Source organism: Adonisia turfae CCMR0081, assembly GCF_011009555.1.
In the GTDB taxonomy this organism is placed as follows: Bacteria; Cyanobacteriota; Cyanobacteriia; order Phormidesmidales; family Phormidesmidaceae; genus Leptothoe; species Leptothoe turfae.
Window position 1 is genome coordinate 4,829,240 of the sequence record NZ_QXHD01000004.1, and the last position, 57,671, is coordinate 4,886,910.

Annotated in this window: 49 protein-coding genes (1 of these 49 cut by a window edge); 18 read left to right on the forward strand and 31 right to left on the reverse strand. The window is 46.7% G+C overall.

Annotated elements, in window-relative coordinates:
• Positions 1-206: 206 nt before the first annotated feature.
• From DXZ20_RS24760 to DXZ20_RS24820, 13 genes are all read right to left on the reverse strand, one after another.
• Positions 207-1,061, reverse strand: a complete 855-nt coding sequence (locus DXZ20_RS24760; protein WP_163701705.1) for a hypothetical protein — start codon at positions 1,059-1,061, stop codon at positions 207-209.
• Between the two features lie 76 nt (positions 1,062-1,137).
• Positions 1,138-2,316 (reverse strand): glycosyltransferase family 4 protein, encoded by a 1,179-nt coding sequence (locus tag DXZ20_RS24765; protein WP_163701708.1) that lies wholly within the window; start codon positions 2,314-2,316, stop codon positions 1,138-1,140.
• Positions 2,317-2,442: 126 nt separating this feature from the next.
• A complete protein-coding gene (locus DXZ20_RS38575) occupies positions 2,443-3,861 on the reverse strand; it encodes an oligosaccharide flippase family protein (protein WP_163701712.1) in 1,419 nt (472 codons plus the stop codon).
• 10 nt (positions 3,862-3,871) lie between these two features.
• Positions 3,872-5,194, reverse strand: a complete 1,323-nt coding sequence (locus DXZ20_RS24775; protein WP_163701714.1) for a glycosyltransferase — start codon at positions 5,192-5,194, stop codon at positions 3,872-3,874.
• 248 nt (positions 5,195-5,442) lie between these two features.
• Entirely contained in the window at positions 5,443-5,958 is a 516-nt protein-coding gene (locus DXZ20_RS24780) for an acyltransferase (RefSeq protein WP_163701717.1), read from the reverse strand.
• Positions 5,955-7,832, reverse strand: coding sequence for an asparagine synthase (glutamine-hydrolyzing) (gene asnB / locus DXZ20_RS24785; protein ID WP_163701719.1), 1,878 nt, complete (start codon positions 7,830-7,832; stop codon positions 5,955-5,957). Before asnB ends, DXZ20_RS24780 begins: the two co-directional genes overlap by 4 nt.
• Entirely contained in the window at positions 7,832-8,803 is a 972-nt protein-coding gene (locus DXZ20_RS24790; RefSeq protein ID WP_163701723.1) for a class I SAM-dependent methyltransferase, read from the reverse strand. The genes asnB and DXZ20_RS24790 overlap by 1 nt, the downstream gene beginning before the upstream one ends.
• Before the next feature lie 22 nt (positions 8,804-8,825).
• The gene (locus tag DXZ20_RS24795; protein ID WP_163701726.1) at positions 8,826-9,968 is read right to left on the reverse strand and encodes a DegT/DnrJ/EryC1/StrS family aminotransferase; all 1,143 of its coding nucleotides are present in this window, start codon (positions 9,966-9,968) and stop codon (positions 8,826-8,828) included.
• Positions 9,968-10,978, reverse strand: coding sequence for an NAD-dependent epimerase/dehydratase family protein (locus DXZ20_RS24800; protein WP_163701728.1), 1,011 nt, complete (start codon positions 10,976-10,978; stop codon positions 9,968-9,970). Before DXZ20_RS24800 ends, DXZ20_RS24795 begins: the two co-directional genes overlap by 1 nt.
• Before the next feature lie 33 nt (positions 10,979-11,011).
• Complete coding sequence (locus DXZ20_RS24805; RefSeq protein WP_163701731.1) at positions 11,012-11,590, reverse strand: acyltransferase; 579 nt, start codon at positions 11,588-11,590, stop codon at positions 11,012-11,014.
• The gene (locus DXZ20_RS24810) at positions 11,583-12,527 is read right to left on the reverse strand and encodes a Gfo/Idh/MocA family protein (RefSeq protein WP_163701734.1); all 945 of its coding nucleotides are present in this window, start codon (positions 12,525-12,527) and stop codon (positions 11,583-11,585) included. The genes DXZ20_RS24805 and DXZ20_RS24810 overlap by 8 nt, the downstream gene beginning before the upstream one ends.
• Positions 12,524-13,876 (reverse strand): nucleotide sugar dehydrogenase, encoded by a 1,353-nt coding sequence (locus DXZ20_RS24815; RefSeq protein ID WP_163701737.1) that lies wholly within the window; start codon positions 13,874-13,876, stop codon positions 12,524-12,526. The genes DXZ20_RS24810 and DXZ20_RS24815 overlap by 4 nt, the downstream gene beginning before the upstream one ends.
• A 195-nt stretch (positions 13,877-14,071) precedes the next feature.
• A complete protein-coding gene (locus DXZ20_RS24820) occupies positions 14,072-16,096 on the reverse strand; it encodes a glycoside hydrolase family 10-like protein (RefSeq protein ID WP_163668837.1) in 2,025 nt (674 codons plus the stop codon).
• A 615-nt stretch (positions 16,097-16,711) separates the two neighbouring features.
• Here DXZ20_RS24820 and rpsO point away from each other — a divergent pair.
• Both rpsO and DXZ20_RS24830 read left to right on the forward strand, forming a co-directional pair.
• Positions 16,712-16,981: a 30S ribosomal protein S15 gene (rpsO, locus tag DXZ20_RS24825; RefSeq protein ID WP_163668839.1), complete on the forward strand. Its 270-nt coding sequence runs from the start codon at positions 16,712-16,714 to the stop codon at positions 16,979-16,981.
• A 57-nt stretch (positions 16,982-17,038) separates the two neighbouring features.
• On the forward strand, positions 17,039-17,539 hold the full coding sequence (locus tag DXZ20_RS24830; RefSeq protein ID WP_163668841.1) for a PAM68 family protein: 501 nt from the start codon (positions 17,039-17,041) through the stop codon (positions 17,537-17,539).
• Positions 17,540-17,570: 31 nt separating this feature from the next.
• On the opposite strand, the gene DXZ20_RS24835 is transcribed toward DXZ20_RS24830, so the two are convergent.
• From DXZ20_RS24835 to DXZ20_RS24885, 11 genes are all read right to left on the reverse strand, one after another.
• Positions 17,571-18,917, reverse strand: a complete 1,347-nt coding sequence (locus DXZ20_RS24835; RefSeq protein ID WP_163701740.1) for an ATPase, T2SS/T4P/T4SS family — start codon at positions 18,915-18,917, stop codon at positions 17,571-17,573.
• A 124-nt stretch (positions 18,918-19,041) separates the two neighbouring features.
• Positions 19,042-20,166: a HetZ-related protein 2 gene (locus tag DXZ20_RS24840; protein WP_163668845.1), complete on the reverse strand. Its 1,125-nt coding sequence runs from the start codon at positions 20,164-20,166 to the stop codon at positions 19,042-19,044.
• A gap of 281 nt (positions 20,167-20,447) precedes the next feature.
• The gene (gene galE, locus DXZ20_RS24845; protein ID WP_163701742.1) at positions 20,448-21,455 is read right to left on the reverse strand and encodes a UDP-glucose 4-epimerase GalE; all 1,008 of its coding nucleotides are present in this window, start codon (positions 21,453-21,455) and stop codon (positions 20,448-20,450) included.
• A gap of 106 nt (positions 21,456-21,561) precedes the next feature.
• On the reverse strand, positions 21,562-22,743 hold the full coding sequence (gene proB / locus DXZ20_RS24850) for a glutamate 5-kinase (RefSeq protein WP_348918723.1): 1,182 nt from the start codon (positions 22,741-22,743) through the stop codon (positions 21,562-21,564).
• Positions 22,744-22,871: 128 nt separating this feature from the next.
• A complete protein-coding gene (locus DXZ20_RS24855) occupies positions 22,872-23,399 on the reverse strand; it encodes a YqeG family HAD IIIA-type phosphatase (RefSeq protein ID WP_163668850.1) in 528 nt (175 codons plus the stop codon).
• Positions 23,400-23,443: 44 nt separating this feature from the next.
• Positions 23,444-24,502: an endolytic transglycosylase MltG gene (gene mltG, locus DXZ20_RS24860; RefSeq protein WP_163668852.1), complete on the reverse strand. Its 1,059-nt coding sequence runs from the start codon at positions 24,500-24,502 to the stop codon at positions 23,444-23,446.
• A gap of 62 nt (positions 24,503-24,564) precedes the next feature.
• Complete coding sequence (locus DXZ20_RS24865) at positions 24,565-25,149, reverse strand: DUF3727 domain-containing protein (RefSeq protein WP_163668854.1); 585 nt, start codon at positions 25,147-25,149, stop codon at positions 24,565-24,567.
• A gap of 33 nt (positions 25,150-25,182) precedes the next feature.
• A complete protein-coding gene (ruvX, locus tag DXZ20_RS24870) occupies positions 25,183-25,611 on the reverse strand; it encodes a Holliday junction resolvase RuvX (protein ID WP_163668856.1) in 429 nt (142 codons plus the stop codon).
• A 3-nt stretch (positions 25,612-25,614) separates the two neighbouring features.
• On the reverse strand, positions 25,615-26,787 hold the full coding sequence (locus tag DXZ20_RS24875; protein ID WP_163701744.1) for an N-acetyltransferase: 1,173 nt from the start codon (positions 26,785-26,787) through the stop codon (positions 25,615-25,617).
• Between the two features lie 24 nt (positions 26,788-26,811).
• Positions 26,812-27,984, reverse strand: a complete 1,173-nt coding sequence (locus tag DXZ20_RS24880) for a F420-0:Gamma-glutamyl ligase (protein WP_163701746.1) — start codon at positions 27,982-27,984, stop codon at positions 26,812-26,814.
• A gap of 123 nt (positions 27,985-28,107) precedes the next feature.
• Positions 28,108-28,569: a CRR6 family NdhI maturation factor gene (locus tag DXZ20_RS24885; RefSeq protein ID WP_163668862.1), complete on the reverse strand. Its 462-nt coding sequence runs from the start codon at positions 28,567-28,569 to the stop codon at positions 28,108-28,110.
• Between the two features lie 142 nt (positions 28,570-28,711).
• Between DXZ20_RS24885 and wecB the strand changes: the two genes are divergently transcribed.
• Complete coding sequence (gene wecB, locus DXZ20_RS24890; protein WP_163701748.1) at positions 28,712-29,827, forward strand: non-hydrolyzing UDP-N-acetylglucosamine 2-epimerase; 1,116 nt, start codon at positions 28,712-28,714, stop codon at positions 29,825-29,827.
• Positions 29,828-29,830: 3 nt separating this feature from the next.
• Here the strand turns inward: wecB and DXZ20_RS24895 are convergent, their stop codons facing one another.
• A complete protein-coding gene (locus tag DXZ20_RS24895) occupies positions 29,831-30,055 on the reverse strand; it encodes a DUF7219 family protein (RefSeq protein ID WP_163671792.1) in 225 nt (74 codons plus the stop codon).
• Positions 30,056-30,184: 129 nt separating this feature from the next.
• On the reverse strand, positions 30,185-31,798 hold the full coding sequence (locus tag DXZ20_RS24900) for a phospholipid carrier-dependent glycosyltransferase (protein WP_163701750.1): 1,614 nt from the start codon (positions 31,796-31,798) through the stop codon (positions 30,185-30,187).
• A gap of 147 nt (positions 31,799-31,945) precedes the next feature.
• Here DXZ20_RS24900 and DXZ20_RS24905 point away from each other — a divergent pair, with 147 nt between their 5' ends.
• The 3 genes from DXZ20_RS24905 to DXZ20_RS24915 all read left to right on the forward strand — a co-directional run bounded on the left by DXZ20_RS24905 (position 31,946) and on the right by DXZ20_RS24915 (position 37,161).
• Positions 31,946-33,604 carry an ArnT family glycosyltransferase gene (locus DXZ20_RS24905; RefSeq protein WP_163701751.1) on the forward strand — a complete coding sequence of 553 codons (1,659 nt, stop codon included), beginning with the start codon at positions 31,946-31,948 and terminating at the stop codon, positions 33,602-33,604.
• Positions 33,605-33,821: 217 nt separating this feature from the next.
• On the forward strand, positions 33,822-35,684 hold the full coding sequence (locus tag DXZ20_RS24910; protein ID WP_163701753.1) for a hypothetical protein: 1,863 nt from the start codon (positions 33,822-33,824) through the stop codon (positions 35,682-35,684).
• Positions 35,644-37,161, forward strand: a complete 1,518-nt coding sequence (locus DXZ20_RS24915) for a hypothetical protein (protein WP_163701756.1) — start codon at positions 35,644-35,646, stop codon at positions 37,159-37,161. Before DXZ20_RS24910 ends, DXZ20_RS24915 begins: the two co-directional genes overlap by 41 nt.
• Before the next feature lie 23 nt (positions 37,162-37,184).
• Here DXZ20_RS24915 and psb29 read toward each other — a convergent pair whose 3' ends face one another.
• From psb29 to hemF, 3 genes are all read right to left on the reverse strand, one after another.
• Complete coding sequence (gene psb29, locus DXZ20_RS24920) at positions 37,185-37,961, reverse strand: photosystem II biogenesis protein Psp29 (RefSeq protein ID WP_250566191.1); 777 nt, start codon at positions 37,959-37,961, stop codon at positions 37,185-37,187.
• 286 nt (positions 37,962-38,247) lie between these two features.
• Positions 38,248-38,610 (reverse strand): STAS domain-containing protein, encoded by a 363-nt coding sequence (locus DXZ20_RS24925; protein ID WP_163668880.1) that lies wholly within the window; start codon positions 38,608-38,610, stop codon positions 38,248-38,250.
• Positions 38,611-39,071: 461 nt separating this feature from the next.
• Positions 39,072-40,097, reverse strand: a complete 1,026-nt coding sequence (gene hemF, locus DXZ20_RS24930; RefSeq protein ID WP_163701758.1) for an oxygen-dependent coproporphyrinogen oxidase — start codon at positions 40,095-40,097, stop codon at positions 39,072-39,074.
• A 397-nt stretch (positions 40,098-40,494) separates the two neighbouring features.
• On the opposite strand from hemF, the gene DXZ20_RS24935 reads away from it, so the two are divergent.
• The 5 genes from DXZ20_RS24935 (at position 40,495) to DXZ20_RS24955 (ending at position 44,824) form a co-directional block, all read left to right on the forward strand.
• Positions 40,495-41,052, forward strand: coding sequence for an SRPBCC family protein (locus DXZ20_RS24935; RefSeq protein WP_163668884.1), 558 nt, complete (start codon positions 40,495-40,497; stop codon positions 41,050-41,052).
• Positions 41,053-41,225: 173 nt separating this feature from the next.
• Complete coding sequence (locus tag DXZ20_RS24940; RefSeq protein ID WP_163671793.1) at positions 41,226-42,293, forward strand: Mrp/NBP35 family ATP-binding protein; 1,068 nt, start codon at positions 41,226-41,228, stop codon at positions 42,291-42,293.
• Between the two features lie 75 nt (positions 42,294-42,368).
• Positions 42,369-43,625 (forward strand): rod shape-determining protein RodA, encoded by a 1,257-nt coding sequence (rodA, locus tag DXZ20_RS24945; RefSeq protein WP_163668886.1) that lies wholly within the window; start codon positions 42,369-42,371, stop codon positions 43,623-43,625.
• Positions 43,626-43,825: 200 nt separating this feature from the next.
• Positions 43,826-44,020, forward strand: coding sequence for an NAD(P)H dehydrogenase subunit NdhS (locus DXZ20_RS24950; RefSeq protein WP_163701759.1), 195 nt, complete (start codon positions 43,826-43,828; stop codon positions 44,018-44,020).
• 165 nt (positions 44,021-44,185) lie between these two features.
• Positions 44,186-44,824 carry an HAS-barrel domain-containing protein gene (locus DXZ20_RS24955; protein ID WP_163668888.1) on the forward strand — a complete coding sequence of 213 codons (639 nt, stop codon included), beginning with the start codon at positions 44,186-44,188 and terminating at the stop codon, positions 44,822-44,824.
• Between the two features lie 314 nt (positions 44,825-45,138).
• Here DXZ20_RS24955 and atzF read toward each other — a convergent pair whose 3' ends face one another.
• Complete coding sequence (gene atzF / locus DXZ20_RS24960; RefSeq protein ID WP_163701761.1) at positions 45,139-46,572, reverse strand: allophanate hydrolase; 1,434 nt, start codon at positions 46,570-46,572, stop codon at positions 45,139-45,141.
• A gap of 308 nt (positions 46,573-46,880) precedes the next feature.
• Between atzF and DXZ20_RS24965 the strand changes: the two genes are divergently transcribed.
• From DXZ20_RS24965 to DXZ20_RS24990, 6 genes are all read left to right on the forward strand, one after another.
• Positions 46,881-47,981, forward strand: coding sequence for a taurine ABC transporter substrate-binding protein (locus tag DXZ20_RS24965; protein ID WP_163701763.1), 1,101 nt, complete (start codon positions 46,881-46,883; stop codon positions 47,979-47,981).
• Between the two features lie 53 nt (positions 47,982-48,034).
• Positions 48,035-48,856 (forward strand): ABC transporter ATP-binding protein, encoded by an 822-nt coding sequence (locus DXZ20_RS24970; protein ID WP_163668894.1) that lies wholly within the window; start codon positions 48,035-48,037, stop codon positions 48,854-48,856.
• A gap of 17 nt (positions 48,857-48,873) precedes the next feature.
• Positions 48,874-49,773, forward strand: a complete 900-nt coding sequence (locus DXZ20_RS24975; protein WP_250565916.1) for an ABC transporter permease — start codon at positions 48,874-48,876, stop codon at positions 49,771-49,773.
• 855 nt (positions 49,774-50,628) lie between these two features.
• On the forward strand, positions 50,629-51,726 hold the full coding sequence (locus DXZ20_RS24980) for a ferredoxin family protein (RefSeq protein ID WP_163701765.1): 1,098 nt from the start codon (positions 50,629-50,631) through the stop codon (positions 51,724-51,726).
• 363 nt (positions 51,727-52,089) lie between these two features.
• Positions 52,090-52,599, forward strand: coding sequence for a hypothetical protein (locus DXZ20_RS24985; protein WP_163701766.1), 510 nt, complete (start codon positions 52,090-52,092; stop codon positions 52,597-52,599).
• A gap of 492 nt (positions 52,600-53,091) precedes the next feature.
• On the forward strand, positions 53,092-54,870 hold the full coding sequence (locus DXZ20_RS24990; RefSeq protein ID WP_163701768.1) for a serine/threonine protein kinase: 1,779 nt from the start codon (positions 53,092-53,094) through the stop codon (positions 54,868-54,870).
• A gap of 89 nt (positions 54,871-54,959) precedes the next feature.
• Here DXZ20_RS24990 and pstB read toward each other — a convergent pair whose 3' ends face one another.
• Positions 54,960-55,766 carry a phosphate ABC transporter ATP-binding protein PstB gene (pstB, locus tag DXZ20_RS24995; RefSeq protein WP_163701770.1) on the reverse strand — a complete coding sequence of 269 codons (807 nt, stop codon included), beginning with the start codon at positions 55,764-55,766 and terminating at the stop codon, positions 54,960-54,962.
• Positions 55,767-56,079: 313 nt separating this feature from the next.
• Between pstB and cobN the strand changes: the two genes are divergently transcribed.
• On the forward strand, positions 56,080-57,671 hold the beginning of the coding sequence (cobN, locus tag DXZ20_RS25000; RefSeq protein ID WP_163701772.1) for a cobaltochelatase subunit CobN. The gene runs 2,404 nt beyond the window's last position; 1,592 of the gene's 3,996 nt are visible here — the first part of the coding sequence; its start codon is at positions 56,080-56,082; its stop codon lies off the right edge, out of view.

Sequence of the window (57,671 nt, forward strand, 5' to 3'; positions counted from 1 at the left end):
CTAAGCTCAAAAGTATTCTCAGAACACTAGGACCGAGAACTTACCCTGACTTAGCAAATGCAATTGAGACAGCCTTTTCTCAAGTCTCTCTTGACGATATTCGAGGCTGGTTCACTCATTGCTGCTACTGTACCTCAGAAGACTGAAAAATGCTGTAAGTATAAGAAGCATATTTCACATGAAACAAACAACATAAAAATATTTCATCACTTTTGCTTGAGCAATACACCAAGATGAGAAGTCCTCAAATCATTCTCATCAATAAAGTCAATTGCTGGAGCTAAATTTTCTGGAAGGGGCATATCACGTTTCCAAGCATGAATTACTTCTACAGAATGATATACAGAAAGCATTTTGATCCATTGACTAGCTCGGAATCTATTCCCTCGCTCAAGTTGTAACTGCTTTGGATAATTAGAGAAAGCCAAAAAATCAAATGGAGCATTGGCTAAATCTGCGTGATCTTCTAAATGGATAAAATGAAATTGAGTAGGAATAACTGATAGGTTATGTACTAATAACTCAATATCTTCACATGGTATATGTTCAAGAACACTGAGGGAATAAGCAAAATCGACATCATTAAAGTTTAGTTGATTGGTCAAATCAACAGGTGCACTATACACAATGCCTAAGTGTTCTAAATGTTCTGAAGACCAAGTTGAAATAGATCTAAGAAATTCAATCTTTTTTCGCAAGACCTCATGATCTGCATAGGGAGCTAAAATATCTCTTATTAAGGCAGCATCTGCGTAGCCAATAGATATTTTAAGGGCTGCCAAATCAGCTAGTGGGAAATAATCAGTTGCGTAAATCTTTTTAGCTCCTAAAAGGTAAGCTAAAATTGCATGAGATAGAACCCAGCCTGATCCTATTTCTAAACAGACGGAATCTTTAAAGAGATTACCAGTGTAGTGCATCATGTAAGCAAATTGAGCTGCACACAAATCTAACCTTTTAGGTCCCTTTGCCCACCATTTTGCTTTTGAACGTGATGATTTATAAAAAGAAAAGAGCCCAGGGTAATTGGCCTTTAAATAGGTTTTGAAGCTTTTCAACATAATCCCTACTCTCTAAGTTCAGCCTTTTATGACATTTTTTATGATAGATATAAACTCATCTAGCATTTGATGATGGCTACTTCCATCGAGCTAATTCCGCATTTAAGTAGTCATACACTGGCGTTAGTTTAATTGGCCAATTGAAATATTTACATGCGTAATTGCGCATGTAAAAGGCCACATTGTTTTCGTTAGACAAATCTAAAATAAAGCTGACTATCTGTTTAATATCCAGTGGGCTTTCATCTGCTTCTAATTGCAAACAATACTGAAAATTTTCTGGAAAGTCTGGATCAACATGGCTAAAAATAAAAGGAATCCCACGAGCGCAATACTCCCTGTTCTTAAGAGGAGACATAACTGCTAAGCCTTTGCGGTGTCCCCCTAAAACGCCTAAAGCAAGATGACAGCCTACAAAAAGAGTATCTAGCTCTTTCCCCTGCTTAGGTCCATGAAAGATAACAGCATGACTGACATGCTCTTGTTCAACTAAAGTGAGCAGTGTTCTTAAATAAGCTCCTTGAGCACCAACAATATGAAATATTACTTTGTACCTAGGGCTACTAGATTCTCGATAATATGCACCAAGACCTTTAATTAAACGATCATAACCATGCCATGGACTGACATTTGCAACACCAATGATGTTGATAGTCTCTAATAAAACTGGCAGATTAGAAATGGGTTGATAATCTTGAGGATTTATACCGTTATCAATAGAAATAGTATTGATACCAAATATAGACTTTTCATAGTTGATGGCTATGATGCGATCTATAAAATATCTAAGATAGCGACGAGTAATTTTATCTAATAAGAAAACAGTCTTTTGTTTCCTAGTTAGAGAGCCACAATATTCTTTATCGTAGGGATAGGTTGGAAATTCACTTAAGATAAGAAGTTTAGGAAAATGTTTTCGGATTCTATCGAGAAAATATAGGTATAAAGGCTCTGAGCGTGGATATCTTAGATATAAAAAATCAGGGTTCGTATCTAAAATGTGATGGATGGCTGCCCTTAGTAAACTCCATCGCCTAATCAACAAGTTATTATGCTGCTGTTTTAGTGTCTTTAACTCATGAAGCTCTTCTGTATCCCTTGGACAGTGCATGAATACAACCTGAGAGTGGTAGTTAAAACATAGCAAATCCATGTCACATCCTAACTGGCTAAAGCCCTTAACTTGCCCAAAAATTTTAGGCAAATAGCCTATTGAGATTTGAGGATCAATATTAGTTACGTATAGGCCTCTCATAGCACACAAGTTTGCAAGAAAATTGTACAGCTTCTACATGCTTAGTTAGAGATATAACGATTCTATGTGAACGTATTATCTAATCTTGAAGATAAACTCAAATAACAAGCAAATTATTTTTTAGAGTCAGGAGTCAACAAATCTTTGTATTTCGTCAACACTAACTAGCTTTATTGATAATAGAAAAAGAGCATAAAAGAGAATAGTGAAAGACTTCAAAAATATGTTTAAGCCTATCTCAAAATTTATCAAATAACCTAGAAAACAACCTATAGATATTGAAATGGTACTAACACCAATGAGATTCCAATTATAGGGAATATAGTAAAAGCGTTGGCTGAGTATTATATATGCACAGAAAACAAACAGTGTTCCTAGCAAAGTAGCAACAGCAGCACCAACAAAACCAAATTTAGGGATAAAAAGCCAGTTAAGCAGCGTATTTAATATAGCTCCTAAAAAATTAATCCAGAAAATAAAGTGGTTTTTTTTTGCGAGTGATATGCCAGGAGCAAAAATATACATGCCTGAAAACAGTACCGATGGTACAAGAAAAAGTATAATTTTTGAGGCAGGATAATATTGAGGGCTTGTTACTATCCAAAGTATCTCTTGAGAAAAAATAGAGATAGACAACCAAAGAAGTAGTGAGATTGCGACAAACAAACGAAATATAAATGCTAGTTTTTGAGAAGTACTCTCGTCAGTGTAGTGCGAATAAATTAGCGGAGTTAATGCCCGTTGAAAGCCAATTGTGATAAGGCTAACTGCACTAGCTAAACGAAAACCAAAGCTATATAAACCAACTTCATTTAAAGATAGAAAGTGATTCAGCATCATTCGATCAATGTAGGTACTTACAAAGATAGAAAGACCTGCAGGAACAAGTGGTATTGAGAATCGCAACATCTCTCTCAATCGCTCAAAATTCATATGAAAGCTTATGCTTTTTCTTAAAATACTAATGCCGTAAACGTACCCTAATAAGTGAGCTAGTAGCATGCTTATTAGGACACCTAGAAGATGTAATTTAAGAAAATAACCGAATATTATTGACCCTACAGAGATTAGTAAACTTACCAACGTACTTAAAATGGCATATTGCTTACTACGAAATTCCCAGCGCAATTGACTTTGAAGAAAGTATACTAAACCATTGAAGTAAATATAAATAAGTCCAAGCCTAACTATTAATACACTACCATTAGCTTGAAAAAAACTAGTTAATATACTCTGCGAGAAATATAATCCAATGATTAAAAAGAATGTATAGCAAACAGTGGAAAACCAAAAAGCAGAAGCGACGTATATATTCTGTTTACTAGTATCTTTCTCATCAGAATAAAACCTTGCAAGCCCTTGATTAATCTCTAACGAGATGGTCAGATTTACTAAATTTCCAAGCACCAGGACTAAATCTAACATCCCATAGTCTGTAGTAGATAAGATACGGGTGTAAATGGGGAGCATGAAAAATGCCATTCCACGACTCAATATCGTGGGTAATGTATAAATAAAAATTTCAGAAAAGAGCTTTCTATTCACAATTAATTTGTCATTTAGAAATACAAAAATCTATAAATGCCTTTTCCAAAGATGGTTTGTCTTTTAGCTGGAGAACATCTTTACCCTCTTGAAGTAGTTGAGGTAGCACTTTCAAAAGTTTTTTTTCTGAAACACCACAGCCCTGTAGATAATTTATTTGACAAGGAATTGCCCACCAATTTCTCGGAAAGTCACCGTTAATTAGTTGTAAATATCTATCGGCAGTTTTTTGAAGAGACCAATTTTCTTTAACAAAGATTTGCGCTTTGTTTCCTAGATCTTGGCGATACGGTATGTCAACAATCAACTTTTCAATGGATTCTTCTAGCTGAGCAGGGTGACAGAGATGGCTGGGGGGGAAAATATTATTAGGGATCAGCTTTTTTAGAAATGGCCAACCATACCCTCCAACCACTGAAGGCTTAGCAAACCAAGCAGCCTCTGTGGCGAAACCTGGTAATGGAAAATCACTATAGGCTTGATCAACAACAAAATCGCACAGGCGTAGCTCTTTCAATACAGTGGTATTAGGTTTGCCAATTAGCTCAATAAACTCAATTGGATAACCCTTATCTTTAAGGGATGCTATAGCATTTCTAATGAGTGATGTTCCTTTAACAGCAGGATTAGAAGGGCAGTGTAAGATCCGAATATTCTTTATTAAAGCGTTATTATTTATATTGCTTGCTGATTGGCTTTTGAAGGTTAGACCTAGATGAAAGATATTTATAAAGGGCTTTTCAAGAAAATGAGATGTTAGAGGTGCTCCCACTACAATATCCGCATATTTCTCTATTTTTGAACAACGTATTTTAATGATTTTTGTAGCTCTTTTTATAGTGTGTAAATCGCCTTTTGTGATTGGATCATTCAAGCTCTCTAGTGGGCCTCCATTGATGTATGGAGGTCGAGCTTCTGAACCGTGAGCGATATTGCAAATCAGCCTCTTGTTAAGGAGTTTGAGAATTGGGAGGTCAAAACCTTTTGGTAAAAAAGAAGAGCCAAATCCTAAAATAAATACCTCATGTTTTGGTAATGCCCATAGAAATAAAACTACTCTTGTCAGACTGGTAAGGAATTCAAGAAGCTTCTTTCTTACAAGATGATTGATAGATTTGCTTGTACTGAGTTGCTTTAATGCCAATGCTTTTAATAAAGCATCATAGATTCTGATGATAAATGGATTACTGCTGTGTTGACCTTCATACTCAAAGACATGACCAGAGGCCCCTGCTACTGTAACTAGATGTCCTTGTTCTCTAAGGGCAAAAGCTAGGTTGCCATAGTAACCTGCAATTTCAACTACGCCTATAAAAATACGAAAACTCTTCATGCAGTTTTACTGGGTTATTGATAGCTTTAGAAATACACACATATAGTTTGTGTTTATCCCCTGAGTAGAGTCATAAAAGACACTGTCTAGAGAGGATTAGCTGACTCCATAAAGACACTTCACGAACAGATGAGCTCAGCTATTAATGCTCATAGAACTTACATGCATTGTAATTTTTCTGATTAGCGGTTTTTAGACAGTGTTTATATCTTTTGAGCCTTTAATTCAGAAGCAGTACTTGTAGCAAATTAAACTACTTTTCCAATGATTTTGCAGGGTGTTCCTACTGCTTTAGAGTTTTCAATGATATCTGTCAGTACAAGGCTATTAGCACCGACTATACACCTATTTCCGATTGAAGTACCTTTGGTTATCACCGTGTTTGGGCCGATGTAACAATTATTACCAATTTTGGTTGGAGCGTAATCGTAAGATGTCGATTTACCAATAGCCCAATCCACTGAATCATGACTGTAAATCTGAACGCCTGCAGAAATAGAACAATTTGAGCCTATTGTTAGCCCTCCTGAACCATCCAGTACAACGAAAGGACCAATCCACGTATTTTGGCCAACGTGAACATCTCCAATCACGAGAACACTATCGTATACCGATGTACCTTCACCAAAATTCAAAAAACGGGCTTTTTCCCATCTGTCTACGACGTAATCGCCAAAAGGTAACGTGCGTTGATAATTGTTGCTTATATCTTGACGACGAGAAAACAAAAAAATCTTAAGCTTCTCAAAAAAGGATTCAGTCATACATATGTACCTAAGAATTCTTCTAGATTAAGTAGTGACCAAATGAGTAATCGTCGATTCTGTTTGCCATTTAAATGTTCTTGAATAAGGTTTTGGATGGTGCTTTTATCCATCAAAGTGTAGATTTTGGCATTGCCATCTAACAATGTTCGTTTAACAAATTCAATGCTATCTCCCTTGAACCAGCTAGCGTCAGGTGCAGAAAACCCTTGTTTTTCAGCCTTGGTAATTTCTCGAGGAATATAGTTTTTCATCACATCGCGCAAAATTTGTTTACCATCGCGAGTTTTCTGGAAGAACTTTTGAGGCTTATTGCCTGGTTCATTTTCATTAAACCGCACTATCTCAGCTAAGTTATTGAGTTTTAAGCCAACTGGGCAGCGCATTGCAAACTCAACCAAGTCATTATCTAAAAATGGTACGCGATTTTCTAAACCATGGGCCATACTCAACTTGTCTTCTACAACTAAAAGGCCATGGAGAAAGGTTTTAGCTTCAAAATATAGGGAATGGTTAATGTAATTTTCTGGTCCCTCTAGGTGATCTGGACGCTGTTGAAATACATCCCGGAAGAGGTCGCGAGGACAAACATGTTTAACATCATCCCAAATGGGGCTAAATACTTTCTTAAACTGTTTGTTAGGAATCAGGCGATGCCAGAACTGATAATATTTACCAATATAATTCTCAAAGTCATCGTTAACGACTGCACGATAATAGCGCCACGGATAGCCTCCAAATAACTCATCTCCTCCTGCGCCACTCAAAACTACTTTGACAAACTTACTGGCTAACTGCGCTGCATAGTAGTTAGGGTAGCTTTGTCCGACTCGAGGCTCTTCCAGGTGCCAGGTCAATTTGGGTAATACCCGTTCCATATCTCCTGCTTTGAGCACCATTTCATAATGTTCTGTCTTGAAATGGTAGGACATTGCCTCAGCCTTAGTACGTTCATCAAAGGCTAATTCAATGCCTGATGCTGAGCTCAAGTCAAAGCCACAGGTAAAACTTTTGAGGTAAGGATAGGAGCGTGCTGCGATCGCACTTATCGATCCTGAATCAATTCCACCGCTGAGATAGCAACCCAACTCAACATCGCTCACCAACTGCCGATTCACCGCTTGCTGAAATAATCGATCTAACTCTTCTCGATAGTCTTGTGTACTGATTTGTTCAGTAGGTTCGCAAAAGTGAAAATCCCAATACTGAGTTATCCGTAGGTCAGGGGAGTCCTGCCCCACATTCAAGGTAGCGTAATGTCCTGCAGGTAGAAGTTTGACCCCATCCAATAGGGTACGGTCAGTAAAGAAATTTTGAAACGTAAAGTACTCTAGCAGAGCGGGCTTATCTAAACGGCGTTCAAAGTCTGGAATGGCTAGCATTGCTTTTTGCTCGGAGCCAAACATAAACAGATTGCCTTGCTGAGCATAGTAAAGCGGTTTAATGCCATAACGATCACGAGCTAGAAGCAGCGTTCGCGATTTGCGGTCCCATAGTGCCAGGGCAAACATACCATTGAAACGTTCAAATGCCCTGACCCCCCATTCTGCTAGAGCGTAGAGTACGACTTCACTGTCTGTTTTAGAGCGAAACCAATAGCCAATTGTCTCCAGCTCTGCTCTTAGCACTTGAAAATTGAAAATTTCACCGTTGTAAGTGAGCACAAAGCGATGATCTGCCGACACCATTGGTTGATGCCCCGCAGGTGACAAGTCCAGGATAGCCAAACGGCGATGACCTAGACCGATATTGCCCTCAATCCAATGCCCCTGACCATCAGGGCCACGATGGGCAATTGCATCGGTCATCCGTTTAAGCACTGGAGGCGCAACAGCCACATTATTTAAGTAGACTAAGCCAGCAATGCCACACATTAATTCTGTTTAACAAAACGACCACTATGGCAGGCTTCTTCACAATGTAAATATTCAGATTTGAACCCTGTCTCTTCTAACATATCTAAAAATTCTTGCTGAGAATATCTCCAGGCATTACTTGGCGAATACCAATCAAAGTTGCAATTTATGCTTGTTTCCAAACCTAAGTTTTCATTCCAAAAGCATTTAATAAAGTTCCAGTAGAAAAAACGTTGTAAATTCTGCTTACCGCCCTTAATGCCCAGGGCTGGAATATCTGGAACATCAATTGTGATATTGAGGTCGGTCAGAGTTTTCCCTAATTGAGTCAGTTGTTTGCTCAATTCCCAAATTTGTTCATTATCAAGCTGTTTGGAATATTCTCTAAAGTATTCATCCAGTAGTTCTCGTGGTAGAGCTTTTTTTTTATATACATAGGTGTTCAGATAAACATCTTGAGAAGAGATGCGATGAAACTCTTTCAACGTTTTAGGAGGAGAGTCTGTATGGTGTAAAACCTGATCACAATTTATGAAATCAAATAAGCCATCCTTGAAATGTGTGTTTGCAATATCTCCTTTGACAAAAATCATGTTGGGCTGTCCTTGATATCGTTCATGTGCTTGGAAGATGGAATCAGAATAATCCATAGCTACAACTATGGCCTCTGGATTCATCTTGGCAAACCATGCAGCCTTATAGCCTAATCCGCATCCCGCATCTAGAATCACACGACGCTTTGAAATCCATCGCTGCAAATGTTGCTCATCTTCGAAGCCATATAGTGTCATGTACCATTCGAACTGATGTAGTTTCCATGTGGCACTATCAGTGTCTTGTTGGTGAGTATTAGTCCACTTTTCCGAGAATGCATTATTCGTTTGCGCCTGGTTCTCAGACAGTTGATGATCTACAGAGGATACATAGACACCATTTAGAGTAGAGATAGAGTTTGGATTGTGAAAGAGAGAAGCATGTTCTAGATGCATAAGTCTATAAATGTGGCTGAGTCTAGAGATTCTTTAAAGCGGTAACCACGTATTCATAGTCTTCAGCAGTCATGCGATTGTGCAGTGGTAGGGCAAGAGTGTAGCGATCGCAATCTCTCGCTCCTGGAAAATCTTCTGCTCTCATGCCGAATCGGTCTTTGTAATAGCCCAGCATATGCACAGCATGGGTGCCCGGACGTGTGCTAATCCCCACGGCCTGAAGCGATTCCATTAGATCATTCCGTGGGATCGGCGCACGGATTTCGTCGATATAACAGACATAGGCTTGCCAGCCATGGTCGTACTCGGGTGTCACGTCAGGGGTTTGCAACCAGTCTAAAGCCGCCAGCTCCTGATTGTAGTAATCAGCCCACTGTTTCCGTTCCCGCAAGAGAGCATCCAATTTTGCTAGCTGTACTAGTCCCACCGCTCCTTGAAGATCGGTCATGCGATAATTGAAACCGAGAAGGTTAAACTCCGGCAAAATATAGGGTTTTGGCCCTAAATGGCGTTGCTCTTCTGAAACACTGGCACCATGGTTGCGGAGAATCTGTATTTTCTCGGCTAGGGCATCATCATGGGTGGTAATCATGCCGCCTTCTCCGGTGGTAATGGATTTGCGGGGATGAAACGAAAAGGCTCCGGCTGTGCCAAGAGAACCTGCGGCTCGTCCCTTGTAAGCCGCACCTGCTGCACAGGCTGCATCTTCCACCAAAGGGATATTGGGAGCGGTCTCCATCAGGGCATCGATATCAACACAGCGTCCAAACAGATGAACGGGAATGATGGCCTTAGTCCGATTAGTGACTTTTGCCGCAGCTTGATCGATGGCGATGTTGCAGGTTTGAGGATCTACATCTACGAACACGGGCGTTGCACCGCAATACAGCACCACATTGGCCGTAGATACCCAGGTAAAAGCGGGCACGATCACCTCATCGCCAGGACCAATACCCAAAGCCGTCAGAATTAAATGGAGGGCGGTGGTACAGCTGGTGGTTGCGATCGCATGTTTCACCCCATGTCGCTCAGCAAACCTCGACTCAAACTCAGCAACTTTAGGGCCTTGAGTTAACCATCCGGTGAATAGCGGTTCTTGCAAGGCCTGCCATTCTTCTTCCCCCGTGGAGGGCAGCGAAATAGGAATATTACGACGTTCCGTCATTAGGCTACTCCTGCATGTTGACGTCGCTGAGCTACCAAATCTTTATGCTGATTGCGCCACTCAATCAGCTTTTCCAACCCTTCTCGCAGCTGTATCTTGGCCTGGAAATTAATTTCAGCTTCGGCCTTGAGCGGACATCCAACCCGATTTTTCACAAAGGTCTTGCCTGACGGTTCAAACTGAATCTTTTGGTTAGAGCCTGTTATCTCAAGAATCAGCTCGGTCAGTTCTCGAAGCGACGTTTTAATACCTGTTCCTACATTATAAAAAGCATCTGTCGATTTAGATTTCATCGCACAAACATTAGCTTGAGCACAGTCTTCAACATAGATGAAGTCATAAGCCTGGGAGCCATCACCATAAATAATGGGAGGTAATCCCTGATCTAATCGATCCAAGATTTTCATAATCACGGCGATGTAGGTGCCCTGGTAGTCTTGGCGAGAACCATAGACATTCATATAACGCAGACCAACATAATCAAAATGTTGGTCTGTATCTTTGTATCTGTGATATAGAGAGTGGCACATATGCTCACCAGCAATTTTTGTGGCACCGTAAAATGTGTGATTGTTATAGGGATGATCTTCTGTCATTGGCTCAGTCACAGCATCGCCATATACCGAAGCAGAAGATGAAAAGACTAAACGCTGAATACCGTTATTCAAACAGGCTTCTAAAACATTAAAAGTGCCGCCAATATTAACTTCAAAGGCAGAACGGGGAAAGTCGTAGCAGTGCAACAACCACATGGCTGCAAAGTGAAATACTCCATCGATACCTTTCATGGCAGCATCTAAAATATCGCGATGCAGGAGTTCACCGCCTAGAGGAAAAATGTTGCATCGAGGATCTTTTAATGCACTGGCTAGGTTCTCTCGACTACCTCGGGTGAAGTTGTCAAAAATCCGTACTTCTTCAGTATCTTCTTTAAGAAGAGCATCTACGGTATGGGAGCCAATCAAACCCGCTCCCCCAATCACTAATAAACGCTTACCTGACAGTTTCATTGTTATTGATTCAGTAAAAAAACTTCTCTTGAGCTATTGGGGCTGAATACAGATCACATCTTTCTGGGTATAGGCTGCCCCAATAGAATCAATTGCATGTCCCTGGGCATCGAATTTCAGTACGTCTCCGTAAGCACTCATCCAACCGATGAGGTTGGCAGGTACTCCAGCGACCATGCCGTAGGCAGGTATATCTTTGGTGACAACAGCACCTGCAGCAACAAATGCATATTCATTTAAAGTGATTCCGCAAACAATAGTAGCGTTTGCGCCAATACTAGCCCCTCGCTTGATCACTGTGGTTTGGTAATCATCTGAGGTATTGCGGGGAAACTCACAGCGAGGGGTTTTAACATTAGTAAAGACCATGCTGGGACCACAGAAAACATAGTCTTCTAAAATCACGCCTTCATAGAGAGAGACATTGTTTTGAATTTTACAGCCGTCTCCAATAACAACATTATTAGCAACAAAAACGTTTTGGCCTAAGGAACAGTTTTTACCTATTTTTGCTTTGGGCATCACATGGCTAAAGTGCCAGATTTTCGTGCCTTCGCCAATTTGTGCGCCCTCATCAATACAGGCTGTCTCATGGGCAAAATAATCAGCCATTCAATACCTCCTGCACGTTCTCTAAAATGTTAACCACTGCCACTCCATTCCACCCATCGGAGTGGGGCTGTTGACGTGTTTTCAAACAATCCAAAAAGTGTTGGCACTCCAGCTTAAGCGGCTGTTCATCAGCAATATCAACGATAGTGATACCGTCATCAATGGCCTCTAGCTGTGAATTGATCTGTTTATTGTGGATAGTGACCACCTGCTGGATTTCGTCATAGACCACCATTTGTTTATCAGCGATCACAACTAACCCTCGCTGCTTTAGCGGCCACTGCCAGGAACAATGCAGATGGGCCGTTTGCCCCGACTCGAAGGTCAAATCAACATGGACCTCATCAGCAATATTAGTTTGCAACCGTGAAACCCCTGATGCTTGAATGGTTTGAATGGGCGGATTGTCAAGCAAATCTAAAATAATGGACACATCATGGGGGGCAAATGACCACCAAACATTTTCCATCGTACGCACTTTACCCAGATTTAGACGATGGGTAGCAACATGGTTTACCTGGCCAGCTTTACCTGACTTAAGATAGTTTCGTATCCAGTCAATGGCAGGCTGATAGAGCAGTAAATGGCCCACCATTAAAATTTGATCATGGTCATCGGCGTAAGTAGCTAACTCGCGGGCATCTTCAGCCCGTAGGGTCATGGGTTTTTCCACAAACACATCTTTCCCTGCTTTCAACGCTGCCAATGCCAGGGAATAGTGGGTTGGCGCAGGTGTAGCTAGAACAATGGCTGATACATTAGTCGCCAATGCCTCTTGAAAGTTGGTGAACAGAGGCACATCGGGATATTTGGTCTGTACGCGCTGCTGCAATGGGGGTGACACTTCAACTACCCCTGCAAGGCTACCCAGTTCATAAAAATTGCGGATCAGATTTTTACCCCAGTGTCCGCTGCCGACAACAATAACCTGGGTCATAGCAAGGTCACCTTAGTGCGATCGCATGTTAATTGTCGAGTGGCTCCTCGAGTATCTAGCACAGCCTTAGCGTGTGCCACCAGATTTCCATAGTCAATGCAACTATGGTCCGTGGCGATCACCACCAAGTCAGCCCTGGCAACTTCAGCATCAGTGAGCGAGACACTACTAAAACACTGACCTGCTACGGATATATCAGCAATATAGGGATCGTGATAGCGCAGGGTGACCTGGTCCTTCAGTAAAAATTTCATGATGTCAATGGCAGGGGATTCTCGCCAATCAGCTAAATCTTTTTTGTAGGTTATACCAACCATTAGAATGTTGGCCTTCGACGGAGCAATACCCAGCCGATTCAGAACCCGGAACGCTTTACTTCTAACAAAAGAAGGCATTCTCCGATTGATTTCTCCAGCCAGGGCAATAAAGCGAGTATTAAAATTTACTTCTTTAGCTTTCCATTCCAGGTAATGCGGGTCGATCGGAATACAGTGGCCACCAACACCAGGACCTGGATAAAAAGGCATAATTCCAAAGGGTTTAGTATTAGCCGCATCCAAAACTTCCCAAACATCCAGTTCGAGTCGATCACAGAGCAACGCTAACTCATTCACCAAAGCAATATTGACGGCACGAAATGTATTTTCAAATACCTTGACCAGTTCGGCAGCTTTAGCACTGCTTACGGGTACCACATGAGAGATCGTTTGCTGATAAAAAAGTTCAGCAGCTCTGAGTGAAAATTCATCCGAGGCACCCACAATTTTGTTTGTGTTTTGGGTTGTATAGCGCTGATTGCCTGGATCAACTCGCTCAGGCGAATGTGCCAGAAAAAAGTCTCGTCCCTGTCTAAGTTCGCTATTTTGTTCCAATATAGGGCGAATAACCTCATCGGTTGTCCCTGGGTAGGTGGTGGACTCCAATGCAATCAGTTGACCAGGGCGCAATCTCGCTCCAATTTCTTGAGCCACACTTTCTACGTAGCTTAGATTTGGGGTCAAATTTTTAGTTAACGGTGTGGGGACGCAAATAACAATGACGTCCATATCAGTAACTGCATCGAAATGGGTTACAGCCTTTAGTTTGCCATTGGCAACAGCCTGATTGAGGACATCTGAAGGAACATCGTCAATGTAGCTATCCGAGCGATTTACTCGTTCAGCTCGCTTAGGATTTTGTTCAATGCCAATCACGTTAAACCCCACCTTTGCTTTTTCTAAGGCAAAGGGCAAACCCACGTATCCTAATCCCACTACGCCAACCGTTGCGTTGCGTGAAAGAATTAACTGCTCTAAGGATGACAGTTGTGGAGGAGTTGGATCTGTTGGTAGATTGGGGGCCAAGGTCATTAGTTCTTATGGATAAGGCCAATGACCCTATTCTGCCCGACGGGAAAATTTACGTATCAGTTTTTCTTGATTCCCTATTGTCCAATTGATCTTTTATCTATCTATGACTGGCAGGTTAACAGGGCACTTATGATGCGTAACCATTACTCATACCATCTATCTCTATCGCCCCACATACTCTGTCGGCTAATACCATTAGGGAATAAATCGGTTTTCACCATAGGCTAACAGGTGTTCGATGGTTGCCAACCGGTATTCCCAAGTTTGCAGTCGATAGCGATTTTGCTGGGACTTTACTGTCAGCTCAGAATCGATCACTTGATTGAGCTGATGTAGGTGCGATCGCACCTCCTCTAATTTCCGATGAGACGGATCCTCTGCTAAATCTGCCAGCTGGTCACCCAACTTATTGACATCATCAACCCACTGCGCCATTCGCTGTTCGCGCATTAATAGCTGACCATTACTCAACAACCATCCCCACTCTCGCTGTAACGACTGATAGCGTTCAGCTGCCGTATTAAATGGTTGTCTTTGCGGTAAGGAATGCGGCATAGACGTATCGCCCTGAGTGTTATTCAGCAGCGTCTGAATCCCTTGTTGAAGATTGTCAGCTGCAAACAGCGCATAGCCACTCACCGGTAGATCCCGTAGTGTTTGGATTTGGTCTAATGCTGCCATTTCAGGCAAATTCAGTAATCGAATACCTGGAATAATTAGCGTCGAGCCATAATTACCGTCTAAAACCCAGGGATGAATCAGCTCTTCAAACCGATTGGTATCCATGGCATAGCTCATCAATACGATCCAATCTACATCTCCACGTTCTGCCCAAGTTTCCCAGTCTTGCTGAATTTTTTGGACACGCTCATGGGTCGGTTTAGCAAACACCGCCGCCGACACAGTGATGCCCGGACGTCGCTGGCGCAGCATCTGAGAAGCCTCAGCCACAAACGAACTCACTTGTTGCACACGAAACTCAGTCCATTGCTGCCAGAGCCTGCGCTGACGTCGCTGCTCATGGGTAGTCAGGGCTGGATTATCACGGGGAGAGAGCGCCGCTGGATCCACCCCAGTCATATCTCGAAATCGTAACCGTGCCGCTGTTCCATATCCATAGGTGCGATTAGCACCAGGATCTTGGAAGGGATAGCGGACATAATCAAACTGCACACCGTCGATATCATAGTTCTCGACCAGCTCCTGCAGTATACGCATCAGATAGCTACGCACTTCCGGATTCGCAGGATCCAGAAACGGCTTGTCCTGGCCCAAAGGCACCATACGGCCCTGGCGGTCATAGCCAGTCCAGCCAGGGTTAGCGTTAATGAGGGGACCTGGGTAACTGGCTGGTAAATTTAACAGCGCATTGTGGCGACGATTCCCAGCTGCGAATAACCAAATCCAGGCATGAACTTCTATGCCTCGCTCTTTGCCCAGTTTTATAGCTGAGGCCAACGGATCCCAATGACGGGTTAGGGGATTCTGCTGAGGAGCAATGCGACTAGGGTAAATAGGATAGCCGGCATTCATGGACTCAAAAAAGACCGTATTGATACCGGCAGCAGCAAGACGGTCAAAAACATCTGCTAACTTTGCTTCCGATCCAGCACGCACAATCGTGCCGCGGTCTAACCACATGGCACGAACTTCCGCGTGGGCCAAAGATTGCTCAACTGGAAACGCATTCCAGAGAGCCTGACGAGACTCAAGCCATCGCTGGCGAGCAGTGCCATAGTCTCTTTGAGCGATCAGATTTTGCCAATCATCCAGAGTTTGCTGTGCCGTTTCCAACGCAGGATGGGACAGGGGAGTCGGCAAACTCGCGCCGCCCAAACTCGCGCTGAGGCTACCGTCAGTGCGCATGGAGGTCAATGCTAACTCTGCTGGTTGACCACTAGCATAGCCATGCAGCAAAGCACCTTCAAAGCGCCCCATCAAGTTATGAAGCTCTTGCTGCATGGCCAGTTCTAAGAACGGGCTAATCACGCCATTGCCAGGCCGCACATCTAAACCAGGAGGTTCAATACTATCGGCTGGATCCATGGCATTTAGGGCCAGTTGACCATGCTCCGCCTCTACCAAAGACGACTCTAACTCCACAGCCTCGTTATCGGTCTTTGGTAAAGGCGATGATTGAGCAAATCCTGGGGTCGCCAGAGCAATACCTCCTAGCAAAACGGCCAATGCATAGGACGTAGAAAATAGAGAATGGAACATGAGCAGGCTTATCAGACGAAGCAAGAATACTGACGCAACAAAACAAAGACAATGCCGAACACTGTATGGAACTCAGGTTTCAAAAAAGTTTTAAACCGTTTCTCAAAGAATTAAACCCAAAGAGGTCATTATTATCGGGGATGATTTGGCCGTTTTAAACAGCAAAATCGAGTAACCTCAACTAAAACATTGAGAAAGTAATCTATGTCTTTAAAACCGCGACCACAAGGCTAATAAACCCCAGTAGCGGGCAATTTATTGAAGTAGTGACAAAGATACGTTCTTAGGGCAGTACGCATAAAAATGAACCCTATTTCTCCTTACATCTGCTAGAAGATTTCCCAGAAAATAAGGTCTAGTTTTCCTACCTTGTTCTGTAAAGTTTCTGCCTACGATGTAGATATGACCATGCTGCTTTGCTAGAAGATAGCCACGCTTGCATGATATACCGTGCCGTACCTACATAGCGGTATGGAAAAACTTAGGACGGAACAAGTTCTAGAGTTATGGCATCTGACCAGCATTGCTGTAGTACAATACAAAATCCTGCGTTGAATTGTGCATGCTCACAGGTTCAACTTTATTCGTTTCCACAGACTGTAATCGGTAAGCTCTATGGCGCTCCTGCAAGAACAAAAGCAATCAATTATTTCTGACTATCAGGTACATGAAACAGACACTGGCTCTGTAGATGTGCAGGTAGCCATGCTCACTGAAAAGATCAATCGGCTGAGTAAGCATCTGCAGGCTAATAAAAAAGATCATTCCTCTAGACGAGGTCTATTGCGTATGATCGGTCGTCGTAAGCGCTTGTTAGCCTACTTGGTCAAGCAGGATTCTAGTCGGTATCAGGAGTTGATTAAAAAGCTGGGTATCCGCGGCTAAGATACAAGGTGGTGATATTCATCACCTTCAAACACGCAGTCTAGGATCAACTGGTTTATGCCTTCTGAATCTCAGCGTGAGTCGCTGCCCTTTGAGCCTAAGTCAAATAGGCGGCAAAGTGATAAAGCTGCTCCATCTAGCCAAGCATCACAGCCTCAAAAATCAGGCTCAGGCATTAAGAAGTCAGACAAGCAAGCGAGCAAACGAAGTAAGCAGACCCAAAAGGAAGAAATGGGTATCCCAGAAGTGGTCAGTCGTCGTATGATTCGACGAATGGCAGTATTTGCTGGGGTGCCTACCGCTTTAGGTATGTCTTCGTTTGTGATTGCCTATGTTCTGCTGACTCAGCACATTGTTGAATTTCCCAATGTCGTTGTCCTCATCGTTTCCCTGGGCTTTTTTGGATTAGGAACCATTGGCCTCAGCTATGGTGTGTTGTCTGCATCCTGGCAAGAGGATGAAGCAGGCAGTCTACTGGGAATTGCTGAATTTTCTATCAACTTTCGCCGCTTAATTCAAGGTTGGCGCAAGTCGAAGCAACCCTCGGCTTCTGAATGATAATCTGGCCATAGCGCAGTCATGCTGACATTTAATCCGATGCCTCAAGGATGTCGTGAAGCTGTTGCTCCATTTGTTTGAGCATTGTCATAATCGCTGGTAGCGTTTTTTGTTTTGTGTCGTCTTGAACCTCAAGATTTCGCTGTGCTTGAGCTCGCAGATCGTCGATGCGTTGTTGCAAATCTTGAGCTATGCCTAGCGCATCACGGCCCAAGTTATCCATTTGCTGCTGCTGATAAAACTTCAGAGCTGCTCCCCGTAGTATTTGTAGGGTGGCCTCTTCTCCATGGTCACCGGGCATGACTCGGAAGCGTAGCAAAATTCGCTTCTGGTTATGGATGCGTTCGATCTCGATTTGCTTAGGTTTACGGACGGGAATCAAGGAAAGACTCATCATACGTTTGAGTTCATTGATGATACCTTGGAAAAGTTGAGGGGAAATATCGCTGACAACTGATTGCACAACACCATCTTTACTCCAAAGAATTCGACAGGTGGTGCTTTGACGTTCTAGATAAAGTCGTCCAATCCCTTCTTGAGTAATCAGCCGTTTCAATAAGATCTGGGTAAGTTCTTTGGGATTCAATCGGTTGGGATCAAAGGTTACCTCCGGGCTAGGTTCTGCTGTGGGTTCTTTAACGGCGGTCGCCGACGGCTCATCGGTGGGTGGTGACAAGGGCTCTTCAGCCGCTGGTACTGATGGCTCGTTGGCAGGTTCTGGTGGCTCGAGTACGAGCGACTCGTGCTCAGATAGCGCTGGTTCTGCCGCAGATAATGATTCCTCAGATGGCAATTCTTCTAGGTCAGTTACCGACTCTTCTAACTCAATACTCAAGGGAGCTGGTGGCATATCTGCACTATTTGTTTTATCCTCCTTCCCTGCTCTCACGGGCGGCGGCGGGTCAGACTGCTGAGGCGCTGTCGTTTGCTCAGCAATAACCCCATGGGGGTGTTCAATAATCTCAGTTGGAGCTCCTACCACCAGCGTAGGCTGATCCTGAAATGGACTGGACGTAGCGTTAGCCTTAGATTGTGAGGGTTGAGAAGCCTGGCGGTTTTTGGCTGAGTGGCTCAAAAACTTTGATAGAATTTCCCGATGCCAGTCAGACGATATGGGCCTTGAGACAATGGAGCAATTAATATAAGAGACCTGACGTCTGACATAGTCAGCAGCTTTAGTATCGTCAGGGTTTACCATGCCCAGGTTTAGGCTACTACCCTCAATTGAAAGCGGCAGAACCTGATAATAGAGACAGGCTTCAAAGGGCAAAATTCCTTCGATTAACAGGAACATTTGCTCTAGGTTTGTCTTTACATTAGGCTGATGAATATGGCTTGAGGGCGGTGACAACGCATGGTTTTCAGGGAAAGTTGACATGATGGCTGCCAAAAAGGAAATAACGAAGACAAGGGTACAGGTGTAATCATGTGAATGAGATAACCTGCCCATGAGACACCCACGCCTGTTGCCCAAAGACAACCTTCAAAGAGCCTGGGATTGGCTAGGTTCGTAAATCTTGGGCAGCTAGGTAAAGCTTAGCCCATTCACTCATGACTTGTTTAGGTCTGCACCCAAGCTTTTGTGCGATCGCATCGATATCACTGCCCTGCTTCAGTTCGGCCAGTAGCTGCTGCTGAGAAGGTTCTAACGTTTGCCAATAGGTTTGCCATTGACTAGAGGTTAAACCTAAGTCATGCTCAGACAATGTGGTTTTTAACCATCCCAGCACCAATTCTGGCTGTTCTTTCAGGGTAAAAATACGGATCGCGTGATAACTAATTTTTTCCCGTAGTCGATACACCTGATTGATCGACATTTTTAGCTGCTTAGCAATGTTGTCTTGGGTATACCCCTGCAAATGCAGCTCTAGCCATTGGGTCGCCGTATCTCCCAAGGTTTCTTGCAGATAGTCTGTAAAGCTATCTTTAACTGACTGGCGTGCCCGCTGGGTTGCTTCAAAGTCCTGTTGCTGCTCATAGGTACTCACAGCTTGCACATCAAACAGGCTGATAGTACTTTCAGTATCATCTGTCCCAATTTCCTCTGAAATTAGCTGAATTAGCTGCGCTCCAGGAACTTGGGTCATTCCCCCGCGCTGGGAACGTCTCAGATAGTTAACAAAGCGATAAACAATTAGAGGCTGGTTACGAATTGGCCGCAGACAATACTCCTCAATTGTTGCCATGGTCAGCAAATTACGAAGCTGAGGCCGCTTTGTACACTCACCGATCCACCTCATCTGCTGTTGAAGATGACGATCGCTTTGCAACATCTCCTGAATAATTTCTTGCAGAACGTCCTTAACCTGACGCTGTCGATCACGACTGAGGGCAATCCAGGTACGGATTTTGCTACGGACTAAAAACAAGCCACCCAGCTTCCGCATCAGGGTTTGATAAGCTCGATCAGGGGGTAATCCCCAGTAGGTTTTATAAAAAATACGATAGCGATAATCCATGGCCTGAGTGGCAATGGATAGATCCTTGTGAGAAAGCGCCTCAAATCGATCAGTGTCTTCACCGCAGAGCCACTGGGTAATTGCTATATGGGTATCGTGGCTTTGATCGGGCAAATCGGACTGAATCCGTTGCTGCCATTGATTTACGATTGTAGTTGCCACTGCCATGCGTGCGCCTGCTGCTGATTAGAGAAACCCCAAGCAAAATGCCACGGGAAAGGATTGATGAATGATTTGCTCATTCTAGTGCACTCAATCCCTCGATTTATCCGGATACAATCACTTTTCCCTATTAGTGTATTTTCCTTTAAGGCTGCTACCCGGTAAAGCATCCTGATCAAGTCTAGAACTGTCAGCCCAACTACCGATCAGAATACTTTTTATCAGTACAGCCTGTGTAAATTTATTCCGGAAAGGTTAAAGAGACAACCCAGGTTAGCATTTCATAGTTAACCATGGCGCTTCTGATGCCATTGCCAAGCATGGCCAATAATTATTTCTAGATCAGCGTACTGGGGTACCCAACCCAGGCGTTCACGGGCATGATCACTACTACCAATCAGGCTGGGAGGGTCCCCAGGGCGGCGCTCACATTCCACAGCAGGAATCGGATGCCCAGTCACCTGGCGAGCTGCTTCAATCACTTCTCTGACGGTAAACCCACTGCCGTTACCCAAATTAATAAAGGTTGTTTCGCCGCCGTCTATAAGATACTGCACCCCTTTCACATGGGCATTCGCCAGATCAGCAACGTGGATATAATCGCGAATACAGGTACCGTCACGGGTCGGATAGTCGGTGCCATAAATCGAAATATGATCACGTTTACCCAAAGCCGTTTGCAGTACCAACGGGATTAAATGGGTTTCAGGATTATGATCTTCGCCCAGACGACCTTGGGGATCTGCGCCAGCAGCATTGAAATAGCGAAAACATACGGATTGTAAGCCATAGGCCTTTTGGAAATCCTTTAGCATCATCTCCACCATGAGCTTGCTACTGGCATAGGGGCTAATGGGATTTTTCGGATGGTCTTCTGGAATAGGCACCGTCTTAGGAGGACCGTAAATGGCACAGGTGGACGAAAAGACAAATCGTTTCACCCCAGCCGCTTCCATAGCCTGTAGCAGATTTAGGGTGCCATAGACATTGTTGCGATAGTAGTCGGCTGGCGCTGTCACCGATTCACCCACTGCGATATAAGCAGCAAAGTGCATGACAGCCGCAAACTTGTATTGCGTAAATACCTGATCCAGTAATGCTCGATCGGTTGTATTCCCTTTTATTAGCTTGGCATTGAGATGCTGCTCAACTAGCTCTTGGTGACCATATTCAAGGCTATCTAAAATAACAACCTGATAACCAGCCTGCTCTAGGGCAAGCACGGCGTGGGAGCCAATATAACCGGCACCACCGGTTACCAATATCGTTGGAGTTGAGGTGTTTGTGCTACTCATATGAGGAATTCGTAAAGTTAGATAGGTATAACCATGAAAATAGCCAAACGACCTGGAGAGAGAGAGCTCCTCCAGCTGCCCCTAGAGTTAATAGATAGAGCCCAATTTAATGGGAATATTCACCTTCTACCATAGGTTTCATATCAGATCCCACAGCATCAGGATTGAGCACTAAGTTATCCCGATGCACAACTGTCTCAGCACCGTCATAGCCCAAGATCATAGAAATTTCACTAGAACGACGTCCGCGAATCTGCTGAAGGTCATGGTGATTATAGTTCACAAGACCACGGGCAATCTCTTGACCGTTGCGATCGCAAAGCACGACCGCATCCTGGGCCTGAAAATCACCTTCAATTTCGACAATTCCGGCAGAAAGCAATGATTTTCCATCTTTACTAATCGCCCGAACTGCCCCAGCGTCTAAATAAAGCAGACCGCTGGGACGTAGTCCATTGGCAATCCAACGTTTGCGAGCATTTGAAGGATTCGGCTTAGGGGCAAACTGAGTTCCCAGGGGAGCACCGGCCAAAATTTTGAGAATGTTTTCCGGGGTCTGACCATTGGTGATGGCCATGCGAATACCGGCACTGGTGGCGATGCGAGCCGCTTCCAATTTAGTAATCATGCCCCCAGTTCCCCACGCAGAGCCACGATCACCGACGTCAATATCTAAATCCCCTAAATGCTGTACCCAGGTAATCGGTTCAGCATCAGGATTGGCCCGTGGGTCAGCAGAATATAGCCGGTCCACATCCGTTAGTAAAAATAACCACTGGGCTCCCACCAAACTCGCCACTAGAGCTGACAGCGTATCATTATCGCCAAATTTCAGTTCGTCCACGGCCACCGTGTCGTTTTCATTCACAATGGGAATGACATTTAAGTTAAACAGCTGCTGAAAGGTGTGATAACTATTCACATAGCGCGCCCGCTGCATTAAATCACTGCGGGTCAGCAACACCTGGGCAATGGGCTGATCTAACACGGTAAATAGGTCGTCATACACTCGCATCAACCGCCCCTGACCCACGGCAGCCACCGCCTGCTTCTGCTCAATGGATTTAGGTCGCTCTGTCAGCCCCAGTCGCGCACACCCTACACCCACAGCTCCAGAAGAAACCAGAATGACTCGATGACCTTGGCGATTTAGTTGACAGAGTGTTTCTACTAAACGAGCAAGCACCGATAGGGCTAGCTGACCATTGGCCGAAGTGAGGCTAGACGTACCAATCTTGACCACAATGGTTTGAGAAGTCTGAGCGTTAGCAGAAGGCGATATAGTCACAGAAATCGATGAAGGTGGGAACTAGTAACAGAGCCTATTGTCATACAAAATTCCAATGCAAGGCCGTCACAATCAACCTCTGACAATCTGGCTGACCTAATATTTTTTTTTAGATCTCAAACGAGAAATTAAGTGCGGTCAGCCAGCACCACACCAAGACGCTTAGATAGCCAAATCTCAGCATTACGCAGACATTGTTTTGGGGAATTTGCCGCCATGGGGTCCACCATGGGTTCTACCAAAACCGTAAACAAACCTAGGCGATTGCCCCCTAAGACATCGGTGAATAACCGATCGCCCACCATGGCAATTTCATGGTGAGGCAGTTTCATTAGCTCTGCGGCTTGACGCAGCTTACGTCGGGACGGCTTACCTGCACTCGTATAAAATGGCACTTCCAAGGTTTCCGCAATCCGTCTAATGCGGCTATGGCTAAGATTGTTACTGACCAGCACCACTGGCACTAACGTTTGCATCTGTTGCAGCCACTGACGTACCTCTTCTAGAGGCTGACTTTGCTGAAACGGCACCAAGGTTTCATCTACATCAAGAATCAGTCCTTTGAGTTGATGCTGCTGAATCAGCTCAGGAGTAAGGCCCAGGACAGAAGCATCAAGGGCAAGGTCAGGTTGTAGGAGGCGACCCCAAGGCGTCATGGTTAGGTAGGGGCAGGTCTTGTGCCTGCCCTGGTTAATAGTGCTTAAAGATCATCCCCTAACTGGGCATCAACGCGATCGCGAATCTCACCCTGGGCCCGCTCATGTTCTGCTAAAGAACGGCTAAACACATGGGTACCGTCATAGCGAGCAACAAAGTAGAGAAACTCCGTATCCGGCGGATTTAAGGCAGCTTCTAAACTGGCAATGCCAGGGCTTGCGATCGGAGTTGGAGGAAGTCCTAAGTTACGATAGGTATTGTAAGGGTTGGGGGTATTGACTTGGGTCAAGGTTAGTGGTCTTTCTGGTGTTTGAGTCACCCCCAGACCATATTCCACCGTTGGATCAGATCCCAGACTGATACCTTCCCGCAGCCGTCGAGCAAATACTCCGGCAATCGTATCCCGTTCCTCAGGCACCACAGATTCTTTTTCAACGATGCTAGCTAAGTTTACCCACTCATCCAGAGAATAGGGGCTGGTTCCTTGCTGATACACAGGCAGAGCGACCTGTTCAAAGCGCAGCAGCATCACATCAACAATGCTATCAGCATCCATTTGCTCGCTGGGTAGCTGATAGGTATCTGGATAGAGATACCCTTCCAGATGGGGCAACCCCTGAGGCAGCCAGGGAAACTGGGCATAGGGAATTTCTTCAGTAGACCGCAAAAAGTCATCAGCACTGACCAGACCTTGTGCCTCTAAAGCTTGCGCCATCTGAGTACGATTCCAGCCTTCCGGAATTGTAAAGCTGGTTTGTACCACATCACCAGTCCAGATTTGGTCGGCAATCTCCGACATGGATTGGGTGGGAGATAGCGAATATGTCCCCGCCTGTAGACCTCCTTCGCGATTTTGAAATTCCTGAAGACGATTCCAGACTTTCCAGGCAGTGGTAGAGCGGATTAAGCCAGCTGCTTCTAAGTCTTGGCCAATTTGCTGAGCGGCAGTGCCCGATGGAATCTGCAACTGTATTGGCTGTTCATCGTCTCTCGCCAATACAGGGCTATTGGCCCAGCTCCACCATGACCACCCTTGCCAAGCGGCCACACCTAAGGCAACCGGGAAAATGCCAACATAAAATAGTCGTTTTAAACAACCCATAATTCGTTTAGACAGGCCATGGACCAGGTTCAGAATTGTTTGGTACGTTCAACTGTAGATGCCTAATCTAAGCCCTCAAAAAGCTGATCTTCAATTTGGGGTTGCAACCGCTGAAACTCTTCAGGGGATAGCAACATCACCGTATCAGCATCAGTGCGGTAGGCAAAGAAAAGTAAGGGCTCTAGAGGTGTACAGGTCACATAACGCTGATCGCGATGATAAAACTGCGCCAGCATTTGAAAATTGTCCGTTGCCCCCCCATCATCGACCTCTAATGCGAAACAACTTTCGTCTTCTGCATCAGGGATATTACCTACGGCTGTCAGCGTATAAGCACTACGCTGCAAGGTCAAGTCTAACTCAGCTAAAACTGCACGGGCACTGGGAAAGAGCGGATCAATCTCCTCATCCTCAATATCCGCCAAGGTATCATCGTTATCCTGCCAGCTAAAAATCTCGATCGGGGCAGAAACAGGGAGCAGCAGTAAATACTCTTGGCCAGAATTACTGAGGGTAATGGATTTTTCAACGTAACAAGCGAGGGTATGACCGCCCTCATCAGTGAGGGTCACGATGGGCTGGCCTCCCTGTTGGAAATCAGGAGACGGGTCAGAATTTTGATTGGAGTTGTGATTCAAATTTGCCATGCGTGGTTGTGGATCATTGGGCAGAGGCCCTAACTAAGAAGGGCGATCAGCCCGAGAGCTGTCTAGCCACTGCTGCAAAATAATAGCAGCCGCTCGACGGTCTATTAGGCCCTTATTTTTTTCAATGGGGCGGCGCTCTGCTTGCAGCTGCTGTTCTGCTTCCACTGATGTAAGCCGCTCATCTACATAGGCCACGGGCAAACTCAAAGCCTTAGCTAAACGCTTAGTGAATTTTTGTACCCGCTTAGCCTGGGCTCCCTTTGTCCCATCCAAGGTGTAGGGCAATCCCACCACTAGCAGGGTGGCCTCACGCTGACGAACAAGTTGCCTGAGTTGTTCAGTCACATAGACAAAAGACTTGTTTTCAATGGTGGTTAACCCCGTAGCAATTAGGCCTGTGCGATCGCAACCAGCTACACCAATCCGCCTGCTACCAATATCTAATCCCAAGACAGAAATCATGCGTTAACCCGCTGTCCCACCCGAAGAGTCATCCCTGGCTGGGCGTCTCAAACCAGGATTAGCGGCATCCCAAAAAAAGCGACTTGGAATCGCTTTACCAGAGGGCTGTAACCCCTGCAAAACATCCTGTAAACCCTCAATGGAAACAGCCTTTGACTCACGTACCTTATGCCATACAGAACGGGACATCATCACTGTGTGACCTACTTCTGTGGCCTCAATTTCCCGTAAATAACTTTCGCGCTCAGGCTGATAGTCCAAAGAGGCCAGCTGTAGGGTTTGGTTGGATGCCCCTTGCAACACTTGAGCCATTTGAGCCATGAGCTCTGGATATAGCCAAGTGTAGGCAGGATGGACGGTGAGTTTTGCCCGATTCGGTTGCTCAGTATCCTGGGAGAGACGCAGACTAAAGTAGCCAATGGCCGCCTTCCGCTGGGGTTCAAATACGTAGGCTGAAACTGACTCAGACTGACCTAGCCAACGCTGCACTTGGGCTCTCACACCAGCAATGGAGCGCGTCCGAAAGTCCTGAATCTGGTGATCAAACACCTGACGCAACTGAGGTGGCATCGACGCTGTTTCCAGGTGGTAAATCAGCTGGGCATCGGCGTTGCTGACCGGCAATAGATTGGGTAAATCTGGCTCATTTTCCGCCAGACTGGTAATTTGCTCTGCGTCTATGGACCAGTAGGTGACATAGGCCAGGGGCTGGAACCCATTTTGGCGATAGAGGGCTAGCCCGAACTTATCTTGGATACTGGTTTCACTGATCCAGGTGTGGGCCTCAACAATGGTTTCAAAGCAGTGGCGCAGCAGCAAACTGGCCAAGTCTAAGTTCAGGGTTAGTACCTCATCAGAGGACGCTTTTACCATCACCTGGTCAATCCGCCAGGTACTGCGTGTAGAGTTAAATGGCGAAACCTGAATCACACCCTGGGTAGTATGTTTACAGCCAGCAGCAAAGGTAATGGTCTTAGGCTGTAGAGGATTTACCAGACGAGATAAACGCTGCCAAGCCTCTTTGCCAAACAAATGTCCCGAGTCGAGTACAGGCTGATTTTTGGTAAATGCGCCACAGGTAACCACCTCTGAGCCGCCATTGGGCATCAGCTTTTCTGAGTCACGAAAATGTACGGGACGAACCGCAATGGAGTCAGAGGAGTTAACGGGTGTCATAGGACCAAAATATGGACAAAATCCCTAGGATTTGGGATGAATTAAGACTACAGGAGTCTGTTCATCAGCGTTACCAGCCGGATTATCGAGCAGAGCACTCGTTATCAAGTCTACGTCAGTGCCAGGTGTTGCTGCTAATATCTTAACCGCTTTCAAATCATTGACATCGACAATGGCCGCTTTCAGGCCAGTTACGTCATAAATATCTTGAACAATTTTTTCAGGGTTGTCTGGACCCAGCACAATGAACTGGTCATAGGGGGGTAAGGTGCCGGTGACATCATCAATCAAGCGGGCCTGCTCACCTGCAAGTACGTAAAACATGCCAGCACGACCTAAGAACTTCTTTGCGATCGCACCCACCACAAAGGCATACACCACTCGCCATGGTCCCACCAGATCTACCAGGGTTTGCATACCACAGGCCGTCGCCAGACTCGACGTAGGCATAAAGAAATAGCAAATCCGCTTCGCTACCCAGCCCGGTTTAATGTCACTGGGATGCCGCCAACGCCCTTGCATAATCGCCACAGGTGTTTCACCGATGGTGACAATGTCCCCAGGCTTAGCAAAGGGCTCAACATAACGCTTAACCGTATCAATAGGGCTGTCCAGGGGACCCAGCAAATGGGTGGGAATCGGCAACACGTCTGCTTTTGGTGTAGACCGCCAGTTTTGAGGAGCATCGGGGTCAGGGTACTTCAGGGGCACCACCACATTGCCCATTTTGGGAATGCGCCCCTCAGGGCCGTAGGTCAAATAATGAACCTTTACCCAGACAGCTTTTAGTTTCGATAAGTCGGGGCCTTTAATATCAACGTTGATCTTCAGACTAGTGGATTTTCCAGTTTTGACAATGTAAGCAAACCAGTAATTATCTGGTCTAGCTGGTGCGTCTTCATGATCCGATACCAGCTTAGTCTTGACCGTAACTCCATCTAGGCTATTTCCCGATAATAGCTGAGCCTCAACCGAGATTTCCGGCACCATAATCTCCAAGGTGCGGGTTAGGTTTACCAGGGCAGCTTCTCCCTCAATGACATAGTGCTGAGGCTCTTGGGTAGTCATGGTCCATTTGCCAGACTCCAGCTCTAGCCGGTTCCCAGGGCGGTCTTGAAATTGCCGTTCAATCAGTAGCCAAACAACCAGGGTCAGCAATATCAATAGGATTACCAGCGTGCCCAAAATCCCTGTCATTAAAGGGTTACTCCTCTTCCATGTGAATAGGTAATCTATGGATAAATCTTATCCATAGATCCGTAAGATTTGTAGCGTACTCTCGGATCTGAAGCAATCACCAGCAATAACGGATTCAATGTTTTATCGCAGCAGTTCAAATAATCCGTCGTCCAATTCATAGCCCAAAGTACGTACCATCAGTTTGAGTTTTTCGATGCCATCAATTTGGTTATCCTTGAGCCATTGGGCAATGGTAAACACTTTGCCCATCACAAAAATCTCTAGAGCTTCTGGGTTATAGCGAATGCCATCTAAGGGGCTGAACTGATGGGGCACTAGCATGGCTGCATACCGGCCCAACTCACCCGACTCAACATCTAGAAACAGGGGTAGCCAGGGATATTGACTATCGAGCCGAATAAACCATAGCCGTACTTCAGGAAGCTCAGACAGCTCGCGGGGGTCATTGGCCTCGCGGGGATAATCGATAGCAAAACTCAGTTTAAAGTCGGTTTTCCAGTCAACTTGACTCAAGGTACTTTGGGCCACTGTCAGGTCCAAAGTCTGAAGGTGCGCAGCATCGATAACAATGGATTGAGGCATGGTGGGGGAGATAAAACAGTGAAGCAGATGAAACAGATTACAGTGTGCCTTGCTGTGGAAGACTTTACTAGGGGGTCAGCCGGGTCTTGACTACGACCTCCGTTTCCAGACCATACTGCACGATATATATGTTTTTATGCCGATGACCACATCTCCTATTCGCGTCTGTATCACCCTGGGAACACGCCCTGAGGCAATTAAACTGGCCCCAGTGATTCAACAGTTTCAGAAAACACCAGATTTTGACACTCAGGTTGTACTCACGGGGCAACATCGGGAGATGGTGGACCAGGTCATGCAGCTATTTGGGCTTCAGGCTGATCGGGATCTGAATATCATGCAGCCTAAGCAAACCCTGTCAGACATTACCTGTCGCAGTTTGCAAGGCTTACAAACACTTTTTAAAGAACTACAGCCTCACATCGTGCTGGTGCAGGGGGATACAACCACTGCTTTTGCCGCCGCTCTCGCTGCGTTCTATCAGAAGATTCCCGTGGGGCATGTGGAGGCCGGACTACGCACTGACAATATTCTTAATCCGTTTCCTGAAGAGGCCAATCGTCGCTTGGTCTCCCAGATCACAACGTTGCATTTTCCACCGACTGACAAATCGGTGGCCAATCTAGCAGCCTCGGGCGTCAGCGGTACTGTTCTTAAGACTGGCAATACCGTTATTGATGCCCTACAGACCGTGGCCTCTAAGGCTCCTGCCTGTGATGTCCCTGGGCTAGATTGGACAGCCCATCGCGTCATTCTAGCCACCGTACATCGTCGAGAGAACTGGGGGGAGCCGCTACAGGATATTGCCAGGGGATTTCTACAAGTATTAGACAAATTCGAGGATACGGCGTTGCTACTGCCGTTGCACCGCAACCCAACGGTAAGAGAGCCCTTAAAGGCGGCCCTCGATCACCACCCTCGCACATTTTTGGTGGAGCCGCTGGACTATGGCCAGCTCGTAGGAGCCATGCAACGGTGTTATCTACTGATGACGGATTCTGGTGGATTACAGGAAGAAGCCCCTGGCCTTGGGAAACCTGTTCTTGTCTTGCGGGAAACAACGGAGCGACCTGAAGCGGCGGAAGCGGGCACAGCCAAACTCGTAGGCACCGACCCAGAGATGATTACTGGCGAAGCAGCAAAGTTACTAAGGGAGCCAGCGGCTTACGATGCCATGGCCCGAGCCATTAACCCATTTGGGGATGGTAAGGCATCAGAACGCATCGTCCAAGCAGTATTGGCTTATTTCAACCGCTAAAAACTAGGAGCCTTCCCCACGTTTCTGGGCTTCATCTAACAAACTCTTTTTAGATGACTTTAATTCTTTCCACAGTCTTTTAATCTGCTGGTAGGCCTCTTCAGACGAGATTTTGCCCCCTGTTTCTAGATTGCAAATCAGTGAAATTCGGGTGGCAAACTCTTGCAAATTAGCATTGAATACCATCCGTTCAGGCGAAAACTCCCCATGGTAAGAAGCACGGGGCATAATAAAGTCTTGCTTTTGTTCGTTAGGTTCATCAACCAACGGAAGGTCCTCTGATTAGGGCAGTTGACAGATGCCTATACATCTAATGATCATACCAATGGCTTCAGATATCGGCGTATATTCTAAAGGTTACTGGATCATTGGTTGCACAAGTACCATGTCGTCGGTACGGCCAATTTCGTGGTACGGGGGCAGTGTATCTAAATGATGGACTTCAGCAAGAACGTAAAGATTATCCTGCCAGCGCTCAAGCAAAGGTTGACCCGATAGGGTAGGGATGTTGCGATCGCAATAAAAATTTAGACTCGGTCGCCCATAGCTAAACGTCGTTACCACCTCAGCTTCAGGCGGAACATGCTGTTTAACCATCGCTGCCACTGGCTTAACTGCATAGGCCTCATTTAGCTCCCACAGCCAAAAATCAGACCCCACCAATAGCAACAGCGTCAGGTATAGGCCTGCCATCAGGGTCAAGCACCACCGCGCCCGTCGTCGCCATAGCTGCAAACCTGTCCAACCCGCACTCATCCCTAAGCCAATACCAATGGCGATCAGCGTTGGTTGCTGATCGGCCACGCCCAAGTAAACACCACCACCCAGGGCAACCACACTAATTAAGGCCAAAAGACCAACCGCCCAACGGGGCGATTTTTCCCAGGCATGATGCAAATAGGCACCAATGGCTAGAGCCACAAACGGATATAGCGGCATGATGTACCAGGGTAGCTTGGTACCCATTAGAGAGATAGCCCCCAGATATATCGCAGTGCCCACCAAAACCAGCTGTCCCCAAGGGCGATTACGCTGTCGCCAGGCTAAGCACACACCGCCAGGCCAAAACATCAGCCAGGGAAAGCCATATTTCAGCATTTCTAATAGGTAATACCAGGGCGGCTGCTGGTGATCCTCAATTGCCGAGGTCACTCGTTCAAAGGACTGAGAAACAAAGTGCCCTTGCCAGTAAACATTGCCGTAGCGTAGCAGCTGAGCACCATACCACAGTAAAACTGGCAAACTGCCTAAACCTAGACCTAGCCATAAATAAGGATTACGTAGCAACCAGTGGCTGGCAGATTGTCGCCCCAACCCCACAGTCTGTATAGCAAAAAACTGTATAGCAAAAAACACCAGGGCGATTACGCCCAGCAGAATCACTAAAATCCCCTTGGTTAGTGCAATTAGCCCCAGACAAACACCAACACCCAGGGCATATGCCGGTCGCTTGCGCGCCTTTAACCCCCACAGCAGTAACAGCAAAAATAGCGTCACCGCCACCCCATCTCGCATGGCCAGGCGACCATGACGGACTACGGGTAGAAGCGTCAAGAACACACCAGCTGACAGCAGTGCCGGTCGCCGCTGCTGGAATACTTCTCGTCCCACCCAATACAGCAGCGGTATAGCTAGGGCACTCACCAGAGCTGGCAACAACCGCGATGTCCATTCTGAAACGCCCCCCAGATACCCCGTGGCCATTAACCACTCCACCAGAGGCGGCTTATTCAAATAGGCATCGCCATAGAGTGTGGGATAAATCCAATCACCGCTGACCGCCATACTTCGGGCAACAGCGGCAATGGTGCCCTCATCCCAGTCCCGTAGGGGCAGCATGCCTAATCGCCACCAGTACAGTAAAACAGCCGCTAGGGTAAGCCAAACCCCATCTAGACTTACTATTCGAGATAGGGCACCGATAGCAGTAGAACGGTTTAACTGACGGGATGCGTTTACCTGATCAATCACGACAATTCAACCTATACAGTGGCACAATAGCCACTGAATCAATCACAACAATTCAATCTATACAGTGGCACAGTAGCCACTGATCAATCACGACAATTCAACCTATACAGTGGCACAATAACTACGCCCTATCATATTCCTCTCCCCATGACCCGCTGGCAATTGGGACCTGGTTGGCTCACTCCAAAATTACACGCCCTGATTAAAGCAGAGCACTGGCACTGGCTCGTTCTTTTGGTGTGGATAGTGCCCTTGTTATTAGCCGGTTTTTTTGACCTTGATCACCAGAGTCTGATGGCGCACGACGAAGGACTATACGCCCGTCGCGCCAGGGTCATTGTCGATTCGGGAGATTGGATTCATCCTTGGGCCACGCCACACCATAAAACCCCTGGTCCCTATTGGGTTGTGGCTTTATTTATTCAGCTGTTAGGGCGGCACGAAGTCGCTGTACGTCTACCCAGCGTCTTGGCCAGCATTGGCTGCCTTTGGCTCACATATAGCATTGGCCGCCGTCTGTTGAACCCAACCGCTGCCCTACTGGGGGCACTTTCTCTGGGTGTGGCTCCCCTATGGCTACAGTACAGTCGTTTAGCCACCCCAGACGTTCTGTTTACAGGACTCATTTTGCTGGCGATCTGGCTCATGCTAGCGGCAGAAAGGCAACAGTCATCCTCCAAGCATTGGTGTTACCTCGGAGCAGGCATCACCCTGGGCATAACCGTTCTCATCCGCAGTGCATTGGCCGCTGTTCCCATGGCCTGTTTGCTACCCTATATGCTGCTATCGGGCAAACACCACTTAAGGCAATGGAGTCTCTATTTAGGGGGGCTGATCGGTCTGCTACCCACGGCAACCTGGCTATGGCTCTGTTGGCGGCGCTATGACATGGCCGTTATTGAGGCCATTGTTAACTTTCCAGTCAGTCAGGGGTTGACCACCGATCGAGCCAAATCGCCACTGTTTTATCTGTTCAATCTGTTAGTCAATGATTTTCTTTGGATCTTTTTTGCCCTGGCAGCAGTCGGTTTACTCGGTTTACGGTTTTTACGCACCCATACAAAAGTCACCTATGTGTGTCAGCCGCAAATTTCCCTATTGCTACTTTATCCACTGCTGTACCTGGGTTTACTGAGCTTTGCGTCTACTAAATTGCCCCACTATGCCATTCCCACATATCCATTTCTGGCTCTGCTGACTGGATACACCATGGAGAGATTGCTCACCCCCTCTCTTAGCATCACCATCAAACGCCTGCTGACAACTGTCAATGGTCTACTGGTGCTATTGGGGACAGTACTGATAGCTGCCGGTGGTCTGGCACTTGTCACAGACATTCTGCCTAGCGCCGATGACATTCGCCCCTATGCACCGATTGCTCTCGGCCTGGGGCTTGGCTGGCTGGCTGCTGGCATGCTGTGGTTTCGCACGTCTCAGAATCAACCCATATTACTCAGCTGGCTTGTGCTACTGCTGTTAGGGCATTGGTTAGGGTTAACAATCGCCTGGGGAACAGCCGACTTAGGCAACATTAATCCTGACATGAAGGCCCTGTTAATTCGGGATGATATTCAACCTGTTTTACAAACTGAAGCCGTCGGTTTTTCCCCTGGACTCAACAGCAAACGCAGTACCCTGCTCAGGTTTTATACCCCCAACCCAGGGGAAAAATTAGACACCCTGGAAGCAATTGGTCCCAATGACTATATCTGGATTGAAGATAATGAATTGCCTACACTCACGAAACCCTATGACTCTTTAGGAAAAATTGAGCGAACGCACTTAATCCGTATTCTTGCTCAGTAATGATCCGTATTTTCTCTGTAAAAGCTTAAGGATTTACAACAAAGCTCAGGGAAATATTGATAGGCGACCAGACTTCAGGACATTAGCATGCTCTTGATAGTTGGAGCGCATTGATTTCATTTGCGCTTTTTGCTTTCTAGGTGCCGCATAGACGTAATAGGTTTTGCATTTTTTGAGACAAACGCGATGTTTTATTTATTCTTCAATCGGTTGATCTATGCTGGCTAGATTATTGAGTCCGCAGCAGCATCCTCAAAAGGATATACAGTGGTGGTTTGGGCTGGCGTTCAGCCTTTTTTTTGCCTTTTTCTATGGCTATTTAGCTATGCAGAAGGGGTTTGCGGCCCATTACGTGATCCAAGATGACGCCCGACATTATCTGTTTTGGATGGAACGCTGGCGGGATGCTGATGCTTTTCCCAATGATTTAATTGCTGATTATCTCCAGTCTATTACCCCCGTGGGCTATAAGCTGTTTTATCGCATTGCCAGCAGCCTACATTTACAGCCTGAGTGGTTTGCCAAGGTGATACCTATGTTCCTGGGTATGGTTGCAGCGGGCTATTATTACGGTTTAACCCTGGCTATTTTCCCAGTTCCCGCCACTGGAGTGATGGCATCGGTGATGCTAAGTCAGCATATTTGGTGTACTGACGATGTCGTATCAGCATCGCCGCGAGCGTTTATTTATCCGCTGTTAATTCCACTGTTGTTTTATTTTGTGCGACGACGGTGGTTGGTGAGTTTAGCCTTTTTAGGCTTATTGACCCTTTTCTATCCGCCGGTTGCTGTGGTTGCAACAACGCTGTACGCAGCCCACGCCGTCGATTGGGCAACCCTGCCTGCCAAGTGGTCTCAACCTTGGGTAGTGGTCCATCGTGGCCGGCTGAGGATTGCGATCGCAGCATTCATCCTCGCCGCGCTGTGCATATTGCCCACCTATGCACTGGCCAACCATGCATTTGGGCCAGTGGTGACCATGGCTGAGGCACACACCATACCAGAATTTCAGCCAACAGGCCGTCACTCCTTTTTTAGAGAAGGCATCTCCCGCTACTGGTTGGTTTTGTTTGGGGGCCATGGAGCCATTCTCAAGCGCACAATTTTTACGCCAGTCACCCTGGTCGCAGCCCTATTTTTAATCCCGATGCGATGGAGTAAGAGATTTTCACCATCAGGATTAAGCGCCATAAGTCCCGCCATTCACGTGTTTACTAAGCTGACTTTGGTTAGCTTGGTCTGGTTTATAGCCGCCTATGCTCAGGCTTTTAAGCTCCATATGCCTGGGCGCTACACCAGCCACTCCATCATGCTAGCTATCCCCATCTTGGCCGCCATCGCCTGGACCGTCATCTTAGCAGCCATTTGTAAACGCCGCCGCCAGCTAAAGTTGGTGGCCCCAATCGCCATATTGCTCGTGGTCGTGCCCTTATTTTTCTACTACCCGCTATTGCTGAAAAAGTTTCCCAAAACCCTCTACATGGCTGGCCAAGAAGCGCCGATTTATGAATATCTACAAACCCAACCTCACGACACCCTGATCGCCTCCATCGATTACGAAGCCGATAATATTCCTGCCTTTGCTAGACGCTCCACCCTGATCGCCCCTGAATATGCCACGCCTTTTCATCTGGGCTATTACCGTCAAATCCGACAGCGAGCGGCTGATTTATTAAAGGCCCACTACACCAGTGATAAAACTGAGCTGACCACATTTAGCAATCGCTATGGCATAGATTTTTGGCTGGTGAACAAAGGTGCTTTCTCCGCTGACTATTTAGACCATCATCAATATTGGGCCAATAACTATCAGCCATTAACGGCGAAGGTTGTGCAACAGGTCAGTAATAGTAATACCAGTGTGTTACGGACCCGCATTGAGTCTTGCACAGTGGTAGAGACAGAGCGCTTTTGGCTAGTTAACAATGCCTGTGTGCTAGAGCAACAGCTGTGTGCTGGAGCAACAGGTGACAGCAACAGCACAATAGCAGCGACAGTTAGCAGTATGATTGATGGCGCTCCCAAGTCTCATAATCTCCATGACGCTTCGTTTGCCACGCCAGCTGGTCAGCCTCTATAAATCACCCTGGACAGCCGTCATCATTATTGCTGTGTTGGGTCTAATCGGCACACTCAACCACAGCATGTGGCGTGATGAGATGAACGTTTGGCTAATCGCGCGGGACAGTCCATCCTGGGGAGCCTTTGTTGAGAATATTCGCTATGACCGAGCCCACCCTGGTCTTTGGCACCTGCTGGTGGCGATGCTTTATCACCTGTTTGGCCATCCCGTCTCCATGCAGGTCTTTCATTGGCTCCTGGCCATGGGCTCAGTGCTGCTGATTTGGCGATGCAGCCCCTTTACTCAATGGCAGAAATGGCTGTTTACCTTTGGCTATTTGCCGTTCTATGAGCACCTGCTGATTGCCCGCAACTACGCTGTGGCCATGCTACTGTTATTCGCTATTTGTGCCCTTTGGCCGCAGCGACAGCGGGCTTATTGGCCCCTGGCAGGCTTGCTGGTGCTATTGGCTAATACTAATGTATATGCGTTTTTGATTGCGATCGCACTTGCCCTTACCCTGGGGCTAGAACTTGTCTTTGACGCTAAACTTCGCCGTAACTGGCTAGATATCCTATTCAGCGGCGGGTTGATTATAGCGGGCTACGCCATGGCTCTGCATTTCATCTTGCCCCCCAGTTATGTCGCTAATCAAGCCTTAGAGGGCTATGTCACTGGGTTAGACATCCGTCATTTACTGCGAGCCATTGGCCGGATCTTTGGCGGCTACTATGTGATTATCCCCAACGGTCGGCAGTATCTAGATCTATTAGTCTGTGGCGTCCTTGCCCTTGGTTCTTGCTGGCTGGTGTGTCTCAAGCTTGTGAAAAAGCCCTATCCACTGGCGTTTTATTTGCTTGGTAACGGCATTATTTTAGGCTTTACCTACGCCAAGTTTATGCCCAACTCTATTCGGCATTTTGGCAACTTCTATCTCATCCTAATAGCTGCTTTGTGGTTAGCTCATTACTACCCGCCAACCACGGCTATCACCCAATATTTACCAATCCTTGAAAGGCAGCAGCAAACATCTAACCGCTGGTTTAACCGCATGTTTGCCACTGTTTTGATAGCTCAGTTGCTAGGCGGTATTTTCATGTTTGTGATGGATTTCACCATCCCCTATTCAGCAAGTCGAGCTGCTGCTGCCTACATGCGTCAGGCCAATCTCCAAGATGAATTTATCGTGGCTAGCCGAGATGCACAAATGGCATCTTTAAGCGGTTATTTTGGTCGATCATTTTATTTTCCAGAACGTCAGGCCATCGGTAGCTATACCCTATTTTTCAAGGGCGTTCGCAACGAGGTTGATCATCCAGAAGTGATTCGGCAGGTGAAGCAGCTCATACTGGAACACCCCAAAATTCTGCTGGTGCTTACCAAAAAATTAGAAGAACCGACACCAGGCCTAACGGTTGAACCCATCGAGCAATTCACAAAGGCCTGGCAAAATGAAGAGTATTACCTCTATTGGGTAACTTCAGCAAACAATTAGCAAACAATTAAGGAAGGGAAACCCTAAGCTTCTTCAGTCTCAGGCGCATCAGGCGTATCGGTCACATCAGGAGGAGCAACCGTCTCTGCCGTTGGAGAGTCTGCTTTAGCCTGGGCACGCTGCTCACGCTTTTTACGCTCAGCTTCTAAAATATCTTTCATCACTTCCTGAGCCTGGGCCATTTTGTCCAAGTTGCTCCGATAGAGCTCCAGGTCCTTATCTACCTTTTCAGCTGGCAATGCCAGCATTTCGGCAGCGGTTTTTAGCATCTCTTCGCGGCTGTCCTTATCTTCTAGGGCAGACAGATCAACGGTCTCAAATAGGGTGTAAAGACCCACGGCCATCAAGCGCGTGTACTTTGCACTAGCCTGGGTAGCCACCACGTGAAGCTTGTTTTGCAAACCATTACCATCCGTAGTTTTGGCACTGGCGAGCTGAGTATTGAGATCGCCCAGCGATAGGTTGGCAAGATCAGATTTCAAGGCCTCAGCATCCTGGCGATACTGCTGGGGATCACCCTCCACTGCCTGACAGATGGCCGAAAGAATGGACTCCTTATCCTGTTCAGGCTCATACCCCACCATGAACCGATCAAAACTAGTTATCACACCCAGGGCATAGAGGGGGTTATAAACAAAATCAACATTTACCGAAAGCAGATGCATCTCCACCATCAGCTCTTCAATCACTCTCCGATACAGAGAATTGATTGGACGAGAGTGGTAATTGTAAAAGGCTCGCTTGGTATCGGAAACCGTACGGAGATTAGTCACAGGTGGGGGTAATAAAACGTTAGACATCATTTTCTACTGCGGACGACCTTTTGCCAAGAATCCTATGATCTAGGCGAAATAGTATTTTGCGTGATGGATGCCTATACCACCTTAACGAAATTAACGGCTTATCTCACAGACAAGTCGAGCAATCATTGCTAATGTGTGGCTTCAATCAACTGGCGCTGAGACGCCTATGTTCGTTTTAGATTCAATTCTGAAAAAACGATCAGAACTATAAGTGCCTGCACTTTAGCGCAGAACGAACAGGAAACCTATGGGGCGCGAGCTTTAGACTCGCCTCAAGACCCACTTAAAAAATCATGGGTTCAGGTGCTGCCTTAATGGCTTCTTCTTCACTGTCGTAGATGGCGAACACAGAATCCATCATAGTCACTTCAAAGACCAGCTTCGATTCTGGATGAACATTACACAGCTTAAAGCTCCCTTGTAGCTTATCAGCATCGCGCATACCTGCTACCAGGGAAGTTAACCCAGAGCTGTCAATAAAATTAACTTGACCGAGATTAACGATGATATGGGGAGTGGTATTGACAATACATTCCTGGAGCTTCAAGCGAAATTGCCAAGCTGTAGTAATGTCTAGTCGCCCCTGGGGTGAAAATACAACGATACTGTGATTGCCTTCAGGAGGGTTGACGATTCTTTGCTCCATAGTCACCGGCCCTTCATATCTAAATGTCTAATGTCTGACGTGCACACTGAAAATTGCGCTCATACGTACCATGATGCCCGTACAATCAGGAGAAAGGACTGAAATGTCAAATGCTTACGACAAATTGCGGGTTTTTATTGACATATCAGTATGCCTGACTGTATTGAAGTACAGCGTGATCAGAATAACGTGCATACAAGTATGCATAAAAATGCAGACCACATCAGGATATTTACGCACTCAATCACACCTAATCTTGAGGTAAGATGACCCACCTTACCCTGTATATCTATTGATGCGTAAAGGGGGCATGTAGTTCCAAACATTCCCAAAAGCGATGGCAGAAAGTTACCAAAACCCAAAAATAAGATAAGCCAACCTGAGAGCAATGTATCTCACAAAGAACTCACAGATTGGCTCATCCTCAGAAGGAGTCATATGTTAAAGACTTGGTCTCTTTTCTAGGCGTCCCAATTAACCCAGTCTTGAGGCTTCAGAAACGTATCGTAAAGCTTTGCTTCAGGAGTTCCTGACTCAGGTGCATAGCTATATTCCCAGCGCACCATGGGAGGTAACGACATCAGAATCGATTCAGTACGACCGTTGGTTTGTAAGCCAAAAATGGTGCCACGGTCATAGACGAGATTGAACTCAACATAACGACCACGGCGATAAAGCTGGAAGTTACGCTGATGCTCTCCATACTCCGTATTGCGACGTTTTTCAACAATTGGAATGTAGGAGGGTAAAAATGCATCGCCACAGTCAATGGCAAACTTGAATAAATCTTCCCAATTGCGCTGTGCTGGCTGTCCTACTTGCTTGCTGTGCTGTGCAGCAGGTCCTTCTGGCTTTGGCCCACGATAAAGCTCACCAGTGCCGTCCTGATAGTCAAAGAACACACCGCCAACACCGCGAGTCTCCTGACGATGCTTAAGGTAGAAATACTCGTCGCACCACAGCTTGAACGTATTGTAGTACTCAGGATGGTTGCGATCGCATGCTTCCTTAAGCGTGCGGTGGAACTGCACCACATCTTCCTCAAAGGGATAGTAGGGAGTCAGATCAATACCACCACCAAACCACCAAACTGGGCCAGCTTCAAAATAGCGGTAGTTGAGGTGAACCGTAGGCACATAGGGATTGCGAGGATGCAACACCATTGAAGTGCCTGTCGCATAAAAGCCATGACCTTCAGCTTCAGGTCGCTGCATCAAGATGGAGGGAGGCAACCGATCACCCCACACCTCAGAGAAGTTCACACCGCCTTGTTCAAAGACATCGCCCTGCTTCATCACCCGTGAACGACCACCACCACCATCGGGGCGGGTCCACTGGTCTTCCATAAACTGACCGACACCATCAACCTCAACCAGCTTCTGACATATGCGATCTTGCAGCCCTTTAAACCCTTGGCTTACACGCTCGCGTGAATCACTAGGAGGAGCAACTGGACTAGATACCTTCTGCGTAGAAGCGATGACCATGGCGATCTTGAACTAAAAAACAAATTTAATTAAGGCTAATGCTGCTTGCCATTGTTGGAAGCCCAGTGAGGTCAAAGACTTAGGGATGCAGCTAATAATGATAATGAATCATGATTTGAGACGTTTTAAACCAAGTTGACACACAGTGTGACAATCCTTGACAAAAGCCTAAAGCTGTGTGACATCTTCGTTTCCGCCCCTGTCCTTAGATCAGCAAATAGTTGAACTGTTAACCCAAGGTTAAAATGCCTTTCAATATAAAAACTTACGTGGTCAAGTCTTGATTAGTGAGTCCCTTAACAATCAGTATTTCTGTTTCAACATTTCAACAATAGTGGAGCAGAAATCATCGCCTAGGGCTACAACAACTAAATTTGGCAGGCCACAGCCTTTAATTATGCTTCAACGCTGGTTTAAATCACTCCAACAGCATTTCCGTCGCCACAAGCCCCAGGCAAGCGGACAACTCGCTCTGAACCAGAGAAATCAAAGAACGTTAGAAAAGCACTATCAAGTTAGCAGCACGGCTTCGATCGAGGTGTTGTGGCAAAAGATCAATGATTTAGCAGATCTGGCATCCTGGCATCCACTGATCACCTCCACCAATGCCCCGACTGGCCAGGAAGCCAAGCCAGGATTGATTTATCGAGTGTTTGCCCATTGGGTACCGGTACCCATCAAAATTTTTGTAGAGAACGTACTCCCTGGTGAATACATCAGCCTGCGAATTTTTCCAGTACCAGGATTAGAAGAAAGAGCAATTTATCGTCTAGAGTCAGCCCTGTGCGGCACCCGTATTTCTTATTCCATAGAACTCAAGGGCTGGTTATCACCAGTCGCTTGGTCATTTCTACGTCCCTATGCAGCCAGGGTGGCCGACGCCTTAGCTCAAGCCGCTGAACAGGCCACTCCGTCTGGCATAGTGGCCAATAAATATCGCGATATCTTTAGCTAACAAGCAACAGGATGGATCATGGCATCGAACGTCTTTATATTTGCCATTTGCCTATTAAGGCTATAAAGACATTGCATACAACGTTTCCAACGCATCGGACATGACGTCCTAGAATGGACTGTAAATATTCTTTTAAGAATCCTATCCGTTCACATCTGTCTTTCACCAAAATGATGCCGACAACTGAGGCAATTCTGGACGTACTGCGCCCCGTCCAAGACCCTGAGCTACAGAAAAGCTTGGTAGAGCTCAATATGATCCGTAATGTGGCTGTCGATGATGGCCAGGTGAGTTTCACCCTTGTACTAACAACTCCGGCTTGTCCGCTTAAAGAATTTATTGTTGAAGACTGTGAAAAAGCAGTTAAAACCTTGCCAGGTGTAGCTTCTGTAGATGTAGAAGTCACGGCTGAGACCCCTCAACAGAAGTCATCCCTTCCCGACCAACAAGGCATTGATAAGGTCAAAAATATTTTGGCTGTTTCCAGCGGTAAAGGTGGCGTTGGTAAAAGCACTGTAGCCGTCAATATCGCTGTTTCTCTTGCCAAAGCTGGAGCCAAAGTCGGCCTACTCGATGCCGACATTTATGGCCCCAACGCACCCATCATGATGGGTGTGAAAGAAGGTAATGTCGTTGTTAGAGACGGATCTGACGGTCAGCAGGAACTGGAGCCCGCCTTCAACCATGGCGTCAAATTAGTCTCTATGGGCTTTTTGATCGATCCTGACCAGCCCGTTGTCTGGCGCGGGCCCATGTTAAACGGCATTATCCGTCAGTTTTTGTATCAGGTACAGTGGGGTGAATTAGATTATCTGATTGTAGATATGCCCCCTGGTACCGGTGATGCCCAACTCACCATGGCCCAAGCCGTCCCCATGGCGGGTGTGGTAATTGTGACTACGCCCCAGGATGTAGCCCTATCCGACGCCCGTCGCGGCTTAAAAATGTTCCAACAGCTAAACGTGCGCGTGTTAGGCATTGTGGAAAACATGAGCTACTTTGTTCCCCCCGATATGCCCGAAAAGACCTACGATATTTTTGGCTCCGGAGGTGGTGAAAAAGCTGCGGAAGCATTAGGGGTGCCCTTGCTAGGCTGTGTACCCTTAGAAATGCCAGTACGAGAAGGTGGCGATGCAGGTAAGCCAATTGTCTTGGCCCAGCCTGAGTCAGCTTCAGCGGTCGCCTTAACTAAAATTTCTCAGCAGGTAGCAGCTAAGGTTTCGGTCGCAGCGTTAACGTAGGTATTCATTTATTTTGTGGAGACGTTCCATGGAACGTCTCCACAAAATAAAAAAATTACAATTGGTTTTGTGTTTATGGCTCAAACCGCACTTCTAGGCAAATGGTTTCACCGTTGGTTGCATCCCTGGCGTGGGATTGACTGGTTGCTGTTATTGTTTCCTGTAGGTATCACGCTCTTTTCGAGTCTGTTGATTGCCAGCACCAGGTTATATACCGGTGAGACCGACCTGGCCTGGAACCACGTGATTATGTGCGTGGTTGGCGTAGTTATGTGTATGTGGATCGCCCGTAGTCGCTATGAGTCTTTACTGGAATGGCGTTGGGTTATCTACTTAATTACCAATGTCTCCTTAGTGGCTGTGATGCTGGTGGGTACGGTGGGTAACGGTGCCCAGAGCTGGCTCAGCATTGGTGGCTTTAATATTCAGCCGTCGGAATTTGCTAAAATCGGCATCATCATTACGTTAGCGGCCACCCTAAAAGACCGAGAATCCACCACATTAGTCGGCTTGATAAAGGCTCTGGCCATTACGGGAGTCCCTTGGGCTCTGATTTTTTTACAACCAGACCTTGGCACTTCGCTTGTACTGGGTGCCATCGTTTTAGGGATGCTCTACTGGAGCAATATGAATCCAGGCTGGCTGGTGATTTTGGTGTCGCCCCTGGTTGCTGCCATTATCTTTACTCTGTCGATTCCTGTATGGATTGGCTGGGTAGTGCTGGCCGGAGTCATTGCCTGGATGACGTTACCGCTGCGATGGTATAGCACGTTGATCACCGTTGTCGTCAATTCCATTGCCGGTAAGATTGGCGAGTTGCTTTGGGGACTACTTCAAGATTATCAAAGGGATCGTCTGACTTTATTTTTGAATCCTGAACAGGATCCTTTAGGAGGTGGATATCACTTAATTCAGTCAAGGATTGCCATCGGCTCAGGTCAACTGTGGGGTCGAGGCTTATTCCATGGGACCCAGACTCAGCTGAGTTTTATTCCTGAGCAGCATACGGATTTTATTTTCTCGGCCCTGGGTGAAGAACTCGGATTTATGGGTGCCCTGGTCATGGTGTTAGTCTTTTGGTTTATTTGCCTGCGGCTGATTATTATTGCTCAGCATGCAAAGGACAATTTTGGCTCACTATTGGCCATCGGTGTGCTGTCAATGATTGTATTCCAGGTGGTGGTGAATATTGGGATGACTATTGGTCTAGCCCCGATTACGGGGATTCCGCTGCCATGGATGAGCTATGGGCGATCGTCATTGCTGACGAATTTTATTGGCATCGGCATTGTGGAGTCGGTAGCGAATTTTCATCATCGGTTGAAGTTTTAAGGCATCGGTTGTGAAACTCTGGCCCACCGAGTTCAACACCCAGGTAGGTAGGGTTACCCCACACTCATATTTCTGGCATTTTTCAAAGGCTCTTATTAACCCAACATCACCAACTTTTGAGATAGCAGCAAAGGTTTTGGCGTTGTGGCAACCCAACCTACCGTTAAACTATTTATTGAAACTCTAGTGAAGCGACACCAATGATAATTTTGCCTGGCTCTCCTGTGAAGGTGATGAATGTAAACGATACATACTATGGGTTTCAAGGATTAGTACAGCGGATTACGGATGGTAAGGTGGCTGTGCTGTTTGAGGGGGGCAACTGGGATAAGCTAGTGACCTTCAGAATGTCTGAACTTGAGGTGGTTAAGCCTAAGCGCGGTAAGAAGAAGTAGGGGCTTGCCTTGTGCATGCCCATCATAAATAAAGCCTCATTTCCACTAATCAAACAAGCAGAAAGAAGGTAAGCCTGGTCAGGGCACCCACAAGGGGAGCCCCTACGGGATGTCTTTTTCTGGACAGGGTGCTAATGTACTGAAGACGTTTGTACTATGTAAACTATGCGTCTTCCTTTACCACAGCTGGCTGAGCGTGAGCGTCATCCGACCCACATTGCAGAGGTAATTGAAACGGCAACGACTGAGTTTTTGGCTCAATGTTTGGAGCCGGAAGATTTGAGTTTTCCGGCAATGCCACCCTTTGGTAGTTGGGTGAAGTCTTTTGATGAGGAAGCGGGCAATCAGATTTATGGGGTGGTTTACCATGCGACCACTAGCCCAATTGATTCGGTGCATCGGGCGCGGGCATTAGGGATGTCGCTGGAGGATTTACGTCAGCAGCAGCCGCAGATCTTTGCGATGTTGAAAACTGAATTTCGGGTGGCGATTGTCGGATTTGAGACGCCCAGTGAGCGCTACTATCAGCATTTGCCACCGCGACCACCACAGGTGCATCAGGCAGTCTATCGATGCGACCCGGATGAGGTCATCGGCTTTACGGAAGAGTTGGATTTTTTGCGGACGCTGTTGCAGGTGAGTGCGGTACCGAATGAGAGTTTGGTGGCAGCAGCGATTCGTGAGATTTATCAGCTACGGCAGTTTGAACGCGATTGGTTGGTGCTGGCTGGTCGAACGGTTGGGACTTTGCTCAAGGATGATTATGATCGACTGCGGATGATCCTCAATCAGATTCATCCTTAAACTGGCCAGCCAATTTTCTGACCAAATTGCAACGCCTTCTATGATGGACTTTACATTAAACCCACCAGAGGACGTAAATAGATTAGCCATAACAATAACGCTGGCACAACAAACAGTTACCCACTGGAATCAATGGGAAACCTGAAATAACTACATCTGGTTGGCAGTAACTTACGTGGATACTACTGCTCGATTTCCAAGGCACAAAAGTCTCTCCATCCCCAGTTTTTAGTGCTGTGGACTGGCTCAAGTTGAACACCTTAAGGAAAGAGGATTTGTCGAGAGATGGCGGGGTTGAGAGTTACTCAGCGATTCTATTTTTGTGCTAAAGATGGAGCGATTTCCAGGTTAAAAGCTGTTGCTCCTAATTTGTTGTTGAAAACCTGGTGAAAGCTTGACCCCAGATCTACCAGATAGCTTTCACTGTAGGGGGGGGCTATAAATGTAATGCCGGTGGGAATGCCATTGGATTGGAAGCCATTGGGGATTGCGATCGCACTTAAATCTAGCAAATTTACAAAGTTTGTATAATACCCCAAGTTAGAATTTAGTCCCAAAGGCTCCTTTTCAATCTCTTCAATGCGATAAACTGTTCCTGTTGTTGGCACCACTAAACAATCAATCTCTTGCCAAAGGGGCTGAATTTTTTGCTTCAATGTTTCCATTGCATATATCCCTTCAAAGGCTTGAGATGCGCTGATATCTTTGGCTTTGAGAATAATCTCACGGGTGGTAAAAAACACGCTATCCAGATTGGCTTCAACAAATGCCCCCACCGAGGCATAGCGCTCGGCCACCCAGGGGCCATTAAACAACAAGTTGTTAGCCTGCAAGAACGGTTCGTAGTCAATTTCAATACAGAGCCCACCTAAGTCTGTAAGGGTTTTGATAGCTTTGTCGTAGCAGGCTTCTACATCCGTATTGCCAAAAAACTCTCGCTGGCTGGGCACCCCAAATCGAAATGCTTGCTGGGTCTGATCAGAGCTTAAAGATGCTGGAGTAATATTGGCTGGTCGAGAGAATGGACTGTCTGGATCATATCCTTGGGCAATTTTTAGTATGGTCTGGGCATCTGTTGCCGTCAGCGAAAAAATTGAAAGACAGTCCAATGTTCTACACGCTTCAACCGTATGGCGAGTACTCAATAAGCCTCGCGTGGGTTTAAGTCCAACAATGTTGTTAAATCCAGCCGGGACCCGTCCAGAGCCCCCTGTGTCTGTGCCAATGGCAAACGCTACTAACCCATGGGCAACAGATAAGGCTGCCCCCGAACTGGATCCACCCGGAATATGGTCTTCTGAAAAAGCGTTATGGGGAGCCGTATATCCAGTGCGAATCCCTACGAGTCCTGTGGCAAACTGGTCCAGATTGGTTTTGCCGATGAGTATGGCCCCAGCATCGAGGAGTTTTTGAACGGCTGGATTAGTGTGGGTGGCATCGTAGGCAAAGGCCGGGCAGGCCGCCGATGTGGGGATGCCTGCCACATCAATACAGTCTTTGACACTGAAGGGAATGCCCCACAGAGGGAGTTGCGATCGCTGGCTTGCGGACATGTTAGTCAGAGCCATCGCTTGTTTAATTAGTGTTTCTTCCGATAGCGTGTAGATCCAAATGCCATCATCTCCACGCTGTTTTAGCTTGGTGATAATGGTTTTAATCACCTGGACAGGCGTGAGTCTTCCCTGGGTATAACGTTCTTGGAGAGAAGAGATCGTTAGGAGAATGTCTATATCGGTGTGCTGAGTCATAATTGCTTTCTTTACGGCATATGCATGGCCAAGGTCTTACTTGGTATAAAACGCAATAGGGCGAGCTATGGGAACAGCAGTATAGAGACAACGCTGTTTTCTGACAAGGGGAAACAGGGTTTGGGGACTTTGATGGATTTGTAGAAGAAAATTTATCGATCCATAAATTTTATTGATTGATAGGGATGACCGTACATAAAGATTTGTAGTAAACGATACGGCTCAAATTTCTACAGCTGTCAAAGTGTCTTCTAACGTGCGAGGTATTGACAGCAAGCTATCAGCAATCATGAGGATTGGAGGCGACCATGCAGCGATCAGTTACACGCTTTTTTAACCGGCGTAGGTTTTTTGCACTCAGCAGTTTAACAGTCTGTTCCTTAACCCTGGCAATAGCCTGTTCACCAACAGCGGACGTTAATCAAACCGTTGAAGAGACAGCAGAAACAGCTGCTGTTGCTGCATCACCGACATCAGATTTACCCAAGGTGCGGGTAGGGTTTCAGACCGGTGATATCAATAACATCACCATGGTTGCTTACAACGAGGGATACTTTGAGAAAGTGGGCCTGGATGTGGAAATGAGTCCCTACTCTTCCGGTGGGGCTATGGTGCCTGCCCTGGCAGCGGGTGAGGTGGATATTACCTGGTTCTTTCCTTTCCCCTCACTGACAGCGTTTGCCACGGGTATTGATATTGAGGTAGTGCTTTTAGACCATGCTCCCCTAACGGCAGAACGCTTGATTGCGAATGAATTGGCAGCAGATGTGCCTAGTCTCAAGGGTAAAAACGTTGGAGTGACCATTGGTACCTCAGGTCACCATTCTCTCCTGGCTGCCCTGGATCAAGCGGGGTTGAGCCAAGACGACATCAACATGGTAAATCTAAAACCGTCTGAAATGGCGGCGGCCTTCTCTGCGAAGAAGATTGATGCAGCTTGGACCTGGGAACCGGCGGCTGGTAAGCTCAATGAGCTGGGGGGTAAGGACATCGCCACAGCAAAATCAGTGGGAGCCTATGCGGTTGCCCTATGGGCCGCTCGTAAAGAGTTTGCAGAGGCCAACCCTGAGGTGATGGTCAAGTTTATGGAAGCCTGGGACATGGCCCAGCAGGATTATTTGGCCGATCTAAAATCTGGGCAAAAATGGGAAGCCGAACGTCTAAATCTGACGCCTGAAGAGTTTGGAGCCATGGTTGATCGGCAAGGATCAACAGTGGTGTTAATGGCAGATCAGCTGACTGACGAGTGGTTGGGTACCCCTGGACAGCCTGAGTCCACTAATCTGTATAAGGCTTATGAGGAATATGCTGTGTTCCTCGTGGATCAGGGTCGATTGGATAGTGCGCCAGAAGATTTGACGCCATTGATTAATTCTTCCTACGTGGCGGAATACCTGGAATCGAAATAATCTTCTAACTTTCTATCCATGCCCATTTAAAGATCTGTCTAATTTTTGTCAGCATGTCTCAATCTCCTGTCCACGCAACGGTTAGCTCCCGTGAGCAGCATGGTCAACTTGAGGGAACTCAAGCTGAGATTGTTGCGCTAGATGCCGTCTCTTTCGGGTATAGTCGCAAGCGCTTGGTGCTGCAAGACCTAAACTTGGGTATCCAGCAAGGAGAGTTTTTAACGTTGTTGGGGCCATCGGGATGTGGAAAATCGACCATCCTCAATCTGATTGCTGGATTTTACAAACCATTAGCGGGTACTGTTTCCCACGGTGGGGAGGAGGTCAAGGGGCCATCCGCCAGGCGAGGGGTGGTCTTTCAAAGCAATGCCCTCTTTGACTGGATGACGGTTGAGCAAAATATTGGGTTTGGCTTTCGGTTTCAATCGCTTTCAAAATACGAAAAGCGACATCGAGTGGCAACTATTATTAACCTGGTGGGGTTACGGGGTAATGAGCGTAAGTACCCCTATCAGCTTTCGGGGGGAATGCGGCAACGGGTGGCGGTGGCTCGGTCCATGGTGGTGCAGCCGGAGATTTTGCTGATGGATGAACCTTTTGCGGCAGTGGACGTTCAGACCCGTGAAGGGTTACAGGAGGAGTTGTTAAAGCTTCATGAGCAAGTAGCTGGGGCGATTTTGTTTGTTACCCATAGCATTGAGGAGGCTGTTTTTCTAAGCGATCGCATTGTGATTTTAGATCGCAATTTAGGCGGTATAGCCCACAATATTGAGATTCACCTGCCTGAACCCCGTTATACGGCGATGAATCGGGTGTCGGAGGCGTTTAATCAGTATCGAACGGATCTCTATTTGAAAATGAAGGCGATTAGTTAAAGGTGAAGAGATGGTTCATGGAACGTCTGTGCAGTGGAGAAACGTTCCATGGGTTTATACGTCAGAGGGGAAATAACCTGATGCAGTTGAAGGTGTCTAAACAAGACGGGGTGCCTGCTTTTAAAGGGCAGGATCTGCAAACCCAGGCATTGCGTGAGAAAGGGGTGTTGTTTTGTGTTGCGATCGCAATTCCTACCCTGATCCTCATCCTCTGGGAAACCACCACCCGCATGGGTTGGATCGACGAACTCTTTCTCCCCAGTTTGTCTGGTATTGTCACCGAGTTCTTAGCCATGACCCGCAAAGGGTATGCGGGTACTCCTGTCCTGAGTCATGTTCTAGGCAGTTTGCGGCGGGTATTCACGGCCTTTGGCATTGGTACCGTCGTTGGATTACTTCTAGGCCTGCTCATGGGTTACTACAAGTATGTTCGGGCGGCCTTTTATATCGTCACTGAGATCCTGCGACCGATTCCGCCTTTGGCATTTATCACCCTGTTTATTCTTTGGTTTGGCATTGGTGAAGTCTCTAAAATTTTAATCATCCTCTATGCCGGGGCCTTGATTGTCATGCTCAATACGATGGCAGGTGTGCAGTCTTGTCCCAAGGATAAGATTTTAGCCGCCCGCACCCTGGGGGCAAACGATCTAGCTATTTTTCTATATGTGATTCTGCCTGCGGCATTACCTAGTATCTTTACCGGTATGCGGGTAGCTCTGTCTGTGGATTTTGGTATTTTGGTCGCCGCTGAGCTGTTGGCAGGGGATATAGGCATTGGCTACATCATCCAAGATGCCAGCGTTTTCTTTAATGTAGAAGCGCTGTTTGTTGGCATTTTGATGATTGGCTTTTTTGGGGTGCTGTCCGACTTTCTCCTCAGGGCGATTGCATCAAAAGTCGTGCATTGGCAGGGGTAAAAGTCCGTTGGTGTTAGGGATGTGTGAGAAAAGAAGAAATCGTTTTGAGGCTTGGCAATATCTGGTTGCTACTGTGTGTACACAAGTTCTGGAGACTAGTGCTTGCGGTCGCTTTACCCCCTCTAACTTCCCCTTACCAAGGGGGAGGACCGGAGCTTCCTCCCTTACCGAGGGCAGGGTCGTTTCGTGTTCACCAGAGAAAATCTGTAAGGCTTATTACTTTGTTCATACTGAATCGAGATATGATCGGAGGGAACCAAAACCGGTTGCTTGGGGTCCCTCCGAGTTCCCCAAACCCCCATGGCTAGGACCGGGAGGCCGCCCTAGGACCCAGCCTACTGAGTTGTCCTCAATTGCATTAAAGTAGGGGTTACGGCGGGGTCGATTAATCAGGTTATCGCATTGTTGTTTGGCCCACCTCCAAGTAGAGCATGCTTTTCCTCAAATGAGCTTTCAATGCCTTCAGATTTTCTGTCCAGACAATGAAACAGCCCTGCCTTGGTAAGGGGGAAACTCCAGTCCTCCCCCTTACCAAGGGGGAGTTAGAGGGGGTGATGCAACCGCGAACGCTAGTATCCAGGACTTATGTGTACACCGTAGGGTTTTAGACAAAAAGGGTTTTGTCCATTTTTATAATGTTCTAAATCTCTCCTGATGAATCTCTTTACCCAGCTATCCATGATGTCAGAGTCTGGTCTGAAATACGACTGTGGATTCCCATGGTGCGGATTTCCAGAGGGCGCAAAGTGCTGGTACAAGGCATAGCCTAAAAGAGAACAATATTTCAATAAATCCTGCCAGGCGTTAAGATGTGCATAGATTAGATTTATTAGGAATAAATCCTATAAAGGAGCTATGCACATTCTAGATAATCTGCCGGAAAATCTTGCTGACTGTCGCTATTGCTCCCAGGTCTCTAAGGCCAATGGCGAAGATCCCATTGGTTCAGCCCCTCAGATAGATTACTGGCTAATTGTGGAAGTTCCTCAGCCCTGGCCCATCACAATGGCTACAGATAATCCAGCTATCAGTCAGATATTTCCGCTGATCAAAAAGCTGATTTTTAGACGGGGAGTAATAGTGAGACCGATTGCGATCGCACCCGATCCCGACTATTCTGCCCCCGGCTTTACCCGCGTTCTGTATTACTCGCGTCCCGCAAAACAGTTTGCCAAGTACCTGAAAGAAGAATACCTGGTCCCCGAAGCTCTCACCATTGAGCTGGTTCTGGGCCTCTTAAATCGCCTATTGGGCAAAAAAAATCCGGTCAAGTCTTTTGCCACCTACCAACAAGAGACTCAACATATACGAGAGATGCTAGTGTGCACCCACACCCAGGTTGATCTGGCCTGTGGCCGATTTGGCACTCCCATATATCGCCAGTTACGCAAACAATTTGGTCAGTCCCATGTTCGGGTATGGCAAAGCACTCACTTTGGTGGTCATCAGTTTGCCCCCACATTAATTGACCTACCCACAGGACAGTTTTGGGGGCACTTAGAGTCGGGTCTCCTAACACATCTGATGCAGCGCAGCGGCGATCAACGCCAGCTTGCATTATGCTATCGGGGCTGGGCAGGCGTTAACAAGTTTGAGCAGATGGCTGAGCGAGCGGTCTGGCAACAAGAAGGATGGGACTGGTTTAACTGCCCGAGAACTGTTAAAACCACCAGTAAGGGACTGACGGGAATTAAAAAACTTGCTTATCCGATCTTGAAAATCATTCCTATTAAATTGTTGCAGCTCTGGTTAGACCGCTGGACCAAAGGTGCAACCTGGGTCAATATGAGCGTTAGCTATGAGACATCCTCTGGCACTGGCATATATAAGGTTACCGTTAAAGAGAAAGATGAAATTATCAGTGCTGGTAGTTCTGCAACCGAGGCCAATCAAACCATAAAGCTGAAACCCGTCAAACAATACCAGATAGTACACTCCGTTAAAATCGTCTGAGCTTATGAATGCAACGATGGTGTAACCGTGATGCCCATGCCCAACGTTTGACCGTGTAATGAATTCAATACCTTTAGTCTGATGGCCCATTTTCTGTAATTTCGGGGTCATCGGCTATTTACTGCCTACTAGTACTGTGTGGTGTGTGTGGTGTGTGTGGCGTGTGTGGCGTAAGTTTGACCACTATCAAATGTGGATGGGGTGATCAGCCAGGAGATGATATTTACTAACGGCTGTAAGCCTATTGGGTGGGTGTTTATTGGTAACAAGGTATGAAGGGTAAATTTATTTTCTATGCCCCGATCTAACCTAAGTACCTCAGAACTTGTTACATTAAACAGCTGGCATCAATGAACACAGTCTATGGAAAAAACTAATACTAAAACGTTTGCTATTTTGGCCCCTGTGCCAGAACATCATTTGGTCTCGGGGCTTGATGCGATTACTCGCCAGCTGGACGATGATGCGATTGAGACACAACCCATGGTAGCCTTAGGCAGCAATGCCTTTGAAGTTTTTGGGCAAGCAGATGCATTGCGTAAAGATCGCATGGCCGATGTTTATATTTATGCATCCCATGCAGATAATCCCACTTTAAATCCCCAGGCGACCTGGAGGGCAACTTACATTAAACAGGTTCATTCTCGTCGAGGTCGCTATCCTGGCAAAGCGATACATCGCCCAGAAACAACCGCCACTGACAAACCCACCTGGGCCGTTTTTTGGTTACTCAAAGATTTAGAAAAACTTCAACCCCCTTTGCCCATCGGTAAGATGAAGGCATTAGGCAAAAAATCTAATTATCCTCCCCGTTTTCTACCGGAAGGGCCAGTGTTGATAGAACATCCCATGCTTAGACGTCTCTTAGCCTAAGCCTCTGACAATAGCAAAGTCTGATAGTCATGGCGGTTTTGCGGGCCGATGATATTATTTTGGTAATTCTCGGCTACGCACGGTAATTCTCGGCTAAACACGGTTTTTCTCAGCTAAATACGGTCTCAGGACTGGGTGGTGGATCTGTTTGGGAGGTGCGATCGCAAATTCTAAGCGGCCATAGCCGGAGACAGTAAGACATTTTTACCAATGTCAATCATGCATTTGACCATAAGAATTTTATTTAACCAGATATAACCCTGATCTACCAGCTAGTAGATGAAGAACTACTAGCCTATGCACTGGTATTGGTATATCCAAACAACTCTGAAATGGAGGCAGCTATTGCTTAACTTTTCAATCGTCAGGAAAGCCAGGACCATCTACGAGCAATGGGTATTATCCCTGTTGCTAATTTAAATTCCTAACTATCGAAAGTAGGTAGGGTCACAAATCTACCGATATAACGTTATTAGCTCAACTGGTAGTCCTATGACCGTGGACAATTGCCTCAAATGTGAATCCGTTCGTGAGGAACATGTTCTCCAACATTTAACCTTCCGAGGCTATGCTCTAATTGAGCAGCTCAGCACGTTCCAAGATGTCGTCACCTACGTCGCCAGAGATAACCGCGAACCTGAAGGGTGTTATTGTCTTGTACGCGTGTTACCGATAAATAACAATGACGAACCGATTTTAGAATTGTTTCAGCCAACACCCAGCATCTCAGCGGCAGCTCAACTGCTAGGTGGGTTTCAAGTAGACAGTTACAGCTATCTCATTCGTCAATATATTCCTGGACAACCGCTGACTTGGGAAATTCCAAATCAGATAGGCTGGAATGGCAATCAGGTCATTAACCTGCTGCGGTCAATTTTGAAAACGCTGGTCCAATGTCATCAAGAAGGTGCCGTTCATGGCAATCTTCACCCCAATAATGTGATCCGTCGACCTGATGGACAGCTGATATTGACGGATTTTACCGGTACCCAAGGACGCTATCACCAAACCCTGAGACGGCATAAGGTGGGCCTTAGAAGTAACATTTTAGGACTATTAGAACATCCTGCCTACGCCGCTCCCGAACAATGGCAAGGCTGTCATCAACCCAGCAGCGACATCTATGCACTAGGAATGTTAGGGTTGCAGTTTCTTCTTGGTCGCCAGTCTTGGACTTCTGAAACGCAGCTCCATCAACTGCTTAGTAGTCTACCTTATCAGCCGTTGGTAACTATCCTTAAGCGCATGGTTAATAGCATCCCAGACCAGCGCTATATGAATGCTCAGATCGCACTGTTTGCTCTAGATAATGTTCAATTAGACGACCAGCAACAACGACCAGCACCCATAGAACAACAACGAAGAGAGCAAGAAAACAAACTTCCACAAGCCCCCTTGATCTTAGGAGATTCCTGGCAGCGACAGCCAAACCATTATCAACTCAGTCAAATGGAGCGTAGGCTCCTAGACTATGATGGGATGCTAGATCAGCGCTCACTCCCAGCCTCTCTGCCAAGTAAAGAACCATCAGCCAATGCTTTACTCCAGTCTAAATCAAGTCCCGACACGTTGCCAGTTGTCAAATCGCAGGTAGCCTTACTTTCTATCGAGTCAGAGTTAAACGTACTATCCCGTGACTCAACGTTTGTTCATCCAGAACTGGTGAACACAGAGACCTTAGTCCTAGCCTCTATGTCACTAGAGGCAGTCTCCATAGAAGATTTATCCCAACCGACTATCGTTGAGGCAACCATAGCCTATGCCAACCCTACTGTTATTGAAGGCTCAAAAGAAACACTGCTGATGGCTCCTGAGCTGCCTAAAGAGTCACCTGGTTCAAAAATATCTCACTTTAAGTGGACACCAGCTGTCTTGGCAATGACCACATCAGTGGGTGGCGTTATTCTCTACCAAAATTGGAACTATCTCAATCAAGACGTCACCGCAGCACCAGATACTTCATCCAAGGTTATTACTGATGATATAGAGGTTGCTCAAACTAACCGTGACTCAGTCCCCATTCCTGTGCCAGAGACTCCCGGCGAATTTGATGTTCGTCCCAGCTTTAGCCAGTCTCAAGCTGAATACAGCGAGAAGCAAGAAATCATGGCCCAAACCCTGTTGCACGCAGCCTATAAGCAAGCTGCTATTGAAAACTTTGAGCAAGCCTTGAACTATTTACATCAGGTGCCCACCCACACCAAAGCCCATCACACGGCTTTAAAAAAGATTGAAGAATATTCGCAAAAAGCAGTAATTAAAGGCCTCTAGTATCCGATGGCAGAAACTTGGCAGCCATTGCCCCCTATCTCCCCGTCGCTAGTTTAATGTTCGCTATGGTTTATCGTCCTTCTCTTCGCCTAGCCAAAGCGACCACTCACATAGTCTCGGGTCAATGTCTCATGGGGTTGTTGAAAAATTGTCTCGGTAGTATTATATTCCACCAGATAACCATAGCGAAGACCTTTCGGATCAGTCTTCGTATTAAAAAATGCCGCCATGTCAGACACACGAGATGCCTGCTGCATGTTATGGGTAACAATCACAATGGTGTAATGTTCCCGCAACTCTTGCATTAGATCTTCAATCAGGTGAGTTGCCAGCGGATCTAGAGCAGAACAAGGCTCATCCATCAATAACACCTTAGGCTCAACCGCAATGGAGCGGGCTATACAAAGCCGCTGCTGTTGTCCTCCTGAAAGATCATAACCGCTACAATACAGCCTATCTTTTACCTCATCCCAAAGCCCCACCCGCATCAGAGAGCGCTCGACTAGCTCATTTAGATCACCGGTATAACCATTGATGCGTGCACCAAAGGCAATATTCTCATAGATAGAATGATCAAATGGATTGGGCTTTTGAAACACCATGCCAACATTTCGACGCAGGATATCTACCTCCATTGTCGAATTATAAATATTTTGACCATAAAAGAAGATATCTCCCTGGGTACGTGCTCCTGGAATCAAATCATTGAGGCGATTCAAACAACGAATTAAGGTACTCTTCCCACACCCGGATGGACCAATCAAAGCCGTAATCTGATGTTCTGGAATATCGAAAGAAACGTCGTAAACACCCAAGGCAGGGCCATAACGTACGGTAGTATTACGTATACTAAGTACTGTCCTGGGTGGCGCTACCGTTTCTATTTGAGATAGCATTTGTAAGTACCTCGTAGAGTTCTTTTCCTTACCCCCGCAATATAGGTAAAAAATTTGAGGAACTTGGGAGGATTGGTAATCGATAAGTTTTCGCCAGGGACGTGACATTTGGTAACACTGCGTTTATTAACTTTGACGTCTACAGACCAGGACGGTTTACCTACAATATCAATGTGCTGAACTGCCAAGCTGTTAATTGCGGGGTTTAAGCTGTTCTGCTGAGCATATGCGTGAAGGCTGTCTGCACAATGGACGGGATCAGGATGGTGATGGGAAGTGCTAAGATCCATAGCCGATACCCACCTATGACCGCATGCATCGCATTGCCGCAACACCGGGAGGATGGAGCCCAGATACAGACGGAGTCATCATTCTGGAACAAACCCCAGCTCCCATCGTAATTCTCACCGCTGCCGATACAGAAATCCAAACCCTGGCTGCTAGCCTGCCGAGACTTCCTAAAGACTTTCCTGAATTTCGAGTCGCTAGCCTGCTGCAGCTACAACAAGAACTGAGCATTGATACTTATGTAGATGATGTATTGAGTAAAGCCCAGGTCATTGTAGTGCGGCTGTTGGGGGGACGCAGCTACTGGAGCTATGGTCTAGAACGCCTGCGGGAAGTTGCAGAGTTCCAGGGCATTAGCCTGGTGGTATTACCCGGTGACGATCGCCCCGATCCGGCCCTGAGCAGTTTGGGTACGGTGCCCCTAATCGTAGCGGATACACTCTGGCACTACTTTGTGGAAGGGGGAGCGGAAAATCTGACTTACGGGCTACAGTATTTGGCTCGAACCTGTTTGGAATATCCCTATGAGCCACCTGCACCGAAGTCCGTGCCGCAGTGGGGGGAATATGCATGGAAGAGTAGGAGAATGGGAGAGTGGGAGAGGGAAGAAACAGACAAAAATGTCGTTATTTCTCCCAGAATTGGGGTGCTCGGGGGGACTTCAACCAATACCGATATAGTTTCTTCGAGAAAATATCTTAAGCCCCAGCCGACGGTGGCGATTTTTTTCTATCGGGCTCATTATCTGTCTGGCAATACCCGCGTCATTGATACTCTTTGCGAAGCCTTGCAATGCCGTGGGTTAAATCCGCTGCCGCTTTTTCTGCCCTCTCTCCGCAATCCAGATATTCAGGCTCAGCTGCTAACTGAACTCACTGAGAATCGTAGTATTGATTTGATTTTGAATACCACTGGATTCTCTCTTGCTAAGTTAAATGCTGAGTCTCCCCAGGTGGACTTTTGGCAAAAGTTAGATGTGCCGGTGCTTCAGGTGATGCTCAGCGGTGGCAGTGAAGACCAGTGGCAACAACAGTGGCGAGGATTGTCACCCCGAGATATTGCGATGAATGTGGCGCTACCGGAGGTGGATGGCCGCATCATTAGTCGGGCAGTGTCGTTTAAGGCGGTGCAGACGGATCATCCTCAGCTGGAGACGACGGTGATGGCCTATGAGCCGAAGGCTGATCGTATTGAGTTTGTTGCTGACCTGGCAGCTAATTGGGTAACGCTGCGGCGCACGGCACCCCAGCAGCGCAAGGTGGCACTAATTCTGGCCAACTACCCCAACAAAGATGGTCGTTTGGCCAATGGGGTGGGGCTGGATACTCCCGCTAGCTGTTTGGAGATTTTGCGATCGCTAACGTCAGCAGGCTATACCGTTACCCCCGGCACTATTCCCCCAGAAGAAATTTTATCGGCCACCGGTGCAGATTTGATCGACTGGCTTACCCAGGGCATTACCAATGATCCTGAAGGGCAAGGCATGCGCCCTGTGCATCAAACTCTCTCAGCAAAAGATTATCAAGAGTATTTTCAAATGCTGCCTGTGGCTGTGCAACAGGGTGTCATTGACCGCTGGGGAGCGGTGGCCCCTGACGTGGATATTCCCATTGCCGG

Bases quoted from the DNA above. Each gene is read 5' to 3' on its own strand.
- asnB (WP_163701719.1), bottom strand. From the start codon at position 7,832: ATGTGTGGCATTGCTGGCTTAGTCTACTTAAATAATGTGGCTGTTGCG.
- DXZ20_RS24990 (WP_163701768.1), top strand. From the start codon at position 53,092: ATGACCGTGGACAATTGCCTCAAATGTGAATCCGTTCGTGAGGAACAT.
- DXZ20_RS24795 (WP_163701726.1), bottom strand. From the start codon at position 9,968: ATGACGGAACGTCGTAATATTCCTATTTCGCTGCCCTCCACGGGGGAA.
- DXZ20_RS24775 (WP_163701714.1), bottom strand. From the start codon at position 5,194: ATGAAGAGTTTTCGTATTTTTATAGGCGTAGTTGAAATTGCAGGTTAC.
- DXZ20_RS24875 (WP_163701744.1), bottom strand. From the start codon at position 26,787: ATGACACCCGTTAACTCCTCTGACTCCATTGCGGTTCGTCCCGTACAT.
- DXZ20_RS24910 (WP_163701753.1), top strand. From the start codon at position 33,822: ATGCTGGCTAGATTATTGAGTCCGCAGCAGCATCCTCAAAAGGATATA.
- wecB (WP_163701748.1), top strand. From the start codon at position 28,712: ATGACCACATCTCCTATTCGCGTCTGTATCACCCTGGGAACACGCCCT.
- DXZ20_RS24780 (WP_163701717.1), bottom strand. From the start codon at position 5,958: ATGACTGAATCCTTTTTTGAGAAGCTTAAGATTTTTTTGTTTTCTCGT.
- DXZ20_RS24840 (WP_163668845.1), bottom strand. From the start codon at position 20,166: ATGGCAGTGGCAACTACAATCGTAAATCAATGGCAGCAACGGATTCAG.
- DXZ20_RS24830 (WP_163668841.1), top strand. From the start codon at position 17,039: ATGCCTTCTGAATCTCAGCGTGAGTCGCTGCCCTTTGAGCCTAAGTCA.
- DXZ20_RS24950 (WP_163701759.1), top strand. From the start codon at position 43,826: ATGATAATTTTGCCTGGCTCTCCTGTGAAGGTGATGAATGTAAACGAT.
- DXZ20_RS24965 (WP_163701763.1), top strand. From the start codon at position 46,881: ATGCAGCGATCAGTTACACGCTTTTTTAACCGGCGTAGGTTTTTTGCA.
- DXZ20_RS24925 (WP_163668880.1), bottom strand. From the start codon at position 38,610: ATGGAGCAAAGAATCGTCAACCCTCCTGAAGGCAATCACAGTATCGTT.
- DXZ20_RS24800 (WP_163701728.1), bottom strand. From the start codon at position 10,978: ATGAAACTGTCAGGTAAGCGTTTATTAGTGATTGGGGGAGCGGGTTTG.
- rodA (WP_163668886.1), top strand. From the start codon at position 42,369: ATGGCTCAAACCGCACTTCTAGGCAAATGGTTTCACCGTTGGTTGCAT.
- DXZ20_RS24880 (WP_163701746.1), bottom strand. From the start codon at position 27,984: ATGACAGGGATTTTGGGCACGCTGGTAATCCTATTGATATTGCTGACC.
- rpsO (WP_163668839.1), top strand. From the start codon at position 16,712: ATGGCGCTCCTGCAAGAACAAAAGCAATCAATTATTTCTGACTATCAG.
- DXZ20_RS24895 (WP_163671792.1), bottom strand. From the start codon at position 30,055: ATGCCCCGTGCTTCTTACCATGGGGAGTTTTCGCCTGAACGGATGGTA.
- DXZ20_RS24955 (WP_163668888.1), top strand. From the start codon at position 44,186: ATGCGTCTTCCTTTACCACAGCTGGCTGAGCGTGAGCGTCATCCGACC.
- DXZ20_RS24855 (WP_163668850.1), bottom strand. From the start codon at position 23,399: ATGACGCCTTGGGGTCGCCTCCTACAACCTGACCTTGCCCTTGATGCT.
- DXZ20_RS24790 (WP_163701723.1), bottom strand. From the start codon at position 8,803: ATGCATCTAGAACATGCTTCTCTCTTTCACAATCCAAACTCTATCTCT.
- DXZ20_RS24985 (WP_163701766.1), top strand. From the start codon at position 52,090: ATGGAAAAAACTAATACTAAAACGTTTGCTATTTTGGCCCCTGTGCCA.
- DXZ20_RS24935 (WP_163668884.1), top strand. From the start codon at position 40,495: ATGCTTCAACGCTGGTTTAAATCACTCCAACAGCATTTCCGTCGCCAC.
- DXZ20_RS24865 (WP_163668854.1), bottom strand. From the start codon at position 25,149: ATGGCAAATTTGAATCACAACTCCAATCAAAATTCTGACCCGTCTCCT.
- DXZ20_RS24805 (WP_163701731.1), bottom strand. From the start codon at position 11,590: ATGGCTGATTATTTTGCCCATGAGACAGCCTGTATTGATGAGGGCGCA.
- DXZ20_RS24835 (WP_163701740.1), bottom strand. From the start codon at position 18,917: ATGTCAACTTTCCCTGAAAACCATGCGTTGTCACCGCCCTCAAGCCAT.
- DXZ20_RS24915 (WP_163701756.1), top strand. From the start codon at position 35,644: ATGACGCTTCGTTTGCCACGCCAGCTGGTCAGCCTCTATAAATCACCC.
- DXZ20_RS24940 (WP_163671793.1), top strand. From the start codon at position 41,226: ATGCCGACAACTGAGGCAATTCTGGACGTACTGCGCCCCGTCCAAGAC.
- DXZ20_RS24885 (WP_163668862.1), bottom strand. From the start codon at position 28,569: ATGCCTCAATCCATTGTTATCGATGCTGCGCACCTTCAGACTTTGGAC.
- DXZ20_RS24815 (WP_163701737.1), bottom strand. From the start codon at position 13,876: ATGACCTTGGCCCCCAATCTACCAACAGATCCAACTCCTCCACAACTG.
- galE (WP_163701742.1), bottom strand. From the start codon at position 21,455: ATGAGTAGCACAAACACCTCAACTCCAACGATATTGGTAACCGGTGGT.
- atzF (WP_163701761.1), bottom strand. From the start codon at position 46,572: ATGACTCAGCACACCGATATAGACATTCTCCTAACGATCTCTTCTCTC.
- DXZ20_RS24970 (WP_163668894.1), top strand. From the start codon at position 48,035: ATGTCTCAATCTCCTGTCCACGCAACGGTTAGCTCCCGTGAGCAGCAT.
- psb29 (WP_250566191.1), bottom strand. From the start codon at position 37,961: ATGTCTAACGTTTTATTACCCCCACCTGTGACTAATCTCCGTACGGTT.
- DXZ20_RS24980 (WP_163701765.1), top strand. From the start codon at position 50,629: ATGCACATTCTAGATAATCTGCCGGAAAATCTTGCTGACTGTCGCTAT.
- DXZ20_RS24905 (WP_163701751.1), top strand. From the start codon at position 31,946: ATGACCCGCTGGCAATTGGGACCTGGTTGGCTCACTCCAAAATTACAC.
- hemF (WP_163701758.1), bottom strand. From the start codon at position 40,097: ATGGTCATCGCTTCTACGCAGAAGGTATCTAGTCCAGTTGCTCCTCCT.
- DXZ20_RS24975 (WP_250565916.1), top strand. From the start codon at position 48,874: ATGGAACGTCTGTGCAGTGGAGAAACGTTCCATGGGTTTATACGTCAG.
- pstB (WP_163701770.1), bottom strand. From the start codon at position 55,766: ATGCTATCTCAAATAGAAACGGTAGCGCCACCCAGGACAGTACTTAGT.
- ruvX (WP_163668856.1), bottom strand. From the start codon at position 25,611: ATGATTTCTGTCTTGGGATTAGATATTGGTAGCAGGCGGATTGGTGTA.
- DXZ20_RS24810 (WP_163701734.1), bottom strand. From the start codon at position 12,527: ATGACCCAGGTTATTGTTGTCGGCAGCGGACACTGGGGTAAAAATCTG.
- DXZ20_RS24765 (WP_163701708.1), bottom strand. From the start codon at position 2,316: ATGAGAGGCCTATACGTAACTAATATTGATCCTCAAATCTCAATAGGC.
- DXZ20_RS24760 (WP_163701705.1), bottom strand. From the start codon at position 1,061: ATGTTGAAAAGCTTCAAAACCTATTTAAAGGCCAATTACCCTGGGCTC.
- mltG (WP_163668852.1), bottom strand. From the start codon at position 24,502: ATGGGTTGTTTAAAACGACTATTTTATGTTGGCATTTTCCCGGTTGCC.
- DXZ20_RS24820 (WP_163668837.1), bottom strand. From the start codon at position 16,096: ATGTTCCATTCTCTATTTTCTACGTCCTATGCATTGGCCGTTTTGCTA.